We start from the raw sequence: 55421 nt of genomic DNA on the forward strand, positions 1-55421 counted from the left end.
CCCATCATCCAAGCTTCGCTAAGTGGCTTCGCCACTAAGCTTCGCTATCCTTCTCCCACAAGGGGAGAAGGAGTGATGGTTAAGCCTCCGCCTTCGCCGGCACGACGCCGCGGCGAATCTGGTCGAGTTCGATGCTCTCGAACAGCGCCTTGAAATTGCCTTCGCCGAAGCCGTCATTGCCCTTGCGCTGGATGATCTCGAAGAAGATCGGACCGACCATATTCTCGGTGAAGATCTGCAGCAGCAGACCGCCGCCGGTCTCCGGCGATCCGTCGATCAGGATGTGGCGCTTGCGCATCTCGGCGACGTCATGGCCATGGCCGGGCAGGCGCTTGTCGATCAGGTCGAAATAGGTGTCGGGCGCGGTCTGGAACCGGATGCCGTTGGCGCGCAGCTGGTCGATCGTCGAGAAGATGTCGTCGGTCGCCAGCGCCAGATGCTGGATGCCTTCGCCCTTATAATCCTTGATGAATTCCTCGATCTGCGAATGCTCGTCCTGGCTTTCGTTCAAGGGAATGCGGATCTTGTCGTCGGGCGCGGTCATCGCCTTGGAGAACAGGCCAGTCGACTGACCCTCGATGTCGAAATAGCGGATCTGGCGGAAGTTGAAGATCCGCTCGTAATAATTCGCCCAATAATCCATCCGCCCGCGGTTGAGATTGTGGGTCAGGTGATCGAGCGTGTGCAGCCCGACCGAATGATCGTCGACGCCTGCACCGGTCGGCACGAAATCGGTCTCGTAAATCTTCGACTTGGCATCGACGAGATAGAGGTTGGCGCCGCCGATGCCCTCAATCGCTGGGATGTCGAGTTCGCCCGGGCCGTGTTCGCCCTTCACTTCGGTCGCACCGCGTTCGAGCGCGAGGTCGCGCGCCTTTTCGCCGTCGGCGACGCGGAACGCCATCGCATTGGCGCTCGGGCCATGGGCGTTGCGGAAGCCAGCGACCTGGCCGGCATCGTCCATGTTGAGCAGGAAGTTGATGTCGCCCTGGGCATAGCGGCGCACATTCTTCGACTTGTGCGTGCCGACATGGGTGAAGCCCATTTTCTCGAACAGGTCGGCCATCTTTTCCGGGTCGGGCGAGGTGAATTCGACGAATTCGAACCCGTCCAGGCCCATCGGATTGTCGTGCGCGTCGGTCATTGGAACATGCTCCAGGGGGAAAAGTCGTTTCAGATGAAACTATATCGTGTTTCAGTGGTGGCGTCCACCGTCCCGAACGCATGTCACGCAACGCTTGTTTCGCGCGGACGAACACCGCAAAGTGACCGGAAATGGCCGATTTGAAGCTCGATCAGTTCCTTCCCTACCGGCTCTCGGTCGTGTCCAACCGCGTGTCGGCGGCGATCGCGACCGCCTATGACCGGCTGTTCGGGCTGCGCATCCCCGAATGGCGCCTGATCGCTGTTATTGCGGAAGGGCCGGGGATCACGCAGCAGGCGCTGGGTGTGGCGACGCGAATGGACAAGGTGACGGTGAGCCGGGCAGCGCAGGCTTTGGTCGAGCGCGGCCTCGTCGCGCGCGCGCCGAACGAAGGCGACCGGCGATCGCACTTGCTCGCGCTGACCGCCACCGGCCGGCTGCTCTACGAGCAGGTCGCGCCCAAGGCACTCGAGCTCGAGGCCAAGGTGCTCGAGCAGCTCGACGCCGGCGAACGTCTTGCCTTGTCGGCGATGCTCGATCGCATCGAAGCGGCGGCGAGCGAAGTCGCTCCCGAGGGCGTCGGGGCGGATTGAGCGTGAACCGATCGGGCTGTGGCGCGTTGGCAGGCGCGAAGGGGGCGAAGGACGATCCCCGAAAAGGGGCCGTTGTGTCGCGTCTTGTATCGCATTGTTGTCTGGCTATCGCGGCGTGCGCCGTTGTTCCCGGAGCGTTGGTCGCGCAACAGACCAACCCGCCGGCGCGCGCCGGCAGCAGCGCGCCGGCCGACCCTTCGAGCCAGGATCAGGCACGGCAATCGGGCGAGCCCAAGCCGGTGCCGACCCCGACCAGCGATCCGCTCGGCGACAAGCCGATCGTGCCCGACGACCAGTTCGACAAGTCGCTGCCGCCTTTGTCGAACGACATCAACGCGCCACTTGAGCCGATCCCGCAGGAAGCACCCTTCACCCCGCAGACCGCGGACAAGGCGCCGCCCAGCATCACGCCGCCAGCAACGCCCGCGCCCGACGTGCCGCCGGGAACGCTGCCGCCGGCACCCGAGCCCGCGCCCGAACTCGCCGCGCCGCTGCCGACGCTCGACAGCTACAATACGACGCCGGTGACCGAAGTCGCCGACGTGCCGGGCGGCAAGAGCGCGGAGATACGCTACGACACCGTCGTCAACGGTCTCGGCGATCTCGGCCTCGACAGTGACTTCAAGACCTTCTCGTCGTTGAAGAAGGGCGGCGGCAAGGCGGCCAATGCCGCGATGGTGGCGGCGCGCGGACGCGAGGACGAGGCATTGGCGGTGCGGCTGATGCATTCGCGCGGTTATTATGACGCGACCGCCTTGTCGTCGGTCGAGAGCATCCCCAACCAACCCGGCCGCGTCCGGGTGGTGATCAACGCGGTGCCGGGCAAGCAATATACCTTCGCATCGATCAACGTCGATTCGCAGCCGGTGGTGCCGGGCGACCTGATCACCAGAAACCTGCCGCTCAAGGTCGGCGAGCCGATCGATGCGGTCCGGGTGCAGGGCGCCGAGGCCAATGTCACGCTGGAGATGGGGCGTAACGGCTATCCGTTCGTGCATCTGGGCACGCGCGACATCCTGCTCGACGACACTGCCTTTACCGGGGATTATACCTTGCCGGTCGACACCGGCCCGCGCTCGAGCTTCGGCGATGTCAGCACGAGCGGGCGGCTTGCCTTTGGGCCCGATCACATCCGCCTCCTGCGCCGCTTCAAGCCGGGCCAGCTCTACGACACCGAAAAGGTCGACGATCTCAGGAAAGCGCTGGTCGCGACCGGGTTGTTCTCGACCGTGACGGTCGAGCCGGTCGATACCGGCAAGACCGCGGCCGATGGTACCCGGATCGTCGACCTGGCGGTGACCCAGCGGGTCGGGCGGACGCGGTCGATCGCGGCAACCGGCGGCTACAGCACCGGCGAGGGAATCAAGCTCGAAGGCACGTTCACCGCGCGCAATGCTTTCCCGCCCGAAGGCGCGTTCATCGTCGGCGCGGTCGCCGGCACGCAGGAACAGAGCGGCACGGTCACTTTCCGCCGCTCGAACTGGAATCAGCGCGATCGCACGCTGTCGTTCGGGCTCAGCGCGGGGCATAACAATTACGACGCCTTCGACGCCGCGACCCTGTCGCTGTTCGGCCGCGTCTCGTACGATTCGACGCCGATCTGGCAGAAGCGGATTACGTATGGCTATGGCTTCGAGCTGACCGGGACCAACGAAAGCGTCTATAATTTCAACGCCGGCAAGCGCGAACGGGGCACCTATTTCATCGCCGCGCTGCCGCTCAACATTCAGTGGGACACGTCGGACGATCTGCTCAATCCGACCAAGGGCTATCGCCTGAAACTGACACTCAGCCCGGAAACATCGGTGCGCGGGCCGATCCGTCCTTATGCCCGCACCCAGATCGACGCGAGTGTCTATTATCCCGTGACGAGCAACATCGTGATTGCGGGGCGCGGCCGAGTCGGATCGATCCTGGGCATCGCGCGCGATGACCTGGCGCCGTCGCGGCGTTATTATGGTGGCGGTGGCGGGTCGGTGCGCGGCTATGGCTATCAGCGGTTGGGGCCGTTCGATCCCAATGGCGATCCGGTCGGCGGGCGCAGCGTCAACGAATTCGCGCTGGAGGCCCGCTATCGGTTCGGCAATTACGGCATCGTGCCGTTCATCGATGCCGGCAATTCCTACGCCAGCTCGATGCCCAAATTCACCGACTGGAAATTCGGCGCGGGCATAGGCGGGCGGTTCTACACCAATTTCGGGCCGATCCGGGTCGACGTCGCGACCCCGCTCAACAAGCGCAAGGGTGACTCGCGGATCGCGCTCTACATCTCGATCGGTCAGGCCTTCTGATGGTCGACGAAACCACCCCAGTCGAGACTCCCGAGAGCGACATCATCGTGGTGAAGCGGCCGTGGTGGCTGCAACTCGCGCGCGGCATCGTCATCCTGTGCGTCGCGATCCTGGCGCTGTTGACGATGGTCTATTTCGGGCTCGACACCGCGCCCGGCCACCGCTTCATCGTCTCGCGGCTGGAAAGCTACAAGACCGAGACCGGGCTCAACATCAAGGTCGGACGGATCCGCGGCTCGATCTACGGCAAGATGGAATTGCTCGACCTCAGGGTCAGCGATCCCCAGGGCATTTTCCTGACCGCGCCGACGGCGACGATCGACTGGAATCCGTTCCAGTTCCTGTGGAACCATATCGACGTCAATTCGATGGCCGCGCCGACCGTGGTGATGCACCGGTCGCCGTCGTTGCTGCCCAGCGCGCCCAACACGCCGATCCTCCCCGATATCGATATCGATATCGGCAGCCTGAAGGTCGACCGGCTGCTGCTCAAGGCGCCGGTGACTGGACAGCAGCACATCATCCGGCTCGACGGCGTCGCGCATATCGCCGATCGCCGTGCGCAATTGATCGCCAATGCCGATGCGGTGCGCGGGGCGGGGATTGCCGGTGGCGATCGATTGCGGCTGGTGCTCGACGCCCAGCCCGACGCGAACAAGCTGGGCATCCGGGTCAGGTTCGACGCGCCAGCCGATGGCGTCGCCGCCAGCATGACCGGCGTCAAGGCGCCGATGGCGATCCGCATCGGCGGTGCCGGCGACTGGAAATCGTGGAAAGGCAAGGGCGTCGCCGCACTGAATGGCCAGTCGCTCGCCGATCTCGATCTCGGCGCGCAGAACGGCACCTTCTTGATCAAGGGTGTGACCCATCCCGGCCTGTACCTCAAAGGTCCGGTCGAGCGGCTGACCGCGCCGGGGTTGAACGTCGACATCGTCTCGACCCTGGAGAAGCGCAAGGCGACGACGCGGATGACGCTCAAGTCGGACGCGCTGGCAGTGGCCGCGAGCGGACTGCTCGACCTTGGCGAGAACAAGTTCGGCAATTTCGTGATCGACGCGCGGTTGCTCACACCCGGTGCGATGCTGCCCAATCTGTCCGGGCGCGACGTGATGACGCATTGGACGCTCGACGGGCCGTTCGCGACTCCGACCATCGGCTACAATCTCAGCGCCGCGTCGATCGCGTTCGGCGGTACCGGACTTGAAGGGCTGACCGCCTCGGGCAAGGCGACGGTCGATGCCAAGCATGTCCTGATCCCGGTCAATGCGCGCGCCCGCCGCGTCACCGGAATGAATGCGGCAGCCGGCATGCTGCTGACTAATGTCACCGCGGTCGGCGATTTCGCTTATTCGAACGGTAAGCTTCTGTCCGACAATCTGAAGCTCAAATCCGACAAGATCGACGCCACCGCGATCGTCGTCGCCGATCTGCCGAGCGGCCATTATACCGGCGCGCTGAAGGGGCGGGTCAACAACTACACGATCGACGGGATCGGCATCGTCGACCTGACCACCGACGCCAAATTGGTATCGATGCCCAAGGGCGGATTCGGGATCAAAGGGCGGATCGCGGCGAGGACGCGGCGCATCTTCAATTCGGGCGCGGAAAGCTTCCTCGGCGGCCAGGCGATCGTCACCAGCGATATCGGCTATGGCACCGACGGGGTCTTCACTTTCTCCAACGTCAAGCTCGCCGCGCCGCGGCTCAGCATCTATCGCGGCTCGGGCAGCTATCGGCCCAATGGTCAGATCACCTTTGTCGGCGACGCGCATTCGAAGGATTACGGCCCGATCAACGCGCGGGTGGCCGGGACGGCTGCTGCGCCGGTGATCGTCATCCATGCACCGCGCCCGGGTGTCGGCGTCGGCCTCGCCGGGCTCGAAGCGACGATCCGCGGCAAGGGGGACGGCTATGCCATCGTCGCCAAGGGGACGACCAATTACGGGCCGTTCGCCGCCAACGTGCTGGTGCGCAGCGGCAAGACGCTGGCGATCCAGGTCAATCAGGGCAGTACCTTCGCGGGCATGAACCTGACCGGTGCGCTGCAACAGACCGCGGCGGGGCCATTCGCGGGCAAGCTGCAATTCGCCGGATCGGGGATCAACGGCACCGCCACGCTCGGCGCGGAGGGCAAGGTGCAGCGCGCCGACATCGCCGCGCGCGCCTATAACGCCACGATCCCCGGCAATCTGGATTTCACCATCGGCCGCGCGATCGTCAACGCCAGCGTGGTGCTCTACCCGAACGCGCCGCGGGTCCTGGCCGATATCCAGGTCGGCAACATGCGCTATGGCGCGACGGTGTTCCAGGCGGCACGCGCCAAGATCGATTATTCGAACGGCAGCGGTACCGCCCAGGCAGTGCTGGCGGGGTCGTCGGGCGTGCCGTTCAGCATGGGCATCAATGCCCGGCTCCAGCCCAAATTGTGGCTGGTGGCGGTATCGGGCAAGGCCAACGGCATCGGCTTCCGCACCCCGCGCGCGGCGCAGATCGAGCCGCTGAACGGCGAATACCGGCTGCTCCCGAGCCAGGTCGATTTCGACAAGGGCAGCGCCCGGATCGCCGGCTCCTATGGCAAAGGGCTGTCGATGCAGGCGCGGCTCGACAAGCTCGATCTGTCGGTGGCCAATGCACTGTTCCCCAATCTCGGCATCGACGGCAGCGCCACGGGCAGCGTCGACTATGTCCAGCCGGCGGGCGCGAACGTGCCCAATATCGATACGCGTCTGACGATCACGAACTTCACGCGATCGAGCGCGGTGATCGTGTCCGAGCCGGTCGATATCCAGGTGGTCGGCCGGCTGACCGAGGCGGGCGGAGATATGCGCGCGCTGGTCAAGCGCGGCGTGACGACGGTCGGCCGCTTGCAGGCGCGGCTGGCGCCATTGGGCGGCGGTGCGAGCTGGATGGACCGGCTCTATGCCGCGCCGCTGTCGGGCGGGATCCGCTATAACGGGCCGTCCGGCGTGCTGTTCTCGCTCTCTGGCCTGTCGGGCCAGCAGGTCGCTGGCGGGGTGGTCGTCGCGGCGGATTTCTCCGGTCGGCTGGGCACGCCGCAGCTCAACGGCATCGTGCGCGGCGACAATCTGACCTATATCAACTCGAATTACGGCACCAAGCTGACGCAGATGAAGCTTGCGGGTCGCTTCACCAACGACCGGTTCGACATTAGCCAGCTCAACGCGAAAGCGGGCGACGGCACGGTCGAGGCGAGCGGCTGGGTCGGCCTGTCGGCCGACCAGAATTTCCCGATGAGTCTGACGGCGAAACTCAACAAGGCCACGCTGGCGAGCGGGGATTCGCTGGGAGCAACCGCCACCGGCACGCTGACCGTGACCAACGGCAAGGACGGCGGACTGGTCAAGGGCGACCTGACTATTCCCAACGCCCGCTATCAGGTGGTCTATCAGGGACAGGCCGAAGTCGAGGAACTCAAGGGCATCCGCCGCAAGAGCGACCCGCCGCGCCCGCACATCGCGCCCAAGCCGCCGAGCAATTTCGCGCTCGATATCCGCATCCGCGCCAACGACCAGGTCTTCGTCGAGGGCATGGGCCTCGAATCCGAATGGAGTCTGGCGATGCGTGTGTCCGGCACCGCGACGACGCCGAAGGTCAATGGCAGCGCGACGATCGTGCGCGGTACCTATAATTTCGCCGGCAAGCGGTTCGACATCAATCGCGGTAATGTCCGCTTCAGCGGCGGCGTGCTGTCCGATCCGACGCTCGACATCTCCGCCTCGACCACGACCAACGGCATCAACGCGATCATCAACATCACCGGCACTGGCCAGCGTCCGCAAGTGGCCTTCACCTCGTCGCCCGCCTTGCCGCAGGACGAAGTGCTGAGCCGCCTGCTATTCGGATCGAGCCCACAGAATCTGTCGGCGATCGAGGCGCTGCAGCTTGCCGCCGCGCTCAATTCGCTGCGTGGCGGGGGCGGGGGGCTCAATCCGCTCGGCAAGCTGCGTGGGGCGGCTGGCATCGACCGCCTGCGGATTCTGGGCGCGGACCAGGCCAGCGGCCGCGGCACCGCACTCGCGGCGGGCAAGTACATCACCGACAATATCTATGTGGAGATCATCACCGACGCGAAGGGCTTCACCGCGACCCAGCTGGAGATCGCGCTGACCAAGAGCCTCAGCATCCTGTCGCAGACGGGGTCGTTCAGCGGGACTGGCGCGAGCGTCAAATATCAGAAGGATTTCTGACGATTTCCCCAATCGCGAACGTCATGCCGGGCTTGTCCCGGCATCCACCGCGCAACAACACCCCATCTCGGTTTTGGAGAAGTGGACCCCGGCACAAGGCCGGGGTGACGACGGACTGAGGTGCGTCGGCCGCTTCTAACTGACACCCATGTAAACAGCCTCTTTGCAACCCGCGCGGAATCGAATATCCGGTATGGCGGAGAGGTGAGACATATGGAGCATTTCGACGTCCTCGTCGTCGGGGCGGGCATTTCGGGCGTGGGTGCGGGTTATTATCTGCAATCGCAGAGCCCGGACCGCAGCTATGCGATCCTGGAGGGGCGGCCGCAGATGGGCGGGACCTGGGACCTGTTTCGCTATCCGGGCATCCGATCGGACTCGGACATGTACACGCTGGGCTATTCGTTCAAACCGTGGACCGACGCCAAGGCGATCGCCGACGGACCCGCGATCCTGAAATACCTCAAGGAAACGGCGACCCAATACGGCATCGACAAGCACATCCGCTACAATCACCACGTCAAGAAGGCGTCCTGGTCGACCGAGGACGCGCGCTGGACGGTCGAAGCCGAAACCGCCGACGGACCGATCACGCTGACCTGCAATTTCCTCTTCATGTGCTCGGGTTATTACAATTACGCCAAGGGTCATTCGCCCGATTTCGCCGGCGTCGAGGATTTCAAGGGACGCGTCGTCCATCCGCAATTCTGGCCACAGGATCTCGATTATTCGGGCAAGAACGTGGTGGTGATCGGCTCGGGCGCGACCGCGGTGACGCTCGTTCCGGCCATGGCCGATCAGACCGAAAGCATCACCATGCTGCAGCGGTCGCCGACCTATATCGTCGCGCGGCCGGCCGAGGATAAGCTGGCCAATTGGCTGCGCACCAAGCTGCCCGGCAAATTGGCCTATGGGCTGGTGCGCTGGCGCAACGTGCTGTTCGGTCTGTTCTTCTTCAATCAGGCGCGGAAATATCCGGCCAAGGCGAAGGAGCGGATCATCGACATGGTCCGCGCTGAATTGCCCGACCACGATATCGAGACGCATTTCACCCCGCGCTATAATCCGTGGGATCAGCGCCTCTGCCTGGTACCCGACGGCGACCTGTTCCGCGCGATCCGCGAGGGCAAGGCCGATGTCGTGACCGATACGATCGAGCGGTTCGTGCCGGAAGGAATCCTGCTCCAATCGGGCAAGGCGCTGCCCGCCGACATTGTCGTCACCGCGACTGGGCTGGAACTGCAATTGCTGAGCGACGTCCAATTCTCCGTCGACGGCGAGGCCAAGGATCTGTCGCGGACGATCAATTACAAAGGCATGATGTATTCGGGCATCCCGAACGTGGCGTCCTCATTCGGCTATACCAATGCGTCCTGGACGCTGAAGGCCGACCTGACCTGTGCCTATGTCTGCCGCTTGCTCAACACGATGCGGAAGCGCGGGCTGCGCCAGGCGACGCCGCAGCCTTCAGCGCCGGTGGGGGAAGAGCCGTTCCTCGATTTCACCTCGGGCTATGTCCAGCGCTCGATCGACAAATTCCCGCGCCAGGGCGACCGCAAGCCGTGGCGGGTCCACCAGAATTACGTCCGCGATTTGATGGCGCTGAAGTTCGGGTCGGTCGACGACGAGATGAACTTCTCCAACCCGGTGCCGAAGCCGGCGAAGAAGGCGGCTTAGGAAATAACCGTTGGAGGTAACCGTCGGAGCTAGTCGTCACCCCAGCGAAAGCTGGGGTCTCAAGCGGCATCGCGATACTGCTGGAGACCCCAGCTTTCGCTGGGGTGACGGATTATTTTCGCTGGGGTGACGATCTGGCTCTCGCTGGGATGACGGTCAGGCTTGTCGGAGCAGTGTCACCCGCGCCTTGCCGTAGGTCTTGTCGGCGTCGACCTCGAACCCCGCCAACTCGACCTTTTCGTTCTTCGCCGTTTCGATGCTGATCCAGGTCGCCGGGCCGACCCAGCCGAGCCGCGCCAATTTGTCGAGCGCCACTATGCCGGCCCCAGTGCCGTAAGGCGGATCCATCAGGATCAGGTCGAGCGGCGCACGCGCTGGCCCGAGCGCCATGACCGATTGCGCGCGGACATCGGCCTTGGCACCGAGCTTGGCGATATTGGTGCGCAGCGCGTCGAGCGCAGGCTTGTCCTGCTCGACGAACAGGCACGAGGCGGCACCGCGCGACAAAGCTTCGAGCCCCAACGCGCCCGAACCGGCGAACAGATCGGCGACGGCGAGGTCCTCGAAACTGCCGAGCCGGCTGGTGAGCATCGAGAACAAGGCTTCGCGCGTGCGGTCCGCGGTCGGGCGAGTCGCGTCACCCTTGGGTGCGACGAGCGGGCGGCCGCGCCACTGACCGGCAATGATCCGCATCTAGCGCGGCTTTCGCGGCGGCCGCGGTCCGCCGCGGGGGGCGGAAGGGCCACGCGAGCCCGATGGGCCGGAGGGACGCGACGGCGCCGAAGGGCGCGCGGGGCCACGCGAGGAAGTCGCACCAGCAGGGCGAGCCGGACGCACTGGCCGTTCGGCCGTGTCACGATCGCTGCGGTCGTTGCGAAAATTGCGCGAGCGATCGCTTCGCGCACCGGTCGAGCGGGTCGCCAGCGTTCCGTCGGCGCGCTGGCGCGGGCCCGCTTTGGCTTTGGGCGGGCGTTTGCCCGTCGCTGGCCGCGGCACGTCGTCGGGCGAGGAAGTGCGCGTGCTGCGGCCCCTGAACGGAGCCCGATCGGCCGCGTCGCGCGCGTGCTCCGAACGATGCGGGGCGTCTTGCTGCGGTCGCTGGTGCGTCGCCGAAGATGCCGGGCGCGCGGCGCGAGGCGCTGCCGTCTGCCAGCGTCGCTGCTCAGGCTCGTTGCGGGCGCGGGAATTGCCCGCTGGTTTCGGCCGAGCGGGGTGTGATGCAGCTGAAGGCGAAGGGCTCGAAAGTTCGCTGACCTGTTTGCGCGCCGGTTGCGGCAAATCGAGTCGGGTCGGATCCTTGCGGAACGAATCGATATCGTGCGCGCGGACTTCGCCGATCGCCCCCATCGGTAAGTCGCCGAGCACGAAGGGGCCGTAGCGCGTGCGGATCAACCGGCTAACTTCCAGGCCGAGATATTCGAGCACGCGCCGCACCTCGCGGTTCTTGCCCTCGGTCAGCTTGAGTTCGATCCAGAAGTTGGCGCCCGTGCGCCGCTCCATATTGGCGTCGATCGATCCGTAGCGGACGCCCTCTATCTCGACGCCGTGGATCAGGTCCTCGAGTTGTGACTGGGCGACGGTGCCATAGGCCCGCGCGCGATAGACGCGCTCGACCCCGGTCGCGGGTAGCTCGAGCTGGCGCTTGAGCCCGCCATCGGTGGTCAGCAGCAACAGCCCCTCGGTCGCGAGGTCGAGCCGGCCGACCGGGACCAGCCGCGGCAGTGCTTTGGGCAAGCGATCGTAGATCGTCGGGCGGCCTGCCGGATCGCGTTCGGTGACCAGCAGGCCCTTGGGCTTGTGATAGAGGAACAGCCGCGCGGCTTCCGCCTCACGCACCGGATTGCCGTCGACAGTGACGCCGGCGAGCGAGCTCAGCAACGTCGCGGGCGTTTCGACGACGACGCCGTCGATCGCGATGCGGCCTTCGGCGATCATGCGTTCGACTTCGCGCCGCGAGGCGATTCCGGCACGCGCCAACATTTTTGCGATCCGCTGATCGTCGGGAGTCTTGGAGGGAGGCATGGTCGCGCCAATATACCGAATGGCTGGGGAGCGGGGGAAAATTTACACCCTACCCGTTGCCGGGCGTTAAGCCACGCACACGTAACGACGCGCTGACGAAACGATCTGCGCGCGACTGGGTTGAACGATCATGATGTTCGGACACGGAAAAAGAGTCATTACGCGCCTCCTCGTCTGCGAGGACGAGCCGTTGATCGCATTCGAGAACGAGCATGCGCTGATCGAGCATGGATTCGAGGTCGTCGCCACGGTTGACCGCATCGCCGACGCGATCGCGGTGCTGGCGTCCGGTGTCGATGTCCATCTCGTCCTTGTCGATATCACCCTGGCCGATGGCAGCGGGATCGAGGTTGCGCGGGCGGCACATGCCCGCGGCGTCGCGGTGGTCTTCGTCACCGGCGAATGCCCCGAAGGGGGTCGCGCCTTTGCCCGCGGCTGCCTCGCCAAACCCTATCGCCAGGCCGACCTGATCGCAGCGATCGCAGCGATCGACGGGCAGATCCAGGGGCGCCCGCGCCCACGCCGCCTGCCGCGCGGCTTCTCGCTGTTCGATCAGGAAGCCGCGGCGTAGCGATAAAGCCGCGAAGACAGGGGAGGGTACGATGGGCGGACTGATGCGGACGCTGGCCGGAATTGCTTTCCTGGCGGTCGCCACCGCCTCTCCCGCGAGTTCGCGTCCCGTAACCGACAGCAATATCGCCAGCGGCAATTATGGGGGAGACATGCTGATCGCCGTCGACCCGGCATCACATATCGTCCGCGGCTATTATCAATCGTCGACCGGCAATGGGCGATTCAACTGCATCTTCTATTTTTCCGGCAAGGTGAACGGCGCGATCCGCAGTTACTTTCCGGAGACTCCCGAAGAGGTGGTCATGGGAACGCTGTCCCGGGAAAGTGACGGGAGCCTCAGCGTCCGGCTGGCGACGGAGCATGGCGGCTGCTGGAACGTGCAGCATTTCGCCGACAAGGATCAGCCGGCGGAATTCACCCTCCAGACGGCCTATCCCTGGGTGGCGGTGGCCGTGATCAAGAGCGCCCGCGCCCATTTGTACGATAGCCCGATCAGCAAGGGGCCGCGCAAAGCCTATGTAGTGAAGGGCGATGGCGTCGGCATCCGCGCCCAGCGGCCGGGTTGGCTCCAGGTCGATTTCCTGGGTGGCGGCAAGCCGGTGAGCGGCTGGATCCGGAGTTCTGACGTCTATCCGATGTCCTGAGCCTTGCGGCGCGCGTGCCGCTAAGGCTATTCGGCCGGCATGACCGAACCGCTCAGCACTGCCGCTCCCTCGACCTACCGCATCCACGGCGCCACCGGCGAGTGGGAAGTGATCATCGGACTCGAGGTCCACGCGCAGGTCACCTCGCAGGCCAAATTATTCTCCGGCGCGGCGACCGAATTCGGCGCCGAGCCCAATACGCAAGTGTCGCTGGTCGACGCGGCGATGCCGGGCATGCTGCCCGTGCCCAATCGCGAATGCATCCGCCAGGCGGTGCGCACCGGCATGGCGATCGATGCCAAGATCAACAAATGGTCGCGGTTCGACCGCAAGAATTATTTCTACGCCGATCTGCCGCAGGGCTATCAGATCAGCCAGCTCTACCATCCGCTAGTTGGTGAGGGCGCGGTCGAGATCGAGCTGGAAGGCGAGGCCGAGGCGACCAAAAAGATCGGCGTCGAGCGTATCCATGTCGAGCAGGATGCCGGCAAGCTGATGCACGACCAGCATCCGACGCGGTCGTATGTCGACCTCAACCGCTCGGGCGTCGCGCTGATGGAGATCGTCAGCAAGCCCGACATGCGCTCGCCGGCCGAAGCCGGGTCCTATCTGACCAAGCTGCGCTCCATCCTGCGCTATGTCGGATCGTGCGACGGCAATATGGATCAGGGCTCGATGCGCGCCGACGTCAACGTCTCGGTGCGCAAACCGGGTGACGAATTCGGCACGCGCACCGAGACCAAGAACGTCAACTCGATCCGCTTCGTGATGCAGGCGATCGAGCATGAGGCGTCGCGTCAGGTCGATGTGCTCGAATCGGGCGGCAAGATCGTCCAGGAAACGCGGCTGTTCAATCCCGACACCGGCACGACGCGGTCGATGCGGTCGAAGGAAGACGCGCACGATTACCGTTATTTCCCCGATCCCGATCTGCTGCCGCTCGAGTTGGACGACGCGTTCCTCGAAGCGTGCCGCGCGAGCCTGCCCGAGCTGCCCGGCGCCAAGCGCGCGCGGTACGAGGGGCAGGGGATCACGCCCTATCAGGCCAACGTGCTGACCGCCGAGGTCGAGATCGCGCGCTGGTTCGACACCTTGCTCGACCAGGGCGCCAAGCCCGTCGCGGCGGCAAACTGGGTGTCGTCCGAACTGTTCGGCGCGCTCAATCGGCTGGGCAAGGACATCACCGAATCGCCGGTCTCGCCCGGCCAAGCGGCCGAACTGCTCGCGCTGATCGGCGACGGCACGCTGTCGGGCACGCTCGCCAAGCAGGTGTTCGAAGTGATGATCGAGACCGGCGACGCGCCGGGCAAGATCGTCGAGGAACGCGGGCTCAAACAGACCAGCGACACCGGCGCGATCGAGGCGGTGATCGCCGACGTGTTGGCGAAGAATCCGAACCAGCTCGAGCAGTATCGCGGCGGCAAGGAGGCCCTGTTCGGCTTCTTCGTCGGCCAGACGATGAAGGCGATGGGGGGCAAGGCCAATCCGGGCGTGGTCAACGAGTTGCTGAAGAAGGCGCTTTCCTGAGCGACTAGATCACGGTCCGTCCCGCGTCGCCTGCCTATAGGATGCGGTCGCGCATCATCGCTGAGTACCCGCCTGAACGGTTGCCCGGTCGGTTGCGGCGCCATAGGATGGGTTTGGTTGTGGGGGTATTATGCGGTTTGCTGGTTCACTGGCGATCATCATGGCGACGGTCATCTCATCGCCTGTAATCGCGCAGGGCAAGATCGATCCCGCCACAATTGCTGTGCCTGATGTCAGCTTGCCCAAAGATAGAGCAGCGGCCGATGACCTCATCGCCAATGGGTGGAAATATCACTTTTTCCATAAGGATAGGGTCTCGTTCGAAACAGCGCGTGCCGACGTAGCTTTTTGTCATGGATACCTGCCGAAGGTACAGTTGTTGGCGTTGCCGGGCTATTCGTCCTTTCAGGGCGTCGCCAGGAAAACCAAGTCTTCGGGAAACCAGTCATTTGGGCTGGTCGGCGCCGCAATTGCTGACGTGATCGGCGGCGCGATCAACGATATGTTAGACCGCCGCGATCGCGTGTCGCGGATGCGCAGGTGCATGGAAACGCGCGGCTATACCCGCTATCCGATGGCCAAGAAGCTGTGGGAAAGCTTCGACGGACGTGATCCGACGCGCGACGTGGCGATCCTGGCCAAGCTCGCTTCCGGCCCCAGACCCGACCTGCCGGTGCCGGCGAAATGATGTTGCGACACTTCTTGTGGTTGGTCGTCGTGCTGTTGTCCGTAGCCGCGCCAGCGGTCGCGGGTGATCGGGTGCGTATTTTCGTCACCTTGCCAGCCGGGCAGCCGATCACGATCAGACCTGATCGCGCCTATATCCTCTTCCGCACGCGCCGCGGCGCGGGCGAGCCATCGGCGCGACCAGTGCTGATGCGTGTGGTGCCGGCCGGGACGACCGAACAATCGCGCGCACCGAACGTACAGAATGTCGACGGAAAGCCGAGCGCGACGGGCGAGGGGGGAGACTTCTACCTCGTCGAGGTGCCGCCGGGTGACTACGTGCTCTACGGGATCACCAACAACAACTACATGACGGTCTGCAATTGCCTTGGAACGGTCGGTTTCTCCGCGCCCGCCGGCCGTATTGTCGATGTCGGCACATATCTGGCCGATCAGGCGAGCGGTAAGTCCAAGGTGCCCGAACTTGCCGCTGAGTCCGGGTTCGGTGCCAGCATCTACGGCAGCAATCTGTTTCTCGTCGCGACGTTGGTACCGGTGCGACCGGATTCGCCGATTATGCCTGGCGTAGATCCGACGGGCATCGTCACAGCCGATTTTCGCGTGATCGGTACATATCCCAACAATGGATCGTTCTATATCAATCGGCTCGCACCGATTCCGGGAGTGCTGGCTTATGGCCCGGACGGTCAGGTGATTGACGTGAAGCGAGGGGTGGAGGTGCCGGCATTCGAATAGGCACAGAGCTCGGAGAATTTGGTTATGATCTTGCGGCGATCGTTGTTTTTCGGCCTTGTCGCGCTGGTGACGTTTCCGGCGCTTGGGCAGACCTCGCCCCAGCCTGATCCTGGCTCGGGGCCAGTGCCCGCCATGGCGCCGCTGCCACGGGTCAGAATCGATACCACCGCCGGCAGCTTCACGGTCGAGGTCGAGACGGCGAAAGCGCCCGTCACCGCCGCCAATTTCCTCCGCTATGTCGACCAGAAGAAGCTCGACGGCATCACTTTCTATCGCACCTGCAAGGTGGCCGATAAATTCGGCTTCGTGCAGTTCGGGACCAATGGCGATCCCAAGCGGACGCTACCGCCGATCAAGCACGAGCCGACCACGATCACCGGGCTGAAACATCTCAACGGCACGCTCTCGACCGCGCGGCTGGCGCCGGGATCGGCGCGCGGCGACTTCACGGTCAGCGTCGGCGACCAGCCCTCGTTCGATGCCGATCCGACCAAGCCCGACGACGCTACCAAGACCAACCTCGGCTATGCCGCGTTCGGCCGCGTGGTCGACGGCATGGACGTGGTGCTCAAGATTTTCGACGCGCCGATCGATCCTAATGCGACGGTGCGCGGGTCGTTCAAGGGAGAGGTTCCGGCGGCACCCGTACGCGTGCTGAGTGCCCGCAGGCTGCCCAAGGGCTGACCGGCTACACCGGGTTCCGACACTACTTGTCCGGCCTTTACCGCCGGTTATGGTGCGCCTTGGGGGACGCGGCGATTCGCCGCATCCAAAATGGGGGATCGCATGAAAATGCATGATTTGGCCGCCGTCGCGGTCATGGTCGCGCTGCCATTCGGCAGTGCGCCGGCCGCTGCGCAGGAAAAAGCCGTTTATCTGGTCGATAGCGCGTCGCCATTCGGCGCCTCGACGGTCACCAATGCCGAGGCGCAATCGGTAACGATGCCGAAGCTCGATTATACGTCGGACGGTACAGAGGTCGCGGATTTCGACAAATATTACGCCTTTCATCGTGCCGATACGGATTTCGCCACGGCCTATGGCGACATCGCCGAATGCGACAATTATGCACGCGGCCTGCAGAGCGGGGTCGGCGATATACAGGTACCCTATCCCTATACCGGGACGATGGCCGGCGCGCTCGGCGGTGCGATCGGCAGCGCGGTGGCGACGGCGATCTTCGGCTCGGCCGAAAAGCGCCGACTGCGTCGGATCAACATGCGCACGTGCATGAACTTCAAGGGCTATGACCGCTACGGTTTGCCCAGGGCGCTGTGGGACGATTTCAATTTCGAGGAAGGTCTGTCGGGCGTCAACGAGGAGAAGCGCCAGCATTACCTCAAGCAACAGGCACTGGTCGCTTCGTCGGGCAAGCTGCAGGGGAAGGTTCTGGGGCTATGAAGACATTGTTGCCTAGCGCCCTGATCGCGCTCTCGCTCGCCGTTCCCGCGGCGGCAAAGGACAAGGCGCCGGTCTTCGTCGAAACCGCCGCGGTCAAGGACAAGCCTAGCGTCGCGCTCAATTCGACCAAGGCTTATGTCATGCTGCGGGCGGACATGGCGGTCCCGCTCTATCTGATGAAAGTACCTACTGCCGACGACCAGGCGACCTATGACAAGTTCCGCGCCGACACGTTGGCCAAGGCACACGGCAAATACGTCAAGAAACAGGCGGAATATGATGCGGCGGTGAAGGATAAAGCCAGTGCGCCCAAGGGCACGGTGCTGCCGCCATTGCCCGACAAGCCGATCGAGCCCACCGAGGCGAACTTCCAGTTCACGCCGTTCCCGTTGCTGGCCGGCGTCTCGATCGGGCCGATCAATCGTTTCGCCAAGGCCGATGGCGGCCTGTCGACCTATCTTCAGGAACTGACGCCCGGCGAATATCGCATTTACGGACCGCTCGCCACGGTACCCAATGGCGGCGCGACGGGCAGTTGTTTCTGCATGGGTAGCGTCGCCTTCACGGCGAAGGCGGGCGAGATCGTCGATCTCGGCGTGATCGCGGCCAAGGCCAACCTGTCGGTAAAGCGTCCCGAAGGCGATTCGTCGGCGCCCGTGATATTGGACGGGCCGTTTCTGGTGCCGGCCGGCACCAGCGTCGCAATCGATCCGCGACTGAGCGGTGCCCATGTGGTGCCGGCGCGGTTCCGGCCAGTCGGCAAGCTGCCCAATTATTTCGGGCTGCCGATCAATCGGATGCCGGCGATTCCGGGCGTGATGCGCTATGACCGCGATCGCATCGTCGATCTGACCGCGGCGAACTGACCGGCGGCGAAGGCGGCGACTCGCTACTGCGCGTCGTCGTCCTGGTTCTTGGTCTCTCCGCCGGTCCCGGCATTGCCGGAGAACAGGCCGGGCGCGGTCAGGGTCTCGGGCTCCGGGCCGCCTTCGCCGCGTTCGACCGCGTCCTTGCGCGCCTCGACTTCCTGTTGGAGGTCGCTGCGCGTGTCACCCTTGCGGATATCGCGTTCGCGTTCGCCGGCGGCCTGCGTATTTTGATCAGTCATCGGGATCATCCTTGCGGGTTGGCGGGGCCGGTGGGCTGTTCGCCTGGTGAGGGCACGTCGATGTCAGGCATCGGCGGCGAGATTTCGGGCGGGGCGGGCGTCGGTTGCGCCGGCTGGCTCGGCTCGGGGGGCATTTCGGGTGGGGGCGTTTCGGGCGATGGATTGGTGGCCATGGTGGAATTCCTTTCACACCTTTAACGCCTTTGTGATGCCGTCAGTTGCCAAGCGGGTTGCTCCCGGTGCCGCAGTTGCTATAGACGCCGCCGACCGGCGGTCCTCTGGCGGGCGTGGCGGAACTGGTAGACGCGCTGGATTTAGGTTCCAGTATCGCAAGATGTGGGGGTTCGAGTCCCTTCGCCCGCACCAGTCCCCGCGCCTTTGGGGCGGGGTGGCCACCAAATGATTTTCCGGAAAGATGAAGGCCTGAAATGCAGACTGTCGAGACGTTGAACGAAGGGCTCAAGCGCGCCTACACGCTGACGATCACCGCCAAGGAGATCGACGCCAAGGTCGACGCCGAGGTGAAGCGCGTGGCCCCGCAGGTCCGCATGCCCGGCTTCCGGCCCGGCAAGGTACCCGCCAATCTGGTCCGCAAGATGCACGGCGAGGCGCTGACCCAGGACGCGCTCAACGCAGCGATCCAGGAAGGCATCCAGACCCTGATCGGCAAGGAAAAACTGCGTCCGGCGATGCAGCCCTCGGTCAAGCTCGAGAACGACTATGAGAAGGGCAAGGATGCCGAGCTCAAGGTCGAACTCGAAATCCTGCCCGACGTGCCCACGCCCGCGATCGACGCGATCAAGCTCGATCGCCTGACCGTCCCGGCCGGCGAGGAAGAGATTCAGGCGCAGCTCGAGAAGTTCGCTGCGCAGCAGAAGAATTGGGACGACACCAAGGACAGCTACAAGGCCAAGCAGGGCGACCTCGTCACGCTCGATTTCGTCGGCAAGGACAAGAATGGCGTCGCGTTCGAAGGCGGCACCGGCACCGACATGGCGGTCGAGATCGGCTCCGGCCGGCTGATCCCCGGGTTCGAGGACCAGGTCGTCGGCGTCAAGGCGGGCGACGAGAAGACCATCAAGGTCACGTTCCCCGACGATTATCCCGCCGAGGAGCTGAAGGGCCAGCCGGCGACGTTCGACCTGACCGTCAAGTCGGTGAAGACCGCGGGCGAGACCAAGATCGACGACAGCCTGGCCAAGTCGCTCGGCCTCAACGATCTCGAGCAGCTCAAGGGCCTGCTCAAGGGCCAGATCGAGCAGGAGCTCAACGGCCTGACCCGCACCCACATGAAGCGCAAGCTGCTCGACCAGCTCGCTGCGGGCCATGATTTCCCGGTGCCGCCGTCGATGGTCGCCGCCGAGTTCGACCAGATCTGGGAGCAGCTCAAGCACGAAGCGACGCACGAGCCCGATCCCGAGGCGGCGCTGGCCGAGATGGAAGCCGAGCGGGAGGATTACCAGGCGATCGCCGAACGCCGCGTGCGCCTCGGCCTGCTGCTGTCGGAAATCGGCCAGGCCAACGGCATCGAGGTCACCAACCAGGAAATGAGCCGGCTGATCAGCCAGGCGGCGATGCAATATTCGCCGCAGGACCAGCAGCGCTTCGTCGAATATATCCGCAACGAGCCGATGGCCGCCGCCCAGCTGCGCGCTCCGCTCTATGAGGACAAGGTCGTCGACTTCCTGTTCTCGACCGCGGACGTCACCGACCGCGAAGTGACTCGCGCCCAGCTCGAGGAAGCGATCGAGTCGGAAGACGGTTTCGCGACCGGCACGCATCATCACGACCACGACAATCACAAGCCCAAAGCGAAGAAGGCCGCGGCCAAGAAGGCTCCCGCCGCCAAGGCGGATAAGGCCGACAAGGCTGATGCCGCCAAGGCCGAGGAGCCGGTGAAGAAGGCGGCGACCAAGAAGGCGCCGTCCAAGACCGATGAAAAGGTCGAGGCGCCCGCCGACGAGCTGAAGGCCGAGGAACCGGTCAAGAAGGCCGCGACCAAGAAGGCTCCGGCCGCCAAGGCGGAACCCGCCGAGGCAGCGCCCGCCAAGAAGCCGGCCGCGAAGAAGGCCCCGGCAAAGAAGTGACCCCATCTCCCTCTCCCCGGACGGGGAGAGGGTTGCGCAGACTTGGGCCGGCGCTAGCCGGCCCTTAGTCGGAGCTGGGAGAGGGGTGAGCGCTCGCTTCCGCGAGCGCGCTGCGCAAAGCGCCGCTCGACCCCTCTCCCAACCTCCGCTAGGCAGCAAGCTGCCAAGCTGCGGTATCCCTCTCCCCTGTCCAGGGGCGAGGGAGCTTACGGGACCAGGGTTAGATGACAGAACCACGTATCGCAGTCCTGCTGCCCTGCTATAATGAGGACGCGGCGATCGCCCAGACGGTCGCGGGGTTCCGCGCCGCGCTGCCAACCGCGACGATCTACGTTTACGACAACAATTCCAAGGATCGCACGATCGAGGTCGCACGCGCGGCCGGGGCGATCGTGCGATCCGAGCGCATGCAGGGCAAGGGCAATGTCGTCCGCCGCATGTTCGCCGATGTCGATGCCGACATCTATGTGATGGCCGATGGCGATGCGACCTATGATGCGGAGGCGGCACCACAGCTCGTCCGCCGGCTGATCGACGAGCAACTCGACATGGTGGTCGGCAGCCGCCTGACTCAGCACGACGCCGCCTATCGCCGCGGCCACGTCATGGGCAACAAGCTGCTGACCGGCATGCTGGCCAAATTGTTCGGTCGGAGTTTCACCGATATTCTATCGGGTTACCGCGTATTCTCGCGACGGTTCGTGAAGAGCTTTCCGGTCCTGTCGGGCGGGTTCGAGATCGAGACCGAGATCAGCGTCCACGCGCTCGAACTGCGCATGCCGGTCGGCGAGATCGAGACGCGCTATTTCGCGCGGCCCGAGGGATCGGCGTCGAAATTGTCGACCTATTCGGACGGTTTCCGCATCCTCAACACGATCGTGACTTTGTACCGGATCGAGCGGCCGTTGCTGTTCTTCGGCGCGATCGGCGGGCTGCTCGCGCTGTTGGCGCTGGCGCTCGGCATCCCGCTGGGGATTACTTATTACCACACGCACCTCGTGCCGCGTCTGCCGACGGCGATCATGGCGACGGGGCTGATCATCCTCGCGGCTTTGTGCTTCTTCGCGGGCCTGATCCTCGATACCGTCGTGCGTGGACGGCGCGAAGTGCGGCGGCTCGCTTATCTGGGCCATCCTGCTCCGGGAGGCTGAGGTAGCGATCGTCGGAGGGCCATCGTCGTCGGAGTTTAGTTTGACCGACTATAATGAGAAAACGAAACCCGATTTCTTCATAGACGGCATGCTGTCTGGAACAGGATTACGGGACGCGACACGCGGCGGTTATGTCGAGCCGACCGCCGCGGGAATGTCCGCGTCGTTGGCGAGCGAAATAACGCTATGGCAGCAGCGATATGAGAATGCCCATTTTGATGGCTTCCCTGCCGAACTCGTAACAGTGTTGGACAATCAAGGGATCGCTTTAGCAGCCAGAGCTGCAGGCGAACTGCCCGATAAGAGCATCGGCTACTTCTCGAACGGGTTGATGAAGCGGTTGGTGTGATAATCGATCGAGTGGGTAGGGCGATCGCTAATCGTCCTCAGAAATCGCTGATCCCGAACCGCGCGACTCCCTGGTTATGCCCCGGCGGATCAAGCACGCTGATGTCGAGATCGAGCGGCTGACCGATCCAGTGGGCGAGCGTGGTATGGTCGGCGACATCGTCGTCGGTCAGCGGATGCACCAGGGCGCGTAGGCCGGTTGTTTCTATCGCGCGAGCAACCAGCGCACCGGCAACGGCAGAGAAATGGATCTCGAACTGCGCGATCGGATGGGGGCCGACCGGGCCGTCGGTCATTCGTCCGATGAAGAGGATCGGCGCGACGTCGTCGACCATCATGTCGGCGAAGGTCGCACGCAGCGCTTCGGCGGCAGCGCGTTCGGAAGCATCGTAATAGATGTGCGCATGCCAGGGCGCATTGTCGTTCATCGCACGATCCCCAGCCGGATCAGACTTTCGCCCGACGCGACGATCGCCTCTTCGTTGGACCGGAATTGCCAGCCCAGCAGCTCGCGGGTTTTGGCGTTGCTCGCGGCGGAGCGGATGCCGACACGGGGTGCCGCCTCGCGCGCCAAGGGATTGAACAAGGCCATCACCCGGATCAGCCAGTCGGGCATCTGGCGCAGTTTCGCCTTCGCCGCTTTTTCGCCCATTCCCTGCTGCAGGATCACCGACATGTCGTAGATCGATACCGGATCGCCGGCGACCGCGAGGAAGCGCTCGCCTTTCGCTTCCGGCGCGGTCATCGCCTTGATCTGCATCCCCGCGACGTCGCGCACGTCGACCACGCCGAAATAGAGCCGCGGCGCACCGGGCAGGCCGCCTTCGAGCATGCGCTTGATGATCTCGATCGAGGTCGACAGGTCCTCGTTGAGCACCGGCCCGAAAATGCCGACCGGGTTGACCACGGCGAGTTCGAGGCCGTTGCCTTCGCGCTCGACGAAGTCCCAGGCGGCGCGCTCGGCCAGCGTCTTGGATTTCATATAGGGCTGGACCGCCGGGCCATCGACGTTTGTCCAGTCTGCTTCGGTGTAAGCGGCGGCCTGGTCGCCATGACCATAACCGATCGCCGCGAAGGACGAAGTCAGGACGACGCGCTTGATGCCGGCGTCGCGCGCAGCCCTCAGGACCCTGAGCGTACCGTCGACCGCAGGGCGGATCAGGTCATTCTCGTCCCTGGGCTGGGCGAGCGGGAAGGGGGAGGCGACGTGCTGGACATAGTCGCATCCCGCGACGGCCTCGGCCCAGCCGGCATCCTGGTTGAGATCGGCGGCGACGAAGGTCAGGCGGTCGAGAGTCTTCGCCCCGGCCCGGGCGAGCGTATCGCGCACCGCCTGTTCCTTGGTCAGCGATCGCACCGTCGTGCGCACATCGTGCCCCGCCTCGAGCAATTGCAGGATGACGTGCCCGCCGACAAAGCCCGACCCGCCCGTGACCAGAATGGTGCTCATCTCAGGGCCTCCCTCTTATAGGAGAGACGTGGGCCCGCAGCGACGGCGATGCAAGACGCGGAAAATCGCACCCCGCCGCTGTTCACCATCGCGCCCCCTTGCGCCCCGCCGGGCGAGCGCCGATGTAGGGCGCAAGCAAGGCATAAGGACCCGAGAGACTTCGCATGCACAATCCCTTCGAAACCGGCCAATTCGCTCCTCCCGGCTTCCGCGTCGACCCCGTGACCGGCGGCCTCGTGCCGATCGTGATCGAACAGTCGAACCGCGGCGAGCGCAGCTTCGACATCTATTCGCGGCTGTTGCGTGAGCGGATCATCTTCCTGGTCGGCCCGGTCGAGGACCATATGGCCTCGCTGATCACCGCGCAGTTGCTGTTCCTCGAATCGGAGAATCCGAAGAAGGACATCTACATGTACATCAACTCGCCGGGCGGCGTCGTCACGGCGGGCATGGCGATCCACGACACGATGCAATATATTCGTCCGCGCGTCGGCACGGTGTGCATCGGCCAGGCGGCGTCGATGGGCAGTTTCCTGCTCGCGGCGGGCGAGCCCGGCATGCGGGTCGCGCTGACCAACGCCCGGATCATGATCCACCAGCCGTCGGGCGGCGCCCAGGGCATGGCATCGGACATCGAGATCCAGGCCAAGGAAATCCTGCGCATCCGCGAGCGGATGAACGGTCTCTATTCCAAATATACCGGCCAGCCGCTCGACGTGATCGAGCGGTCGATGGACCGCGACAAGTTCCTGGAAGCAGATGAGGCCAAGGAATTCGGCCTGGTCGACGAAGTGTTCGACAAGCGTCCGGCGCCGGCCGACGACCAGGCGCAGGCGGCTTGAGGTTGCGGCAGGGGCTGGGGAATGTTCATTCCGTTGCCCCTGCTGATTCTGGCGGGACTGGTCTTTCTGGTCCTGGCGGTCATGGCGATGCGGCCGCGCGGTCGCTCGGACGATTTGATGGCGGCGCCACGACCGCGCGTGCAGCGGGTGGCGGTTCCGGCCAGGCAAAAGCTGGAATTATCGAGCGAAACTCGCGTGGAGGTCGAACGATTGCTGGCCAATGGTCAGGTGATCAACGCGATCAAATTGGTCCGCGAAGCGACGGGATCGGGACTGAAAGAGGCCAAGGACGCGGTCGACGAAATGCGGCGACCCGTCCTGCCGTCGCGGTAACGCGGTTAAGGCGACGTGATTTTTATTGTGGGTTTACGGTGGTGCGCTAACATATGCGCCCGAAAACGGTACGCGCCCGTATCCGCGCGTGACGAGGTGATTGAATGCCAAAGTTAGATGGCGGCGATTCGAAGAGCACACTTTATTGCTCGTTCTGCGGGAAATCGCAGCACGAAGTGAGGAAGCTCATCGCCGGCCCGACCGTGTTTATCTGCGACGAGTGCGTGGAGCTGTGCAACGACATCATCCGTGAGGAAACGAAGTCGGCATTGGTCTCCAAGAAGGACGGTGGCGTCCCCACGCCGCAGGAAATCTGCGACGTGTTGGATGACTATGTGATCGGCCAGAAACAGGCCAAGCGCGTGCTCTCGGTCGCGGTGCACAACCATTACAAGCGGCTCAACCACGGTGCCAAGGGCGCCGATGTCGAGCTCGCCAAGTCGAACATCCTGCTGGTCGGCCCGACCGGGTGCGGCAAGACGTTGCTCGCGCAGACCTTGGCACGAATCCTCGACGTGCCGTTCACGATGGCCGATGCGACGACGCTGACCGAAGCCGGCTATGTCGGTGAGGATGTCGAGAACATCATCCTCAAGCTGCTCCAGGCCTCCGACTATAATGTCGAGCGGGCGCAGCGCGGCATCGTCTATATCGACGAGATCGACAAGATCAGCCGCAAGGCCGAGAATCCGTCGATCACGCGCGACGTGTCGGGCGAAGGCGTGCAGCAGGCATTGCTCAAGCTGATGGAAGGGACGACCGCGAGCGTTCCGCCGCAGGGCGGCCGCAAGCACCCGCAGCAGGAATTCCTGCAGGTCGACACGACCAACATCCTGTTCATCTGCGGCGGCGCCTTCTCGGGCCTGGAAAAGATCATCGGCGATCGCCTGCAGGGCAAGTCGATCGGGTTCGGCGCGCATGTCGCGGCACCCGACGAGCGTCGCACGGGCGAAGTGCTGAAGTCGGTCGAGCCCGAGGATCTGTTGAAGTTCGGCCTGATCCCCGAATTCGTCGGCCGCTTGCCGGTGATCGCGACGCTGGAGGATCTCGACGAGCCGGCGCTGGTCAAGATCCTGTCCGAGCCCAAGAACGCGCTGGTCAAGCAGTATCAGAAGCTGTTCGAAATGGAGGACGTGAAGCTGGGCTTCACCGACGATGCGCTATCGACGGTCGCGCGCAAGGCGATCGACCGCAAGACCGGCGCGCGCGGACTGCGCTCGATCCTGGAAGGCATCCTGCTCGACACGATGTTCGACCTGCCCGGCATGGACGGCGTCGACGAAGTGATGATCGACAAGGACGTGGTCGAGGGCCGTAAGGATCCGATCCGCGTCTATGCCAAGAAGGAAAAGGAAAAGGCCGGCGACGCCGCCTGATCCGACCGTGCGGTCCAGAGCCTGTGCTCCTGCGAAAGCAGGAGCCCAGGGCTATTTGCCGTTCCGCTCTTGGCTCTAGGCCCCTGCTTGCGCAGGAGCACAAGCTCATTGGGGGAGGGGGGCGATGCTCGACCTGAGACCGAATTGCGAATGCTGCGACCGAGATCTGCCGGCCGACAGCCCCGACGCCCGCATCTGCACGTTCGAATGCACCTTCTGCGCGGAGTGCGCCGAGGGCGTGCTCGGCGGCGTCTGTCCCAATTGTGGCGGTAATTTCGTGCCGCGGCCGATCCGTCCGGCGGCGATGCTCGAACGCTATCCGGCATCGACCAAGCGGGTGCTCAAGGCCGAAGGTTGCAAAGCGGCATGATTCGCGTGGCGACCAGGGCGGATCGCGACGCCGTCGCCTTGACGCTCGCGCGCGCTTTCGCCGACGATCCGGCGACGTCGTACATTTTTCCCGACCGCGCCGAGCGAGTGAAGCGCCTGCCGCGCATGTTCCGGCTGATCTTCGACGAGGATGCCGGCGGCATGCCGCTGGTGACCGGGAGCGGTGAAGCGGCGACCTTGTGGCGGCGGCCAGGGCAGGCCGAGATCGGCAAGCTCGAGATGCTCAAGCAATTGTTCCCGTTGATCGGCGCCTTCGGGTCCTCGCTGGTGCGAGCGATGCGCGTGGGCGACGCGATCGACGCGCATCATCCATCGGGGACCTATTGGTATCTGCACATCGCCGGCGTCGATCCCGCGTATCAGGGCAAGGGGCTGGGCTCGGCGTCGATTCGCCAGGGGCTCGCCAAGGCGCGCGAGGACGGCATGCCAGCGTTCCTCGAAACCGCGACGCCGCGCAATGTCAGTCTCTATCAGTCGCTCGGGTTCGAGGTGATCGACGAATGGCACGTGCCCAAGGGCGGGCCGAAATTCTGGTCGATGTTGAATCCGAGGCCGTAAGGCTGATCGGCGTTCCAAACCTTCTCCCCTTGTGGGAGAAGGATACGGAGACTTGCGAGCTCGCTCGCTAGTCGCAGTTGGATGAGGGGAAGCGAAGCGCAGCTTCGCGCGGTCGCGAGAGCGACCGCTTACCCCTCACCCAGCTTCGACTAGGGCCACGCAAGGGCGCGACCCAAGTCTGCGCAACCAGTTTGGGGTAAACAATACCCCGTATTGTTTAGGCCCTGCCGGGGGCAGGGCCGACCCCAAACTCCCACAAGGGGAGAGGGGAAGTCTGCCTAGAAAACCCCCGGCACGAACCTTTTCACCCGCGCCGCATAGTCATCATACGCCGCCCCAAACTGCGTCCTCAGCAGCCGTTCCTCATGCGCGACGCGCATCCAGGTCCCGAGCGCGTAGAGCGGCACGCCGACGATCAAATTGCGCGTGTGGCCGAACGCGATCGCCATCGCGATCATGAACCCGAACAACGCGACATAGATCGGGTTGCGCACGACCGCGAACGGGCCGCTCTGGACGAGCGTGTGGTCGGTCAGCGTGCGGGCAACCAATGCCCAGTTCTTGCCCATCGCGCGCGAGGAGGCATGGAACAACCATACGGCGCCCAACATCAGCGCAAGGACCACGAGCGCCTCGATGATAGCTTTCACCGACAGCGGATCGAGTTCGACGCGGACGGGGCCAAAGCCCGACACGCCGATGCCGATTCCCTGGACGACGATCCAGAGCCAGGTGATCGAGGCGCGTTGCGACAAGGGCGTGGTGCCGACCTTTGTCGCCCGATGCCGCGCCGCCATCAGCGCGATGAAGAACGCAAGGAAACCGAGCATGATCGCGGCAAGCCCGGGCAGGGCGACCGCATCGTTTGGGAAAGCGTGCGGCATCGGGCTTATCATGCTCCAACCGTATTATTAGGGCAATACACTTACTGCTTCAGCTTGAGCCCTGCGCGATAATCCTCAACCGCGCGCGATCGTTTCAGCACGCGGGCATAGGGGTCGACCACGACATGCGCGCCGGCGGGTACGTCGATCGTCGCGGTGCCGTCGAGCATGTCGACCTTCATCAACCTGTCGTCGACCAGCACCTCGATCGGCATCGGGAAGGGGAGGTTGTCGGGAGTCAGCCAGAACAGGTTGAGCTTGTCGCCGCTGCGCGCTTCGACCAGCTCGGGCAGATCGGCTTTGCGCAGATAGATGTCGAAGAACCAGTCTAGGTCCTTGCCGGTAACCTTCCTGACATTGTCCTCATACTCGCGGGTCGAGCTGAAGCGCGGAATGAAATTGCCTGGTTTGGGATCGGGGCGGCCATAGACTTCGAGCCGCGTCACGTCCCAGAATTGCTTGTCGCCGATCAGCCAGCGCAAAGTGTGGAGCATCCACGCGCCCTTGTAATAGATGTCGCCGCCCGGACCGCCCTTGGTCGGCTCGTACACCTCTTCCTCGGTGATCCAGCGGCCGCGCGTGATCGGTACGGCGTTGACGATCTTGTTGCGCTGTTCGTCCAGCATCGTCGCGTAGCGGGCATAGCCTTCGCGCCACAGGCCATAGGCCGGCTGCATATACTCGCCATAGCCTTCGTGGATCCAGTAATCGTCCCAATTGGCGGCGGTCACCTGGTTGCCGAACCATTCGTGGCTGAATTCGTGCTGGAACAGCCAATCGAAGCCCTCGGGCGCCTTTTTATAGGCGTTGCCGTACGCGTTGATCGTCTGGTGCTCCATGCCGAGATGCGGCGTCTCGACCACGCCGAGCTTCTCGTCGCCGAACGGGTAGGGGCCGACATTGCTTTCGAAGAAATCGAGCGTTGGCGCGAATTCGGCGAACAGCTTCTTCGCCTGCTCTTCCTCGCCCGGCAAATACCAGTAGAACATCGGAATCGTGTTGCCAAAGCGGCTCTTATAGTCGGCAGAGATCACTTCGTAAGGCGCGACATTGAGCGCGATCGCATAGGTGTTGGGATGCTTGATCTCCCAGTTCCACGTCTCGCGTCCGTCGGCCCCGGTGTCGACGCCCTTGAACACGCCGTTCGACGGCGCCTTCAGCCCCTTGGGAATTGTGATGTGAAGCGCGACCTTGGCCGGTTCGCCTTCCGGAAAGTCGAAGCACGGCCACAATATGTCGCAACCATAGCCTTCGCTCGTCGTGGCGAACCACAGCCGCCCGTCCTTGGTCTTCGACCAGACCACGCCATCGTCCCACGGCGCGTTGACCGCGACGTGCGGGACGCCGCCGTACACGATCGTCGCGGTGACGCGCTCACCCGCCGCATAGGTTCGCGGGAGCTTGATCGTCAGCCGCCCATCGGGATTGGACCAGGCGCTCGCCGGCAGTTTCTGCCCGTCGATCGCGATCGCGCTCGGTCCGAGATTCTTGTCGAGATCGATCACCAGCTTGTCGGCCGGCGCCTTGGGGGTGAAACTCTCCACCGCCACGGCCTTGAGCTGTTCGGTGTCCGGCAGCACCTCGAACGACAGATCGGCGGTATCAAATCGCAGCTTGGCCTGGTCGGGATCGACCGGCCCGCCCGACCGTTGGGTTTGGGCTGTCAGCGGCGGCTCGCCCTTCTTGGGCAGGCTCGCGGCGCCGGCCGCGGCGGCGGTGATCAGGCTTATCCCCACCAATCCGGGGACGAACAGGCGTGGGAGATTGATGGAATGCTCACGCTTCCCATATAGAAAGACAAAAGCGCCCTGGTTGGGCGCCTCCGGAGTATCCATGACCGTCCAATCCTTCCCCGTATTGCCGCTGCGCGACATAGTGGTGTTTCCCCACATGATCGTGCCGCTGTTCGTCGGCCGCGACAAGTCGGTAGCCGCGCTGGAAAGCGCGATGGCCGCCGACAAGGAGATTTTCCTGGTCGCGCAGCTCGACCCCGCGCAGGACGATCCGCAGCGCGACGACCTGTACGACATGGGCGTCGTTGCGACGATCCTGCAGCTGCTGAAGCTTCCCGACGGCACCGTCCGCGTGCTGGTCGAGGGCAAGGCGCGCGCCACGCTGACGGCATTGTCGGGCGGCGGCGACCACCTCACCGCCGAGATCGCGCGGGTCGAGGAAGAGGCCGTGAAGGGCGTCGAGATCCAGGCGCTGATGCGCTCGGTGGTCGATCAGTTCGAATCCTATTCCAAGCTCAACCGCAAGCTGCCGGCGGAAACCGCGGTGCAGCTGAGCGAGATCGAGGAGCCGTCGCGGCTGGCCGATTCGATCGCCGGCAATATCGCGATCAAGGTCGCCGAAAAGCAGGCATTGCTGGTCGAGCTCGACCAGTCGAAGCGGCTCGAGATGGTCTATGCCTTCATGGAAGGCGAACTCGGCGTCCTGCAGGTCGAGAAGAAGATCAAGTCGCGGGTCAAGCGCCAGATGGAGAAGACCCAGCGCGAATATTATCTCAACGAGCAGTTGAAGGCGATCCAGCGCGAGCTGGGCAATGAGGCTGACGAAGGCGATGGCGACGAGATCGCCGAGCTGACCCAGAAGATCGCCACGCTCAAGCTGAGCAAGGAAGCGCGCACCAAGGCGACCGCCGAGCTCAAGAAGTTGAAGACGATGGCGCCGATGTCGGCCGAGGCCACGGTCGTGCGCAATTATCTCGACGTGCTGCTGGGTCTGCCCTGGGGCAAGAAGTCCAAGCTCAAGAAGGATATCGCCGCGGCGCAGGCGGTGCTCGACGAGGACCATTACGCGCTCGAGAAGGTCAAGGACCGGATCATCGAATATCTCGCGGTCCAGGCGCGCACCAACAAGCTCAAGGGCCCGATTCTGTGCCTGGTCGGCCCTCCCGGTGTCGGCAAGACCAGCCTGGGCAAGTCGATCGCCAAGGCGACTGGGCGCGAGTTCATCCGCCAGTCGCTGGGTGGCGTGCGCGACGAGGCCGAGATTCGCGGCCACAGGCGGACCTATATCGGCTCGCTGCCGGGCAAGATCGTGTCGAACCTGAAAAAGGCCGGCGCGTCGAACCCGCTGTTCCTGCTCGATGAGATCGACAAGCTCGGCCAGGATTTCCGTGGCGATCCCGCCTCGGCCCTGCTCGAGGTGCTCGACCCTGAACAGAACAGCAAGTTCAACGACCATTATCTCGAGATCGACATCGACCTGTCGGACGTGATGTTCGTCACCACCGCGAACACGCTCAACCTGCCGCAGCCGTTGCTCGATCGCATGGAGATCATCCGGCTCGAAGGCTATACCGAGGACGAGAAGGTCGAGATCGCCGAGCGCCACCTGATCGCCAAGCAGGTCGAGGCGCATGGGCTCAAGGAAGGCGAATTCACGCTGACCCATGAAGGCCTGCGCGCGCTGATCCAGCGCTACACGCGGGAAGCGGGCGTTCGCACGCTCGAGCGCGAGATCGCCAAGCTCGCCAGGAAGGCCTTGCGCCAGATCCTCGAAGGCAAGGTCGAGAGCGTGACGATCACGCCGGAGAACCTCCACGAGTTCGCGGGCGTGCTGAAGTATCGCCATGGCCTTTCGGAGACCGAAAACCAGATCGGTGCGGTCACCGGACTAGCCTGGACCGAGGTCGGCGGCGAATTGCTGACGATCGAGAGCGTCACCGTGCAGGGCAAGGGCATGGTCAAGACGACCGGTACGCTGGGCGACGTCATGAAGGAAAGCGTCCAGGCGGCAATGAGCTTCGTCCAGGCGCGGGCGCCGTCTTACGGCATCAAGCCCAGCCTGTTCGCGCGCAAGGATATCCACATCCATCTGCCCGAAGGAGCCGTGCCCAAGGACGGTCCGTCGGCCGGCATTGGCCTGGTCACCTCGATCGTCTCGACGATGACCGGCGTGCCGGTGCGGCGGGAGATCGCGATGACCGGCGAGGTCACGTTGCGCGGCCGCGTGCTGCCGATCGGCGGCTTGAAGGAAAAGCTGCTGGCGGCGTTGCGCGGCGGCATCGAGACGGTGTTGATTCCCAAGGACAATGAGAAGGACCTCGTCGAGATTCCGGCGAATATCCGCAAGGGACTCAAGATCATCCCGGTCGAGCATGTCGACGAAGTGCTGCGGCTCGCATTGACCCAGCCGCTCGAAGCAATCGACTGGACCGAGGCCGACGAACTGGCGGCGCAGCCGCCGGCGAACATCGCCCAGGCAGGGGAGCTACCGCATTAATCGTTTGCAGCTCCGCTGAGACGGTGCCGCGTCCGTTTCAGCTCTGCTGAAACCAAGTGACGCGTGCTGAAACGGGACGCGACGAAACGATCCGCCGCAAATTCGATCGTTACGGTCGAGGTTGCGGCGGATTTGTTTTGACTCGTTCGCCCGGAGCAGCGTTACTGCGCGCCCGGCCTGGGGCCGCGAGTCTTATTCCAGTAGCAAACGTGTAACGCACTCTAAACGGGGGTTTCGAGGACGATGAACAAGCAGGAGCTGATCAGCGCCGTTGCCGACACGGCAGGCCTCAGCAAAGGCGATGCCAGCAAGGCCGTGGAGGCCGTGTTCGACGTGATCGGCGGCGCGCTCAAGAAGGGCGACGAGGTTCGCCTGGTCGGTTTCGGCACTTTCTCGGTTTCGAAGCGCAAGGCATCGACCGGCCGCAATCCGCGTACCGGCGAGCCGATGACGATCAAGGCATCGACCCAGCCCAAGTTCAAGGCCGGCAAGGGCCTGAAGGATTCGGTCAACTGATCCCGGCCGGTCCTTTCGGGGGCTGGACAAGATCGAACGGATCGTCTTAAGGCGATGACAACGGGGCGGCGCTAAACGTCGCCCCCTTCCTTTTGCGATGCCGGGATCGGCTCGCGATCGGGCGCGTAGCTCAGCGGTAGAGCACACCCTTCACACGGGTGGGGTCACAGGTTCAATCCCTGTCGCGCCCACCATGTTTTCAGACACTTAGCTGGAAACGTGGCGTGGCCCATGAAAAACGCATGAAGAACGAGGGCGCGATCGCCTCGCACTCCAAGCGAAACAAAAGTCGCGTTCCGCTATAAATTTGATCTTCTCTCGCCGCCGCTTCGAAAGCCGGGGTTTGGCCGACATCCGACCATTGGCTTCCGATGCGCCGTAACCGATAGCTGCCCTGCGTTCATGCCGATGGCTCAGGAAGCGTTGTGATCGTCGCACTGGTTCGAAAATCGCGGGCAGGTGCGAATACACCAACCTAACGCTGCGTTGAAATTCTGAGATGCATGCCGGGTAGAGCTGACATTGCACCCTTCGTTTCGTTGATGGATCAGATCCTGCGGCAGCTAGCCGCCACGAGTTCGCTGAAAGACACGAAGCCAACCTTATCAGGCAGCGTCGATCTGACGTACCTGTAGTCTGCCGGAACGCTAGTTCTTTCCCATCGTTGCGGCGCATTTTCGATGCCCTAATGCATTTCGAAAAGGCATGTTAACCATTCTAAATGGTTCATTACTGAGATAATTCACTATTGCAGTGGGCTAACTGCGGGTCAATAACCCAGCGCGATTTACTCGTAGTCCACGAGCGTTGTCGAACTCATTTCGGAGACGCTCGTGGCATTTACGAGTGAACATTTCGGTGACCAACTTGTCGCTAGCGTCAACCGATCGTTCCGCGACCTTCCGGAACTGCTCGAGGGATTGACCCGCGCGCTTGTCATCCAGGCGCGACTGGTGTCGCTCGAACTCGAGCTCGATGGCATGTGGGTTTTGCGCCAGCAGCGGGGACGGCAAGGATTGGCATCGCGCTGGCAAGCCGCCGCGCGCGACAGTCATGCACGCGCGGCCGGACAAGATCGGGCGGGGGCGCCTTTCCTTCCGTTCGCGATCACCTTTGCCGGCCGGTCAATCGGCACACTCCGGACGCAGTTTGAGGATCCGCGCGACCTGGATGGTCCGCTGCCCGTTCTTCTGGCTCAATTCGCCCAGCAATGCGGCAGGCTCGCCAAACGGTATCAGCTCGAACATTGGTCGCGCGAGCGCTGGGGCCAGCCGCTGCGGCTTGTCGGGCTGAGCCGTGCCTTGCGCGACCTGGATCGCTTCATCGAGATCGCCGCATCGAGTCCCTTGCCGGTAACGTTGCGCGGCGAATTCGGTACGGAAAAATTCCAGCTGGCGACGGCGATCCATTGTTGTGGCCCCCGCGCGGACGGGGCGTTCGTGCAGGTCGATTGCGCTCGTCCCGACGGGCTGCCGCCCGAGTGGCTGGCGGCGGCGGACGGCGGCACGCTGTTTCTTGCCAATGTCGACGAACTTGCCGCGCCGCTGCAGGACGCGCTGCTGCTGAGTTTCCCTTCGCGCATCGCGCAACGGCCGACGGCGACGCCGCTTTCCAGCGTTCGGATCATCGCCTCGACGACTGCCGACCTGCGCGACGAGGTTGCGGCAGGGCGCTTTTCCCGCACCTTGGCGACCGAGTTGGATTTTCTCATCGCGACGATTCCCCCGATCCGCGATCGCTCCGAGGATATCGATGCCCTCGTTTGTGACGCTATCGCGCGGCTCGGCTATCAGGTCGATATCAAGCGCACCGACGTGTTTATCGACACCTGTCGCGCTTATGGCTGGCCGGAAAACCTGTCGGAAGTCGAGCGCGTGGTCGCGCGTGTCGCGACGATGACCGGCGCGACGCCGATCCGTGACGTCGATATTCGGCTTTACGCGCCGCACATAGCCTTGCCCGATATTGCGGCGCCGGCCCTGCGCTCGATCGCCCAGACAGAGGCGGACGTGTCGTCTCTCGACCATTGGGCCCGCCGGGCGGTTAGCCCGGAGGAGGGCGACTCGTATGACGTCCATGTCGCCTTGCGGCGGGCGCTCGCGCATCTCGGCCGCTGCTATGACCAACCGGTGGTGCTGACCGAACTGGCGACACTGGCGGGCGTCAGTCCGTCGCATCTGAGTGCTCTGTTCCGGAGCGTTGTCGGCGCACCGTTTAAATCGCTGCTCCGCCACATCCGTATTCTGAAGGCGCGCGAACAGCTGGCGGCGGACCCGGCCGCCAGCGTCACCGACGTCGCCTTTCAAGTCGGATTCGCCGATCTGAGCTATTTCGAGCGCAGCTTTCGCCGCATCGTCGGACAGAGCCCGCGCGAGTTCCGCCGCGCCGCGCACCGAGTCGCGCCGCTGGCTACCTTGTCATCGTTTTTGTCCGAGTCGGCGAGCGATCCAGCCGAGTGATCGAAAACGTTGGCCGAGTCGGCGCAATCGCTGACCGACGACAGCGTCTCAAGCCGGGTCGCGCTTCGCCGGCTACGTATTCCGCCGCACATATTCTCGGGTCCGTCCAAGTAATCGGCGTGCGATCGGAACACCATCGTGTCGTCCGATCGATCGACCAACCGATCGCCGCGGCCCCATTGCAGAAAGAGGTTCCGATGGCTTTCCCAACTCATGTGAACGACCAGATCACCGATTCGATCACCCAGGCGAACACCAAGGTTCTTGGCGACGCCCCGGCGATCGCGATGGGCAATCTGTATCAGGCGACGGCTCAGGCGCTGGCGAATGCCGCGCACAATGCGACCAATGCGCAGCAGCAGAGCTACGTCACAGCGCAGGCGGCGACGACCATGGGCGTTGCGACGCTCTATTCACTCGACACCGCATCGACCGGCGTCGCCACCGAAGACATCTTCCGTTCGGCCGCCAACAGCCCGCGTCCCGGCAGCCTCGTCTGAGGCATGTGACCGCGCCGAGGCCGGTTAATTTCACGACGCCCGGCTTCGCCGCTCGTCACTATTCTTGGGGAGTAAGACATGGCATTTCCAACCTTCGTCAACGACCAGATCACCGATTCCGTCACCCAGGCCAACGTAAAGGTGCTGGGCGATGCGCCGGCGATCGCGATGGGCAATCTATACCAAGCGACGGCTCAGGCACTCGCCAATGCCGCGCACAATGCGACCAATGCCGCACAGCAGAGCTTCGTCACCGGCCAGGCCGCGACGACGATGGGCGTCGCGACCTTGTACGCCCTCGATACCGCGTCGACCGGCGTCGCGACCGAGGACATCCTGAAATCGGGCAGCCTGGTGTGATGTTGGGCGGCGACGTGTCGTTCAGTCGAAGGCAGAGGTAGAAGATGGCGTATCCGACAGCCGTGAACAACCAGATCACGGATTCCGTCACGCAGGCCAATGTCGAAACGCTGGGGTCCGCTCCGGCGGTTGCGATGGGCAACCTCTATCAGGCGACGGCGCAGGCGCTGGCCAACGCCGCTCATAATGCCACGCTCGCACAACAGCAGATGAACATGGCGGCGCAGGCCGCGACCACGGCAGGCGTCGCCATGCTGTACGCGATCCAGACCGGCGGCGCCGGACCGAAGACTTGAGCTGAGTTGCCGGCAGCAGTGCTCGGCATGATCGATCAACCGGCGGCACCACACGTCCGCCATCACCGAAAAGGACTTCCCAATGGCCTTTCCCAGCCACGTGAACAGCGCGATCACCGATTCGATCACCCAGGCGAACACGCTGCTGATCGGCGATTCGCCGTCGATGGCGACGGGCAATCTGTTCGTCGCGACCAGCCAGGCGTTGTCGAATGCCGCGCACAATGCGTCCAACCAGCAACAACAGAGCTTCGTCACCTCGCAGGCGTCGACCACCCAGGGGCTGCAGACGCTCTATTCGGTCGACATCGGCTCGACAGGGACCGCGACCACGGGAATTTTCCGCCGCGGCCTGCTCTGAACACGATCGACTGATCCCCGGGCGCGGCGCCGATGGCCATGCTTAACGGCCTCGTACCCGGGACGGTGTTGACGATCGGCGAAGCCCCGTCCGCCGCGATGGCCATGACGTACATCGCGATGGCCAATAGCATCGGCGTGGCGATGGGGAATGCGGTGACCGCGCAGCAGCGCGGGCAACTGATCGGCGAGGCCGCGACCGTCAAGGTCGTGGCGGTCATTTTCGAACTAGGGGCGACATAAGATGCCTGAGTATTTGGTGAACGATCAGATCGTCGAGTCCGTCGCGGACGTCGTCACACTGAACAGCGGTCATGCCCCGGCCCAGTCGGCGGCGATGCTCGATGTCGTGATGGCCGAGACGATGGGCATGTCGATGTACAACGCCATCAGCCGACAGCAATCGTCGAGCATGGTCGGGTCGGCCGCGGTCACCTCGGCATGCGCCAAGATGCTGCAGACGCCTTTCCCGATCCTGCCGCCGCTGGTGCCGTATGTGGTTCCCCCATCGGGTCTGCAGCCATTGCCGGTACCCCCGGGCGGGCTGACCGATGCCGAGGCGATCGCGGTCGCGGGCGTCGATGCCGGCGCGGCGATCGATGTGCTCGCGGCCGAGGCCCAGAGCTCCGACGTCAACTCCGCCACGGCCGTGCTGAAGTCACTGGCGAAGCAAATCAACGCCGCTCTCGCCGCGCTGAACCCGCCCGCGCCGGCCCCATCTCCCGCACCGTCACCGACAGCCGCGCAGGCCAAGCGCAGCCGCCCCGCCAAGACACCCGCGCCCGTGCGGACACGCGCGCGCGCCGCCAAATAGACAATAGCAGGAAGACATCATGGCTCAGGTCAATCCGCTCATCGTCGACATCCTCCAGCAGACGCAGACCGCCACGCTTACCCAGGGCGTGGTACTGACCAGCGGCGCGGGCAAGGCGTATCAGTCGGTCGCACAATCGACCGCGCTCGCCGTGCAGGACGCGGCCGATGCGTTGCGCAACGTGTCGACGATGGCGACCACCGCGGCGGGCGTCGCGCTCGCGCAGATCCTCGCGACAGGCAATGTCGAGCAATACAAGCCGACCCTCGACAGCGCGCAGTCGATCATGACGAACGCGATCGCGGACTTCAGCGCGATCGGCGCCGCCGCGGGGGAAATCCTGAAGACCTTCCCCGCCGGCCAGCACATCTGAAAGCGGTGATGCCATGACCGTCAAGATCGCCAACAAACCACTCAACGGCGCCTTCGGTCTGTCCGAGACCGGCCGTCGTGTGCTGGGGCTGATCGACGGCGGCCTGCAATGGCTCGATTATGCGATCGGCACGCCCGATGCGCATTATCATTTCCGCGACGAGAGCGCGCTGGTCGCCGCGGTGCAGCCCGGCCTCCACGCGACGCGCTACATTCTGATCGATGCGATCGGGCTGATGGTCGCGCCGGTCAAGCTGATGACGATGAACCCGGCCGAGCTGCAATTGCTCGCCCGCGCCGCGATCGGCGAGGTCAAGCCGGCCAATCCCGACCTGGTCAAGATGCTCGCGCGGCACAGCCTGGCCACGCAGAGCGACTTGGCGGCGGTCGCGACCCTGCTCGACAATCTCGAGGTCGCGCCGGCACCGATGTTCCAGGCGATGGACCTGGACGACACTCTTGCACTGCTCGGTCTCGCCCGCAGCCCGTACATCACCGACCCGGGGACGCCCGATCTGCGCCTCGAAGCCGCCAGCTTCGCGGTGTCGCAAGCCTATTCGCCGCCCGAATTCGTCGATTATTTCCGCACTTTCATCGATCATATCGCCGTCGTCGGGGAACCCGGCGATACCCCGGCGGACCGCCGCGAGCGCGCGCTGCGGGCGGTCTACTCGATCGCGCCGCTGATGTTTCAGGCGCTCGATTGCCCCGAGGTTGCCGGACTCGTGTCGCCGCTCGAGGTCGAAGGGGCGATCATCGACTGGCTGATGAACGGCCGCCAGCTCGGCTTCCTGCGCGTGTCGCAGGGCGTGCAGCAGATCGTGGCCAATACCGGCTTCGCGAACGAGGAAGGCCTCGCCGCGCAATTGATCGTGCGCGATTATCTCGACCGCGCCCAGCAGCTGGTGCGGCTGCAGGGGATCGGGCGCGGCGCAATGGGCCAGGACGGCGCGACCTGTCTGTTCCCGATCGTCGCTCCGACCCAGGAAGCCGTCATCCGGCTCGGCCCGACCGGCGTGATCACGCTCGCCCAGTTCGCCTGGCAACGCCCCTTGCGCGTGCAGGACACCGAGGGGCGCCCGGCCAGTCCTTCCCGGCCGGCCAAGCCAGCCTCGCCGGCAACGCCAAGGCCGGCATCGCGCGTCGCGTCGCGCACGGTGACGCGGCCCAAGGTCATCCGCCGGCGCAAAGGGAGCGTCAAGAAATGAGCGACAAGAAGCGCTGGCAAAAGGATATGCCGGACGATCCCGATCGGGACGGGCCGGTAACCGACCGCGCGCAGGCGCTAGCGATCGCGATGACCCAGGTCCACGCCGCGATGCGGCATGCCGACGGCGCGATGCGGCAGGCCGATGCGGCATTGGCCGGGGCCGACATGCGCGCCGCCGCGACGGCGATGCGCGAGACCGAACGGCTCGAACGCAAGTCCGTCGAACAGGCCCAGATCGAGGTCGAGCGCGCGATGGCGCGCGCCGGGCGCGCGGAGAATCGCGCCAGCGAAGCGGAGCGGGAGGCGGAATGACGTCCCGGCAGGCTCCGCGAATCGAATGAAGGAGTAGCGGCATGGCCTTTCCACCTGCCGGCGATGCCGCGCTCCAGGCGCTCGCGCACGTCGCCACCATGGCCACCGCGCAGTCGCAGGTGCCGATCGTCCTGGTCCCGCAGCATGATGCGGCGTTCGGCTGGGAAGCGGGTGCGATCCATCCGATGCAGGCGCTCGAGACGCAATATCAGTCGATCGTCCGCGACGCCGAGCGGCTCGGTAACGATCCCATCGAGAAACGCGCCTTCGAATCCGCCGCGCTCGCCGGTTTCTATTTCTTCCAGGCCGGTTCGCCCCGTTTGCTCGGCGTTGAGCGCGACCGGCCGTATCGCGGCCAGCGCTTTCCGCTGCCGAGCGACGCCCTGCGCCATGCCCGGGCCGAACTGAACGCGGCGAAGGACATGTACAATGCCGGGATTCCGGCGCCGTTGCTCGCGACCCGCGTCGCCGATGCCCGCGCGGCTGCGTGGCGGGTTTGCGAACTGTTCCTGCCGCCGGCCAATCCGGAACAGGTCAATGCCCCGTCGATCAACCAGGCATCGGCGCTGATCCAGGCTGCCGGCACCGCGCCTGCGGTGCTGACCAATATCGGCAACGCGCTGACCCTGCTCGAACGTGCCGTGGCGGGCGATGCCAGCGTGCAGATGTTCTACGTGATCGAGCCCTTCTATCTGTCGCGGTTGCTCGTCGCCTATCGCGTTCGCTCCAACACACCGGTGACCGAGGATGAAGTCGTCCTGGCGAGCAGCGCGCTGACCGGCATCCTCAATGCCCAGGCCTGGCTCTCCGCATGGCTCGAGCGCGCGATGATCGATCTCGAATTCGCCATCAGCGAGGTCGACCCCAACCAGCATACGCGCTTCTTCCTCAAGGGCGGCCGCGCGCTCGCCTATTTGTTCGGCCAGCCGCAGAATGCGCGCAACGATTGGGACACGCAGATCCTGATCGACCCCAATCTGGCGCCCGGCGATTGGTACGCCCTCTGCCGTGACGTCTCGAACCAGGTGCTGCTGACCCTGGTGCGGATGAAGGACGAATTCTATTCGATCCTGTCGGCCAACGCCGCCGCGCTCCAGGCGCTGCCGGTGCCGCCGCCCGCGCCGCCCGATCCGTTCGCCGACGACGCGCCCGACCCCCCGTGGGACAATGTCGACGAGGCGCCCGACGTGCCGCCGAGCTACGAGAATGCGTTCACCCGTGCATGCAAGGCCGAGCTGATCGATATCGGCATACCGCGCCGCGACACGATCGAGCTGCGCGAGCAATGGGCGCAGCTGCACAACAATATCATCCGTCCGACGCTCGGCATGCCGATCCCCGGTTATGCTTATTATGTCGACGAATATGTCACGATGATCCGCGAATTCTTCGCCGGGGAATCGCGCGCGCCAAGCAAGGCGCGCAAGCGGATCGAACGCCTGGCCGAGCTGCTCGATCGCGATGAGGCCGCCGTGGTCATTGTCCATGCGATGCAATCGATCCCGCTCACCATCTGGAACGTGGTGGCGCCGGTGCTGACCGCGTTCGTGGCGCAGCAATTGCCGCCGGCACAGGAGGCGTTGCGCTATGCCTTGATCGTGCTGCTCGACGAATTCGCGATCGCCTATGAGATGCGCAGCGACCCCGGCCTCGCGCAGGAATTCGCGGCCTTCTTCGCCGAGTGGATGCCAAACGAAGAAGTGCTGGCCGACTATACGCCCAATTTCCGCTTCACCCTGCCGGTCAATGCCGCGCCGATGGCCGACGCGATCGGGTTCGGTCAGTGGATGTCGGATCGGCTGCAGGCCAATTTCGCCGGTCGGGCGGCATTGATCGCGGCGCATCGCGACGCGGTCGAGGCGCTGATCCGCACGGTCTACGACGACTCGGTGTTCAACCAGCAAAGCGAATATGACGTGCAGCTCGCAATTGGCGGCAGCCTGGGGGCGAGGCTTCACGCCGAATATCAGAACGCCGTCAATGCCCAGCTTGAGCAAGTGGCGACGGTATCGATCGGGCTCTATTTCGAGGGCGCACACATCAACGCAGCGACCGCGGTCGAACTGGTTGCGCCACTGGTACGCAATTATATCGCCGCGCAGCCGGCGCCGTTATTCTACCTCGACGAAACCGTGCCGGGGACTCTCAGGATCTTCTGGGCCGATCCGCAGACGATCGAACCATTCGGCCCCTATCATCCACTGGCGATCGAGATCGTTGCCAAGCGCGTGCGCGAGCGGCCGTTGCTGAGCTTCATCTGGGGCCTGCCAGTGCTCGGCCTACGGGACCTGATCGTCGAGTATCAGAGCCGCGCGGCGCATATCGTCGAATATGCCCGGCGCAGAGAGCTTCGGCATACCGCCGCAGCGCTGACCGAGATGCTGATGACCGCGCGCGCCTAGCGCACGAGCTTGCGGGGCCGTTTTCGGTGTCGCCAATCAAATGTCGGCGACCGGATCGACGGCGATGCCGGCGGCCTTCCGTTCCGAGTAACGATCGACCAATTGCACCGCGTGCGGACGCAGTAGAATGGTGAAGCGGACCAGTTCCTCCATCACGTCGACGATGCGATCGTAATAACTGGACGGTCTCATCCGGCCGGCCTCGTCGAACTCCTTATACGCCATCGCGACCGAGGATTGGTTGGGGATGGTGTACATCCGCATCCATCGCCCCAATAGCCGCATCGTGTTGACCGCGTTGAACGATTGCGATCCGCCGGACACCTGCATCACCGCGAGGGTACGCCCCTGGGTAGGGCGCATGCCCTTCGACTCGAGCGGCAGATGATCGATCTGCGCTTTCATCAGGCCAGTGATCTGGCCGTGGCGTTCGGGGCTGCACCAGACATGGCCTTCCGACCATATCGACAAGTCGCGGAGCTCGTTGACCGCGGGATGATCGTCGCCGGGTATCTGATCGGGCAGGGGGAGATCGGAAGGGTCGAAAATCCGGATTTCCGCGCCGAAAAACTGGAGAAGCCGCGCCGCCTCTTCCACCGCGAGGCGCGAAAATGAGCGTTCTCGCAGCGAGCCATAGAGCAAGAGAATACGCGGTGGCGGCTGATCGTCGCCAAGCCCGAGCCCAGGTCGTGGCATCGCGAAGGTCGGATCGAGCGCGGGGAGGTGATGGGGATCGGGCAGACTGCGGACGTGGCTCATTTGAGCTCCTTGACGAGAGAGGCCGCGCTGGGAGGGCCAGACGCAAGAAGTCTTGGTGTCCTTGAGCAAGGCGCGAAAACGTGACGCCGTTCACGAAGTCTCGTGCGACGGCCCCGCGAAGAGCGCGCTGCCCACGAAGAGGGCCGCGATCGCGCCGGCCAGTTGCGCTGCGATGAACCCCGGAACATAGGCCGGGGCAATTCCGGCGAAACTGTCGCTCAGCGACCGGGCGACGGTGATCGCCGGATTGGCGAAGCTGGTCGAGGAAGTGAACCAGTAAGCAGCGCTAATATAAAGCGCCACGCTTGTGGAAACGGCAGTCGGCCGCATCCGCACGGTCCCCAGGATCGTCAGGATGAGCCCGAACGTGGCGATTGCTTCGCCCGTCAGTTGGCCCGGTCCGGCACGGGCCTTCGTCGACAGTTCGAGGATGGGCAGGTCGAACATCAGGTGCGCGACCCACACACCCAGGATACCGCCGCCAAGCTGAGCCGCGACAAAGGCCATTGCCACACGGCTACTGATCTCGCCGCGCAATCGGATGACCAAGGTTACGGCCGGATTGAAGTGCGCTCCCGAGACCGGCCCGAGCATTGTGATGAGCACGAAGAGGATGGCGCCGGTCGCGATCGTGTTGCCGAGCAGCGCGATCGCGACGTTCCCGCCCGCGAGCCGTTCGCCCATGATGCCGGAGCCGATGACTGTCGCGAACAGAAGAAAGCTGCCGAGTGCTTCGGCGAGAATAGCCCGCCGCGTCACGACGAGTGAATGCGGTGGCCGGCGGCGTTGACGACCAGTTCGCCGTCTTCCTTGGCGAAGGGGCCGCGCTGCGGTGCCGGCAGGATGTCGAGAACGACCTCGGAAGGACGGCACAGGCGCACGCCAAGCGGCGACACCACGAGCGGGCGGTTGATCAGGATCGGATGGTCCATCATCGCGTCGATCAAGGCGTCGTCCGACAGGCTCTCGTCGCCAAGACCGAGTTCGGCATAAGGTGTGCCCTTCTCGCGCAACACTTGGCGAGGCGTCAGTCCGGCGCGCTCGATCAGTTGCGACAGCAGCGCGCGCGAGGGGGGCGTCTTGAGATATTCGATGACGTGCGGCTCGATGCCGGCGTTGCGGATCATCGCCAGCGTGTTGCGCGACGTGCCGCAGTCGGGATTGTGGTAGATGATGATGTCGGTCACGATCTCACCTCGCAAAATGTCGATAGGTTCAGTGCTTATGTCGTGCCCGCGGTGCCGCAGCGGCCGCGCAGGAGCGTGTCGGCGAGCGACGCGCAGATTTCCGGCGATCCGCCGCAGCAATCTTCCATCAGATATTCCAGCAGCGCCGTCATGGCCTCGTATCGCGCCGAATAGATGACCGACCGTCCGTCGCGGACGCTGTCGATCAGGCCGGCATGGCTGAGGATGGTCAGATTGGCTGAAAGAGTGTTGGGCGGCACGTCCAGCCGGCGGGCGATCTCACCGGCTGGAATGCCCTCATGTCCCGCCTGCACCAGCATACGGAACACGGACAAACGGCCCTGATGCGCGAGGGCGGAGAGGGCCATCACGGCGGTCGTCATTTCCATATTTCCGCGATATAGGAAATAACGCGAAATAGGAAGGCAGAATGTGCCGGTCGGGTGAAAAGCACAAAAAAGGCGGCCTCCTTCCGGAAGCCGCCTTTCCCCTTTTATCCTGACCTTGCGATCAGAACTTCGCGCTGAGCTCGAAGCCCCAGGTGCGCGGCGCGTTAAGATTGCCGTAGTCCCCAAGGATGCCGCCATAGTTGGTCGAAACCAGCGTGGTCCCGTTATAGTTGAGGACCGGCGTCGAGTTCGCTGCCGAGCGGCGATAGACATAGGTGTGGTCGAGCAGGTTGCGCGCCCACACGGACAGCGTGACCTTGTTGCTCGCGTTGATCGCGATGTCGGTCAGCGCCAGTCGGCCGTTGACGACGAAGCTCGGATCGGTCTTGGTCGGCTCGAGCTGGAAGCTGTACTGGCTGCTCGCATAATTGGCGTCGAGATGGAGGCTGATCGCCGTGTCGCCCTTGCCGATCGGTACCGAATAATCGATCGAGCCCGACGCCGCGTTCTTCGGCGTGTAGACGATGTAGAGCTGCTGCGGCAGACCGCCGGTGATCGAGTTCACCGCGCTCGGCGCCTTCCAATAGGTATAGGCATAGGAGGCGGCGAGGGTCAGCCCGGCGACCGGCCGTACCGTCAGATCTGCTTCGATGCCGCGGATCTTGCTCGTACCCGCATTCTGGGTCTGCTCGATATGCGAGCCGTTGGTCGGGCTGCTGCCGTTGGTATCGAACAGATCGAAGTCGAACTGCGTATTTTTGCGGTCCATGATGTAGCCGGCCAGGTTCAAGCGAACCCGGTGGTCGAGGAACTCCATCTTCGCACCGACTTCATACGACTTGACCGATTCCGGGCCGAAGGCGTTGAAACTCTGCGACCGATCGTTGGCGCCGCCGGCGCGGAAGCCGGTCGAATATTTGGCGTAGAGATGAACGTCCTTGGTCGCATCGAACGCCAGGTTGAACATCGGATCGAAGCGGCTGATGTCGTTCGAGAAGGTGAACGCCTGGGGCGCATTGTTGACCACGTACAAGCGGCCACGGCGCTTGTCCTTGGTCCAGCGGCCACCAGCGGTAAAGTGCAGGAAGTCAGCGCCTTGCGGCGTGTAGGTCAGATTGCCGAACACCGAATAATTGTGATCATAGGCTTCGCTGGCACGCGTGATGAACTGGCAGCTGTTGGCGAACTGCGGCACGGTGGCGGCAAGCGTATTGTTGCACGACGCGGCATAGGGCTGATAACCCGAATTGGCCCCCGTCACCGTTCCGGTGACGATCGGACTGCGGATCGTATAGGCTGTGCCGTCGGCGTTCCACTGATTGGTCAGCGGGGTAGCCGCATATTCGGTCGCGTGTTCGGTGAAATAATAGGCGCCGACGACATAATCGAAGCCGTTGGAGCTGCCGACCGCCTGGAATTCCTGGCTGAACTGGTGCTGCTGCAGGAACGACAGGCTGTAGCGGCTGAACGTCCCGGTCGTGTTGAGCGCCGTGGGATTGGCCGTGTTCAAGACGAACGGCGAGAAGGAGCTGCGCTCCGGGCCGCCCGAATTGTCCCACTGATCGGTCTTCACACCGCGCCAGGCGGTGATCGAGCGCAATTCCAGCCACGGCGCGACGTTATACTTCAGGTTCGCCGAAACGCCGTGAGTGATGTCGACGCTCGGCTGCTGCGGCACGCCGACATCGGCAACGGTCTGGCGCTCCGGATGCACGCCGACGAGCGGCGCCTTGGGGGCGATACAGGCGGGCTTCCCCGCCGCGGCCTGGGCTGCGGTGATGGTGCCGCCGCAAGCGATCGGCGCGGCCGCGCCCGTGCCCGGAATGAAAAGTGACGTTCCGAGCACACCGGTCTGCGGATTGGTATAAGTGCCGACGGTGTAGTGGTTCGGGTTGTAGTTCAGCAGCTGGCTGAAGTTCGGCGTGTTCTCGTCCTTGGCGTAATCGTACGCGATGTCGGCAGTGAAACCCTCGAACGGGGTCCAGCGTGCTGCGGCGCGGCCGCCCTTGCGATCGTAATAGTTCCAGCCGGTGGAGCCGGCGAGCGGATCCTTCACGGTCGGATCCTGATGCTGGTAGACGCCATCGAGCTTGATCGCGATATTGTAGAAGGCCGGCAGGTCGAGATGGATTTCGCCGGTGCGGCTGCCATAATTGCCCACGCCGCCTTCGATGCGGCCGCCAAGCTCACCGGTCGGCGCCTTGGTCACCAGCGACAGCGCGCCGCCCTCGGTATTGCGGCCGAACAGCGTACCCTGCGGGCCCTTGAGCACTTCGATCCGCTCGATGTCGAACAGAGCGGCGTTGAGGCCCTGCGTCTTTCCGAGCGCGACGCCGTCGATATAGACGCTGACGCCACCGTCACGCGCAGTCTGGTTCTGGTCGTAGGGGACGATGCCGCGGATGCCGATGGTCAGCGCCGACTGGCGCGCCTCGAACGTGGCGACGCGCAGCGACGGCACCGAGCCGTCGGCCAGGTTGAACAGGCTGAGGACGTGGCGTTCGGTCAGCGCCTGGCTGTCGAGCACGCTGATCGAGATCGGCGTCTTCTGGAGGTTGGTCGTGCGCTTCGTCGCGGTGACGACGATGTCGGCCAGGCCGTCGTTGTTGGCGGTCTGGTCGGAAGGCGCTGCGGCTGCGTCCTGCGGCGCGGCGGCGGGAGTCGCCGCCGGCGTCTTCGGGTCTTCGGCGGCAAAAGCCGGCGTAGCGGTAACCGCGATCAGCGCGCTGGCCAGCAGCGTGCTCCGCAAGGTCGAGATCCCCATTTAAATAGCTCCACTGGGTAAGGCGGCGGCTGGTTGCCGTCCGTCCGTTCACGACGATCGTTCAGCGAGTCGGTGATTCCCGCCCGCCACATCGTCGCGTTGGCCCCTATGGGTGGATTGCGTCGGCGCAGTTGCACTTGCGTGACTCAGCCATGGCTGTTTGATGAAAGTCTTGTGACGGTCCCAGAGTGGAGCACGTGATTGGGAGCACGCAAGCTGCTCTAATTATCTTTGGCCGCGTCGTTTTTCGGGGAAAATCCGGCGCCCGCTTTCCGCGCGATGCTCGACAATGTCACGATGCCCAGCCCCAGGGGCGTTCGCGGAACCACTTGGTAATGACGTACTTGGTGCCCGCGCGGACCTTCATGCCCTGATGGATGGTGCTCGGATTGGGGCTGCCGTCAGGGCGCAGATTATTCCAGCAGAGCAATTTGCCGGTCTCGGGCTGGACGATCTTGTCGATGGTCTTGAACCGCGTCGCGCCGCCGGCATCGGGTTCGTTCAGATAGATCATCGCGGTCCAGGTGCGGTTGCCGGCGACCGAGGTGAAGGTGTGGAAATCGACACCGGCTGGCTCGAAATAATCGGTGTGCGCCTTGAACTCCTGGCCCACCGCGTAACGCTGACCCTGGATCGGTTCGCCATGCGCGGGGTCGAGGCCGATGAAATCGATAATCAGCCGTTCGAGCTCGGCGACGATCGGAATAGCCGCGTCTAGATCGCAGGTTTCGCTCGTCCGAAAAGCGGAGTCGCCATTATAATCGGAAACCGTCGAAGGTCGCCGCTGCGTATCGATCAACGCGATCAGCGCCTGGCACAGATCGGGCGTGACGAAGCCGCGCCGCTGGAACAGGGTGAGCTTGGGGCTGGGGGTGCGCTGCACGCCCGGCTGGGCCATGATATGGGCGATGACGGGCTCGGACGGGTGACCGGAACCGAGATTGACCGGAGAAGAAACATCGGCGGACGACATGATGCCGAGCCTAACCAAATCATCCGGCGTCGTCAGCCTTGACCTGCACCGGTCGGTGCCGCTAGGGGCGCGCGTTCTACGGCGATCGTAGTTCAATTGGTTAGAGCGTCGGCTTGTGATGCCGGATGTTGCGGGTTCAAGTCCCGTCGGTCGCCCCATTATTCCAGCCATTTCGCGCCCACGGCGCATTCGGGCTGGCCATCGCCGCTCTAGAAGAATATTACGCGGCCTCGTAATTTTCTTTGCCACGCCGGAGCCAGCATGACTTCCGTTTGGGACCTTCCCGATTTCGACGACCATGAGGGCGTCCACCTGTTTCGCGACCCTGCAGCGGGGCTGACCGCGATCATCGCGGTGCATTCGACCCATCTCGGCCCGGCGGCGGGCGGGGTGCGCTTCTGGCATTATGCCGATGCCAATCGCGCGATCACCGACTCGCTCAGGCTGTCGCGCGGGATGAGCTATAAGAATGCCATGGCGGGCCTGCCGCTGGGTGGCGGCAAAGGCGTCGTCCTGGCATCGACGCCGGGCGAGGCGATCAGCCCAGCCCAGCTCGAGGCATTCGGCGCCGCGGTCGAGTCGCTCGGCGGCCGCTATGTGACGGCCGAGGATGTCGGCATGTCCGAAGCGAGCATGAAAATCATCGCGACGCGCACCAAGCACGTGTCGGGCCTGCCGGTCGCGGCGGGTGGCGCCGGCGGCGATCCGGGTCCGTTCACCGCGAGCGGCGTCTATCAAGGTGTCCGGGCAGCGGCGAAGCGTGGGCTGGGCGTCGACTCGATTGCCGGCGTGCATGTCGCGATCCAGGGCGTCGGCAGTGTCGGCGGCGGACTGGCGCGGTTGCTGGCGGCGGACGGCGCGAAACTGACTCTGGCGGACGTCAATGGCGACAAGGCGAAGGCATTGGCCGCCGAGCTTGGCGCCGCGACGGTGCCGACCGAAGAGATATTGGCGCTGGAGGCGGATATCGTCAGCCCCAATGCGCTGGGCGCGATCCTGACCGCCGAGACGATCGCCGCGCTCAACACCAAGGTGATCGCGGGCGGCGCCAACAACCAGCTCGCGACGCGCGAGGACGGCTCGCGGCTCCACGCGCGCGGCGTGCTCTATGCGCCCGATTACGTGATCAATGCCGGCGGCATCATCAATGTCGGCCTCGAATATCTCGGCCAGGGCGACCGCGCCGAGGTCGAGGCGCGCATCGCGCGGATCCCCGAGCGCCTGATCGAAGTGTGGGACGAAAGCGACCGCACCGGCCAGCCGGCCTCGGACGTGGCCGATACGATCGCACGGCGGCTGATCGGGCGGGGCTGAGGTCGATCTGCTCCCGCCAAAGCGGGAGCCCGGGCGGCGAAGTATCCGACGCTACGGCGCGTGCTTTCACAGCCCTGACGCAGCCAGTGCTAATATTGGTTTTCGGCTACCTTGTTGGTGGCGAGATCGAGCACCTTGCCGCGGTCATAGCCGAGCACGCCGGGTATCGGAGCCAGTCGGTTCACGCTGAACGAGAAGCCCGCTACGAACTTGCCCGTGGCGCGATAGTCGACCGGGGCGACCGGCTTGCCCGCCAACTGGGCGGGCGGTGCGGTGGACGGCGTCGCCGGGCGGATAGCCACAGCCCAGGTGACAACATGGCCAATCATACTGGGACCAAACCCGGTTTCGTCGGCAAGCTGGGGAATGTCCGATTTCTCGGATGCCGACGCGATCAGGATAGTGCCGAGGTCGGCAATCCTGCCCGGCTGCGCCGAAAACGAAACGCTGCCCAGACATAGGCAGGTGTGGAAGACATCACCGAAACCGACGCCGTAAACGACGTAATTCCCTGGCCGGACTTCGACCAGCAGGGTGCGGCCGTCGCCGGTCTTTTCCAGCGCGCGACCCATCTTCACCGTTTGGACGTTGCGAATCTTATCGTAGACGAAGTTGAAATCGTCGACAGAAGGTGCTGGCGGGATGGTCTTGTCGAAGGTCGCGCCAGCCTTGGCGGCGGCATCCCTGGCCGCGATCAGGTCGTTTCGTTTCTTAACGAGGTTGGGCTCCGCTTTCGCGAAAGCAGCCCTTTTCGCGGCATCGAATTCCTTCATTTCCGCGTCGGTGGGGATGCGCAGAAAGACCGGCGCCACTCCCACCGAATTTGTGCGGAACAGAATATAGGCTCGATCAGCGCGCAGCTCGAGCGGTTTACCCGCGGTGACCTCGACCATCTCGTCGCCCGACTGCGCATGAGCGACCGGCACGAAGTATAGCAGTGTCAGCATCAGGCCCAGGAACATTCGGATCATTTCACCGGTACCTTTCCACCGAAGCTGGGGCTGGACGCGATCTTGGCCTGGATGGCGATCGACTGTTCCGTCGGACGCTTGGTTACGGTCTCCCAGACTTCTTCCGCGACGCCGTATCGAGTGTAACCGCGCGGCTCCATACAGCGGCGCATCTTCGCCTGCAGATCGCGACGCGCCATCGTACCTTCTACCATCGCGCCGAGCAGGTCGCCGACCAGGCCGTACGGATTGGGAATATAATCGACCTTGCGGCCCGGCTTGTCGTTCCACGGTACGAAACGGTTCAGCTTGACCGACGCCCAGCTATTGGGCTGGAGGAAACGATAACAGTCGGTCAGGTCGTCATAGGCCTCGGCGTAACTGACGCCGTTCTTCTGAAAGAAAAAATATTTCCAGCCGTTTGCGACGACCTCTGGATCGCTCGACCGGGACAGGTCGGGTACGACGACGGTCTGCGGGTCGGGCGGAGAAGCCACGTTCTGCGCGAAGCAGATCGACGGCCAGGCGAGCGCCAATGCCGCGGCTTGGACCAATGGATTGCGCATGAAATCTTCCCCTCTCGCGATGCTTAGGGGGTCGTGCGCGCAGCGTCGAGAGGGAGAAAACCGGTCTGCGCCATTGCGGGCGAACCCGTAGTGACGTCCCGCGATTCTTGCCCTATTCGAGCGCCATCGTGGCCAGCCTTCATGCCCTTGCGAATCCCGCGCGTTTCCTGCGTCTGGCGCGTCCGCTGACGCCGGCCTTCTTGCTGTCGGGCGTGCTGCTGACCGTGTTCGGCTGCTGGGCCGGGCTGACCCAGACGCCGGCCGATTATCTGCAGGGCGACAGCGTACGGATCCTCTATATCCACGTGCCGACCGCGTGGCTCGGCATGGGCGGGTGGAGCGGGATCGCGATCGCCAGCCTGTCCTATCTCGTCTGGCGGCATCCGCTGGCGCGCATCGCCGCGCGCGCGATCGCCTTGCCGGGCGCGGTGTTCGCGTTCCTGTGCCTCGCCACCGGATCGATCTGGGGGCGGCCGACCTGGGGCACCTGGTGGGAATGGGACGGGCGGCTGACCAGCATGTTGCTGCTGTTCTTCGTTTATCTCGCCTATATGGCGCTGGCGCGTGCCGATGCCGATCGCGGCGGCGACGGGCGGCTGCCGGCAATCTATGGCATCGCCGGCACCGTGCTGTTGCCGATCATCCGCTATTCGGTGGTGTGGTGGAATACGCTGCATCAGGGCGAAAGCATCGGACTGACCAGCTCGACGATCGACTCTTCGATGTTGTGGCCGCTCTGGTTCACGCTGTCGGGCTTCACTTTCCTGTTCGCGGGCATCGTGCTGATGCGGATGCGCGCGATGCTGGCGCGCGAGCGGCGCGAGGCGCGGATGCGGAGGATGGCGGCATGAACCAATGGCTGTTCGTCGCCGCGGCCTATGGCGTCACGCTCGGCGCGACGATCGCGCTGATCGGGTGGAGCTATGTCGCGATGCGCGCCGCGGAGCGCGAGCGCACGTGAAGCCAAAACATCAACGATTGTGGCTCGCGGGGCTGGCGGTCCTCGCGATCGCGGGGGCAAGCGGGCTCGCTTTGTCGGGGCTGAAGGACCAGGCGTCGTTCTTCTACGCGCCGTCCGACGTCAAGAAACAGGGGCTGCCGCTGGGCAAGGCAGTGCGGCTCGGCGGTCTGGTCGAGGCCGGGTCGATCAAGCGCGCCGCCGACGGCGTGACGCTCGATTTCGTGGTGACTGATGGCGCCGCCACTACGCCGGTGAGCTTCAAGGGCATCGCGCCCGATCTGTTCCGCGAGAAATCGGGCGTGGTCGCCGAGGGGCAATTCCAGCCCGACGGCAGCTTCGTCGCGACCAACTTGCTCGCCAAACATGACGAGAAATATCAGCCGCCCGAAATGGCCGGCAAGCTGCACGAGACGAGGTCGCTCAAGCAATGATCGCCGAGGGGGGACTGGCCGCGTTGTGGCTCGCCGCCGTCATGGCGGTGTTGCAGCTCGTGCTGGCGTCGAGCGCCGTGCTCGGCGGCCGCGCGGAAATGGCGCGCGCCGTACGCCCGGTGGCGATCGCGCAAGGACTGCTGACCGGGCTCGCGATGTTGTGCCTGATCCTGGTGTTCGTCCAGTCCGACATGTCGGTGCTGCTGGTCGCCGAGAACAGCCATTCGCTCAAGCCGATGATCTACAAGATCGCCGGCGCCTGGGGGAATCACGAAGGATCGATGCTGCTCTGGGTGACGATCCTCGGGCTGGCCGGTGGGGCGGTGGCGATCTTCGAACGGCGGCTCGATCAACGGACGCTCAACGCGACGATCGGCGCGCAGGCACTGATCGCGATGGGGTTCTACGCCTTCCTGCTGTTCGCCTCCAACCCGTTCGCGCGGCTGTTTCCGTCGCCGCCCGACGGCAACGGCCTCAACCCGTTGCTCCAGGATCCCGGCTTGGCGTTCCATCCGCCGACCTTGTACGTCGGCTATGTCGGCATCTCGGTCGCCTTTTCGTTCGCGGTCGGTGCGCTGGTCACGCGCGATGTCGGGCCGGCCTTTGCCCGCGCGATGCGTCCCTGGGTGCTCGGCGCCTGGATCTTCCTGACGATCGGCATCACCGCCGGAAGCTATTGGGCCTATTACGAGCTCGGCTGGGGCGGCTGGTGGTTCTGGGATCCGGTCGAGAATGCCAGCCTGATGCCGTGGCTGGCGGCAACTGCCTTGCTCCATTCGGTGTCGGTGCTGGCGACGCGCGACGGCTTGCGCGCCTGGACGATCATGTTGGCGGTGGTCGCCTTTTCGATGAGCATGATCGGGACGTTCCTGGTCCGCTCGGGCATTCTGACCAGTGTCCATGCCTTTGCCGTCGACCCGAAGCGCGGCGCGTTCCTGCTGGCGTTGCTGGCGATCTATATCGGCGGTGCGCTGGTGCTGTTCGCCGCGCGGATCGGCACTGTCCGGCAGGGTAACACCTTCGCGCTGGTCAGCCGCGAGGGCGCGCTGGTGGTCAACAACCTGCTCCTGTCGGTGATCCTGGGGATCGTGCTGATCGGCACGCTCTATCCGCTCGCCGCGGCGGGCTGGGGCGTGCAATTGTCGGTCGGTAAGCCGTTTTTCGACAAAACCGCGGGGCCGGTGGCGCTGGCGCTAGCCATGTTCATCGCGATCGGGCCGCTGTTGCGCTGGCGGCGCGACGAGCCGCAGGCACTGCTCAAACGGATGACCTGGCCTGTCGCGGCATCATGCGCGGCGCTGATCGTGCTGGTACCGTTCGCCTGGGGTGCGGGACTCCTGCCGCTGGCGGCGCTGGTGCTGGCCGCAGGGCTCGCGGTAGCGAGCGTCGCGCCGTTATGGGGGCGGAATTTGCGCCGTACCCCGCTCTTCACCTGGGGCATGGTGGTCGCGCATCTGGGCGTCGCGGTGAGCCTGGCCGGAATGGCGAGCGATAGCGCCTTCACCAAGGAGACCCTGGCGGTGTTGCGCCAGGGCGAGACGCGGTCGGTCGGGCCGTATCTGGTGACGATGACCGGTATCCGTCCGGTGGTCGGACCGAATTGGTCGGCGATCGCCGCCGATCTCAGCATTCGCCGCGGCGAGGGCGCACCGTTCATGCTGTCGCCGGAGTCGCGCTTCTTTGCCAGCCCGCCGACATCGACCAGCGAAAGCGCGATCGCGACGCGGCTTGATGGCCAGCTCTACACCGTGCTCGGTCAGCCCGACGGTAAAGGCGGATGGCAGGTCCGCTTGTGGTGGAAGCCGTTCGTGACCCTGATCTGGCTGGGTGGGGCCCTGATCGGCCTGGGCGGCGTCTTGTCGTTCTTCGGTCGGATCCGGCGCCGCAAGCGCGCAGTTTACGAAGACTATGAGGAGGAGGTGGCGTGAGGCGCGTGCTGCTCTGGCTGCCGCTCGTGCTGTTCGCGGCGTTGTTCGGGCTGGTCGCGCTCGGCCTGTTCAAGCCGGCGGACCGTACCGTTCGCTCGGCGATGGTCGACAAGCCGCTGCCCGATTTCGCGCTGCCCGCAATGCTACCGGCCAAGCCGGGGGTCGCGCGCACCAGCTTCGGCGGCGGCAAGCCGCGCCTGATCAACGTCTTCGCCAGCTGGTGCGTGCCGTGCATCGCCGAGGCACCGGAACTGATGAAGCTGAAAGCGGCCGGTGTGGCGATCGACGGTGTGGCGATCAACGACACACCCGAGGCGGTGCAGAAATTTCTCGATCGCAACGGCGATCCCTATCAGCGGATCGGCAACGACAAGACCGGCCAGGTCCAGATCGCCCTGGGATCGTCGGGCGTGCCGGAGACCTTCCTGATCGACGGGCGCGGCCGGATCGTGCGGCAATATGTCAGCAATTTGCAGCCGGATCAGGTCGACGACATCCTCAAGACATGGCGGGGGATGCGATGAGTCTCTCCAACCGTCATGCCGGCCTTGTGCCGGCATCCACCGCGCCGCTATTCCAACGGCGGGAGGCCGAGGCCGACCGCGAGATCTTCCCATCTGGGATTGTCGCGCTCGATAAGGTTCTTCTTGAAGTCGCGCGGCCATTTCTTGATCCGCTTCTCGGCGGCGATCACGACCTCCATCGTGTCGGCCGTGTCGAACCAGACGAGGCGTTTGACACCGTACCGCTTGGTGAAACCCTCGAAGATCCCGTCGCGATGCTGCATGACCCTGCCGATAAGGTTCGACGTCACGCCAATATACAGCGTGCCGTTGAAACCGCTGGCCATGATGTAAACGCAGGGATCGCGCTCTCGCATGGCTGTGAATCTGCGGCACGGTGGATGCCGGGACAAGCCCGGCATGACGATGGAGGAGAGCGATCCGACAATCGCAACCGTCATGCCGGGCTCGTCCCGGCATCCACCAGTCGGCGGGCGAGTTGGGTGGAGTCGAATGGCTCGCGCTTGCGGCCCGGTGGACCCCGGCACAAGGCCGGGGTGACGGTTGTCCTTTGGGGACTTCTCTTGGGAGCAGCGGCGGCCATCTCCTTCGCCACGCCCGCGCTTGCCCAGCAAGCCCCGCTCGCCGACACCCAGCTCAACGATCCCGCGCAGGAGGCGCAGGCCAAGGCGCTGATGGGGACGATCCGCTGCGTCGAGTGCCAGGGCCAGTCGATCGCCGACAGCAATGCCGACATCGCCGCCAATATGCGCTCGCTGATCCGGCAGCGGATCAAAAGCGGCGAGAGCCCGGAGCAAGTACGGACCTGGCTGATC

General features: G+C 64.3%; 57 protein-coding genes and 3 tRNA genes (1 of these 60 running past the window's edge). 42 read left to right on the forward strand and 18 right to left on the reverse strand.

The features are described from left to right. Positions 1-79 precede the first annotated feature (79 nt). Positions 80-1144: a 4-hydroxyphenylpyruvate dioxygenase gene (gene hppD / locus AC1DRD_RS05385; protein ID WP_478031610.1), complete on the reverse strand. Its 1065-nt coding sequence runs from the start codon at positions 1142-1144 to the stop codon at positions 80-82. Between the two features lie 131 nt (positions 1145-1275). Between hppD and AC1DRD_RS05390 the strand changes: the two genes are divergently transcribed. The 4 genes from AC1DRD_RS05390 (at position 1276) to AC1DRD_RS05405 (ending at position 9913) form a co-directional block, all read left to right on the forward strand. Further along, the gene (locus AC1DRD_RS05390) at positions 1276-1737 is read left to right on the forward strand and encodes a MarR family winged helix-turn-helix transcriptional regulator (RefSeq protein WP_478040616.1); all 462 of its coding nucleotides are present in this window, start codon (positions 1276-1278) and stop codon (positions 1735-1737) included. A gap of 74 nt (positions 1738-1811) precedes the next feature. Continuing rightward, positions 1812-4028 carry an autotransporter assembly complex protein TamA gene (locus AC1DRD_RS05395; RefSeq protein WP_478040617.1) on the forward strand — a complete coding sequence of 739 codons (2217 nt, stop codon included), beginning with the start codon at positions 1812-1814 and terminating at the stop codon, positions 4026-4028. Next, positions 4028-8236 carry a translocation/assembly module TamB domain-containing protein gene (locus AC1DRD_RS05400; protein WP_478040618.1) on the forward strand — a complete coding sequence of 1403 codons (4209 nt, stop codon included), beginning with the start codon at positions 4028-4030 and terminating at the stop codon, positions 8234-8236. The genes AC1DRD_RS05395 and AC1DRD_RS05400 overlap by 1 nt, the downstream gene beginning before the upstream one ends. Positions 8237-8449: 213 nt before the next feature. Then, positions 8450-9913, forward strand: coding sequence for a flavin-containing monooxygenase (locus AC1DRD_RS05405; protein ID WP_478040619.1), 1464 nt, complete (start codon positions 8450-8452; stop codon positions 9911-9913). Between the two features lie 156 nt (positions 9914-10069). Here AC1DRD_RS05405 and rsmD read toward each other — a convergent pair whose 3' ends face one another. Together rsmD and AC1DRD_RS05415 are read right to left on the reverse strand one after the other, a co-directional pair. Next, positions 10070-10606 carry a 16S rRNA (guanine(966)-N(2))-methyltransferase RsmD gene (gene rsmD, locus AC1DRD_RS05410; RefSeq protein WP_478040620.1) on the reverse strand — a complete coding sequence of 179 codons (537 nt, stop codon included), beginning with the start codon at positions 10604-10606 and terminating at the stop codon, positions 10070-10072. Then, positions 10607-11893, reverse strand: coding sequence for a pseudouridine synthase (locus AC1DRD_RS05415; protein ID WP_478040621.1), 1287 nt, complete (start codon positions 11891-11893; stop codon positions 10607-10609). 175 nt (positions 11894-12068) lie between these two features. Here AC1DRD_RS05415 and AC1DRD_RS05420 point away from each other — a divergent pair, with 175 nt between their 5' ends. From AC1DRD_RS05420 to AC1DRD_RS05455, 8 genes are all read left to right on the forward strand, one after another. After that, positions 12069-12506: a response regulator gene (locus AC1DRD_RS05420; RefSeq protein WP_478031825.1), complete on the forward strand. Its 438-nt coding sequence runs from the start codon at positions 12069-12071 to the stop codon at positions 12504-12506. Between the two features lie 31 nt (positions 12507-12537). After that, a complete protein-coding gene (locus tag AC1DRD_RS05425) occupies positions 12538-13152 on the forward strand; it encodes a hypothetical protein (RefSeq protein ID WP_478040622.1) in 615 nt (204 codons plus the stop codon). 39 nt (positions 13153-13191) lie between these two features. Next, positions 13192-14679: an Asp-tRNA(Asn)/Glu-tRNA(Gln) amidotransferase subunit GatB gene (gene gatB / locus AC1DRD_RS05430; protein ID WP_478040623.1), complete on the forward strand. Its 1488-nt coding sequence runs from the start codon at positions 13192-13194 to the stop codon at positions 14677-14679. 160 nt (positions 14680-14839) lie between these two features. Beyond that, complete coding sequence (locus AC1DRD_RS05435; RefSeq protein WP_478040624.1) at positions 14840-15367, forward strand: hypothetical protein; 528 nt, start codon at positions 14840-14842, stop codon at positions 15365-15367. A 14-nt stretch (positions 15368-15381) separates the two neighbouring features. Then, positions 15382-16101 (forward strand): hypothetical protein, encoded by a 720-nt coding sequence (locus AC1DRD_RS05440; protein WP_478040625.1) that lies wholly within the window; start codon positions 15382-15384, stop codon positions 16099-16101. 24 nt (positions 16102-16125) lie between these two features. Next, positions 16126-16785 carry a peptidylprolyl isomerase gene (locus tag AC1DRD_RS05445; RefSeq protein ID WP_478040626.1) on the forward strand — a complete coding sequence of 220 codons (660 nt, stop codon included), beginning with the start codon at positions 16126-16128 and terminating at the stop codon, positions 16783-16785. A gap of 102 nt (positions 16786-16887) precedes the next feature. Continuing rightward, the gene (locus AC1DRD_RS05450; protein WP_478031625.1) at positions 16888-17502 is read left to right on the forward strand and encodes a hypothetical protein; all 615 of its coding nucleotides are present in this window, start codon (positions 16888-16890) and stop codon (positions 17500-17502) included. 8 nt (positions 17503-17510) lie between these two features. After that, the gene (locus AC1DRD_RS05455; protein WP_478040627.1) at positions 17511-18368 is read left to right on the forward strand and encodes a hypothetical protein; all 858 of its coding nucleotides are present in this window, start codon (positions 17511-17513) and stop codon (positions 18366-18368) included. A gap of 23 nt (positions 18369-18391) precedes the next feature. Here the strand turns inward: AC1DRD_RS05455 and AC1DRD_RS05460 are convergent, their stop codons facing one another. After that, positions 18392-18610, reverse strand: coding sequence for a hypothetical protein (locus AC1DRD_RS05460; RefSeq protein ID WP_478031629.1), 219 nt, complete (start codon positions 18608-18610; stop codon positions 18392-18394). Between the two features lie 5 nt (positions 18611-18615). Further along, entirely contained in the window at positions 18616-18783 is a 168-nt protein-coding gene (locus AC1DRD_RS05465) for a hypothetical protein (RefSeq protein WP_478031630.1), read from the reverse strand. A gap of 108 nt (positions 18784-18891) precedes the next feature. On the opposite strand from AC1DRD_RS05465, the gene AC1DRD_RS05470 reads away from it, so the two are divergent. From AC1DRD_RS05470 to AC1DRD_RS05485, 4 genes are all read left to right on the forward strand, one after another. Beyond that, positions 18892-18976, forward strand: a tRNA-Leu gene (locus AC1DRD_RS05470). A gap of 62 nt (positions 18977-19038) precedes the next feature. Continuing rightward, entirely contained in the window at positions 19039-20697 is a 1659-nt protein-coding gene (gene tig / locus AC1DRD_RS05475) for a trigger factor (protein WP_478031631.1), read from the forward strand. A gap of 224 nt (positions 20698-20921) precedes the next feature. Further along, positions 20922-21848 (forward strand): glycosyltransferase family 2 protein, encoded by a 927-nt coding sequence (locus AC1DRD_RS05480; protein WP_478040628.1) that lies wholly within the window; start codon positions 20922-20924, stop codon positions 21846-21848. 40 nt (positions 21849-21888) lie between these two features. Further along, complete coding sequence (locus AC1DRD_RS05485) at positions 21889-22197, forward strand: hypothetical protein (protein WP_478040629.1); 309 nt, start codon at positions 21889-21891, stop codon at positions 22195-22197. A gap of 37 nt (positions 22198-22234) precedes the next feature. Here the strand turns inward: AC1DRD_RS05485 and AC1DRD_RS05490 are convergent, their stop codons facing one another. Continuing rightward, the gene (locus tag AC1DRD_RS05490) at positions 22235-22624 is read right to left on the reverse strand and encodes a DOPA 4,5-dioxygenase family protein (protein WP_478031637.1); all 390 of its coding nucleotides are present in this window, start codon (positions 22622-22624) and stop codon (positions 22235-22237) included. Then, a complete protein-coding gene (locus AC1DRD_RS05495; protein WP_478040630.1) occupies positions 22621-23646 on the reverse strand; it encodes an SDR family oxidoreductase in 1026 nt (341 codons plus the stop codon). The genes AC1DRD_RS05490 and AC1DRD_RS05495 overlap by 4 nt, the downstream gene beginning before the upstream one ends. Positions 23647-23810: 164 nt before the next feature. On the opposite strand from AC1DRD_RS05495, the gene clpP reads away from it, so the two are divergent. The 5 genes from clpP (at position 23811) to AC1DRD_RS05520 (ending at position 27145) form a co-directional block, all read left to right on the forward strand. Continuing rightward, a complete protein-coding gene (gene clpP / locus AC1DRD_RS05500) occupies positions 23811-24488 on the forward strand; it encodes an ATP-dependent Clp endopeptidase proteolytic subunit ClpP (RefSeq protein WP_478031640.1) in 678 nt (225 codons plus the stop codon). Between the two features lie 21 nt (positions 24489-24509). Next, positions 24510-24821 (forward strand): ribosomal protein L7/L12, encoded by a 312-nt coding sequence (locus AC1DRD_RS05505; protein ID WP_478031642.1) that lies wholly within the window; start codon positions 24510-24512, stop codon positions 24819-24821. Between the two features lie 104 nt (positions 24822-24925). Beyond that, positions 24926-26197: an ATP-dependent Clp protease ATP-binding subunit ClpX gene (gene clpX / locus AC1DRD_RS05510; protein WP_478031644.1), complete on the forward strand. Its 1272-nt coding sequence runs from the start codon at positions 24926-24928 to the stop codon at positions 26195-26197. 124 nt (positions 26198-26321) lie between these two features. After that, complete coding sequence (locus AC1DRD_RS05515) at positions 26322-26567, forward strand: DUF1272 domain-containing protein (RefSeq protein ID WP_478031646.1); 246 nt, start codon at positions 26322-26324, stop codon at positions 26565-26567. Beyond that, positions 26564-27145: a GNAT family N-acetyltransferase gene (locus tag AC1DRD_RS05520; RefSeq protein ID WP_478031648.1), complete on the forward strand. Its 582-nt coding sequence runs from the start codon at positions 26564-26566 to the stop codon at positions 27143-27145. The genes AC1DRD_RS05515 and AC1DRD_RS05520 overlap by 4 nt, the downstream gene beginning before the upstream one ends. A gap of 278 nt (positions 27146-27423) precedes the next feature. Here the strand turns inward: AC1DRD_RS05520 and AC1DRD_RS05525 are convergent, their stop codons facing one another. Together AC1DRD_RS05525 and AC1DRD_RS05530 are read right to left on the reverse strand one after the other, a co-directional pair. Next, positions 27424-28029, reverse strand: a complete 606-nt coding sequence (locus AC1DRD_RS05525; RefSeq protein ID WP_478031650.1) for a methyltransferase family protein — start codon at positions 28027-28029, stop codon at positions 27424-27426. Positions 28030-28070: 41 nt separating this feature from the next. Further along, a complete protein-coding gene (locus tag AC1DRD_RS05530) occupies positions 28071-29864 on the reverse strand; it encodes a M1 family metallopeptidase (RefSeq protein ID WP_478040631.1) in 1794 nt (597 codons plus the stop codon). On the opposite strand from AC1DRD_RS05530, the gene lon reads away from it, so the two are divergent. The 14 genes from lon to AC1DRD_RS05600 all read left to right on the forward strand — a co-directional run bounded on the left by lon (position 29863) and on the right by AC1DRD_RS05600 (position 41860). Beyond that, on the forward strand, positions 29863-32259 hold the full coding sequence (gene lon / locus AC1DRD_RS05535) for an endopeptidase La (protein ID WP_478040632.1): 2397 nt from the start codon (positions 29863-29865) through the stop codon (positions 32257-32259). The genes AC1DRD_RS05530 and lon overlap by 2 nt on opposite strands. Positions 32260-32502: 243 nt before the next feature. After that, positions 32503-32775, forward strand: a complete 273-nt coding sequence (locus AC1DRD_RS05540; protein ID WP_066585106.1) for an HU family DNA-binding protein — start codon at positions 32503-32505, stop codon at positions 32773-32775. 119 nt (positions 32776-32894) lie between these two features. Then, positions 32895-32969, forward strand: a tRNA-Val gene (locus AC1DRD_RS05545). Positions 32970-33608: 639 nt separating this feature from the next. After that, complete coding sequence (locus AC1DRD_RS05550; RefSeq protein ID WP_478040633.1) at positions 33609-35234, forward strand: helix-turn-helix domain-containing protein; 1626 nt, start codon at positions 33609-33611, stop codon at positions 35232-35234. A gap of 197 nt (positions 35235-35431) precedes the next feature. Then, positions 35432-35734 carry a RebB family R body protein gene (locus AC1DRD_RS05555; RefSeq protein WP_478031656.1) on the forward strand — a complete coding sequence of 101 codons (303 nt, stop codon included), beginning with the start codon at positions 35432-35434 and terminating at the stop codon, positions 35732-35734. Positions 35735-35812: 78 nt separating this feature from the next. After that, positions 35813-36094 carry a RebB family R body protein gene (locus tag AC1DRD_RS05560; RefSeq protein WP_478031658.1) on the forward strand — a complete coding sequence of 94 codons (282 nt, stop codon included), beginning with the start codon at positions 35813-35815 and terminating at the stop codon, positions 36092-36094. 44 nt (positions 36095-36138) lie between these two features. Then, positions 36139-36390: a RebB family R body protein gene (locus AC1DRD_RS05565; protein ID WP_478031660.1), complete on the forward strand. Its 252-nt coding sequence runs from the start codon at positions 36139-36141 to the stop codon at positions 36388-36390. 82 nt (positions 36391-36472) lie between these two features. Next, complete coding sequence (locus tag AC1DRD_RS05570; protein WP_478031661.1) at positions 36473-36751, forward strand: RebB family R body protein; 279 nt, start codon at positions 36473-36475, stop codon at positions 36749-36751. A 32-nt stretch (positions 36752-36783) separates the two neighbouring features. Next, positions 36784-36993 (forward strand): RebB family R body protein, encoded by a 210-nt coding sequence (locus AC1DRD_RS05575; protein WP_478031662.1) that lies wholly within the window; start codon positions 36784-36786, stop codon positions 36991-36993. Position 36994: 1 nt separating this feature from the next. Beyond that, complete coding sequence (locus tag AC1DRD_RS05580; RefSeq protein WP_478040634.1) at positions 36995-37564, forward strand: RebB family R body protein; 570 nt, start codon at positions 36995-36997, stop codon at positions 37562-37564. Positions 37565-37583: 19 nt separating this feature from the next. Beyond that, positions 37584-37937 (forward strand): hypothetical protein, encoded by a 354-nt coding sequence (locus tag AC1DRD_RS05585; protein ID WP_478031665.1) that lies wholly within the window; start codon positions 37584-37586, stop codon positions 37935-37937. A 13-nt stretch (positions 37938-37950) separates the two neighbouring features. Further along, positions 37951-39144, forward strand: coding sequence for a hypothetical protein (locus AC1DRD_RS05590; protein WP_478040635.1), 1194 nt, complete (start codon positions 37951-37953; stop codon positions 39142-39144). Then, positions 39141-39458, forward strand: coding sequence for a hypothetical protein (locus AC1DRD_RS05595; RefSeq protein ID WP_478040636.1), 318 nt, complete (start codon positions 39141-39143; stop codon positions 39456-39458). Before AC1DRD_RS05590 ends, AC1DRD_RS05595 begins: the two co-directional genes overlap by 4 nt. Positions 39459-39499: 41 nt before the next feature. Beyond that, the gene (locus tag AC1DRD_RS05600) at positions 39500-41860 is read left to right on the forward strand and encodes a hypothetical protein (RefSeq protein WP_478040637.1); all 2361 of its coding nucleotides are present in this window, start codon (positions 39500-39502) and stop codon (positions 41858-41860) included. 36 nt (positions 41861-41896) lie between these two features. On the opposite strand, the gene arsH is transcribed toward AC1DRD_RS05600, so the two are convergent. The 6 genes from arsH to AC1DRD_RS05630 form a co-directional block, all read right to left on the reverse strand. Next, entirely contained in the window at positions 41897-42619 is a 723-nt protein-coding gene (gene arsH / locus AC1DRD_RS05605; protein ID WP_478040638.1) for an arsenical resistance protein ArsH, read from the reverse strand. A gap of 90 nt (positions 42620-42709) precedes the next feature. Then, the gene (locus tag AC1DRD_RS05610) at positions 42710-43378 is read right to left on the reverse strand and encodes an aquaporin (RefSeq protein WP_478040639.1); all 669 of its coding nucleotides are present in this window, start codon (positions 43376-43378) and stop codon (positions 42710-42712) included. Then, the gene (gene arsC, locus AC1DRD_RS05615) at positions 43375-43806 is read right to left on the reverse strand and encodes an arsenate reductase (glutaredoxin) (RefSeq protein ID WP_478031671.1); all 432 of its coding nucleotides are present in this window, start codon (positions 43804-43806) and stop codon (positions 43375-43377) included. Before arsC ends, AC1DRD_RS05610 begins: the two co-directional genes overlap by 4 nt. A 35-nt stretch (positions 43807-43841) precedes the next feature. Further along, positions 43842-44189: an ArsR/SmtB family transcription factor gene (locus AC1DRD_RS05620; RefSeq protein ID WP_478040640.1), complete on the reverse strand. Its 348-nt coding sequence runs from the start codon at positions 44187-44189 to the stop codon at positions 43842-43844. A gap of 127 nt (positions 44190-44316) precedes the next feature. After that, positions 44317-46959, reverse strand: coding sequence for a TonB-dependent receptor (locus AC1DRD_RS05625; protein ID WP_478040641.1), 2643 nt, complete (start codon positions 46957-46959; stop codon positions 44317-44319). A 292-nt stretch (positions 46960-47251) separates the two neighbouring features. After that, the gene (locus AC1DRD_RS05630; RefSeq protein ID WP_478040642.1) at positions 47252-47932 is read right to left on the reverse strand and encodes a prolyl hydroxylase family protein; all 681 of its coding nucleotides are present in this window, start codon (positions 47930-47932) and stop codon (positions 47252-47254) included. An 81-nt stretch (positions 47933-48013) separates the two neighbouring features. Here AC1DRD_RS05630 and AC1DRD_RS05635 point away from each other — a divergent pair. Continuing rightward, positions 48014-48090 (forward strand) — tRNA-His (locus AC1DRD_RS05635). Between the two features lie 103 nt (positions 48091-48193). Then, positions 48194-49246 carry a Leu/Phe/Val dehydrogenase gene (locus AC1DRD_RS05640; protein WP_478040643.1) on the forward strand — a complete coding sequence of 351 codons (1053 nt, stop codon included), beginning with the start codon at positions 48194-48196 and terminating at the stop codon, positions 49244-49246. An 89-nt stretch (positions 49247-49335) separates the two neighbouring features. On the opposite strand, the gene AC1DRD_RS05645 is transcribed toward AC1DRD_RS05640, so the two are convergent. Further along, positions 49336-50208: a hypothetical protein gene (locus tag AC1DRD_RS05645; RefSeq protein ID WP_478040644.1), complete on the reverse strand. Its 873-nt coding sequence runs from the start codon at positions 50206-50208 to the stop codon at positions 49336-49338. A gap of 5 nt (positions 50209-50213) precedes the next feature. After that, the gene (locus tag AC1DRD_RS05650) at positions 50214-50762 is read right to left on the reverse strand and encodes a hypothetical protein (RefSeq protein WP_478040645.1); all 549 of its coding nucleotides are present in this window, start codon (positions 50760-50762) and stop codon (positions 50214-50216) included. A 128-nt stretch (positions 50763-50890) separates the two neighbouring features. Between AC1DRD_RS05650 and ccmC the strand changes: the two genes are divergently transcribed. From ccmC to AC1DRD_RS05670, 4 genes are all read left to right on the forward strand, one after another. After that, complete coding sequence (ccmC, locus tag AC1DRD_RS05655; protein WP_478031677.1) at positions 50891-51613, forward strand: heme ABC transporter permease CcmC; 723 nt, start codon at positions 50891-50893, stop codon at positions 51611-51613. A gap of 106 nt (positions 51614-51719) precedes the next feature. Beyond that, the gene (gene ccmE, locus AC1DRD_RS05660; RefSeq protein ID WP_478040646.1) at positions 51720-52154 is read left to right on the forward strand and encodes a cytochrome c maturation protein CcmE; all 435 of its coding nucleotides are present in this window, start codon (positions 51720-51722) and stop codon (positions 52152-52154) included. After that, positions 52151-54082: a heme lyase CcmF/NrfE family subunit gene (locus tag AC1DRD_RS05665; protein WP_478040647.1), complete on the forward strand. Its 1932-nt coding sequence runs from the start codon at positions 52151-52153 to the stop codon at positions 54080-54082. Before ccmE ends, AC1DRD_RS05665 begins: the two co-directional genes overlap by 4 nt. Further along, a complete protein-coding gene (locus AC1DRD_RS05670; protein WP_478040648.1) occupies positions 54079-54606 on the forward strand; it encodes a redoxin family protein in 528 nt (175 codons plus the stop codon). The genes AC1DRD_RS05665 and AC1DRD_RS05670 overlap by 4 nt, the downstream gene beginning before the upstream one ends. Positions 54607-54653: 47 nt before the next feature. On the opposite strand, the gene AC1DRD_RS05675 is transcribed toward AC1DRD_RS05670, so the two are convergent. Continuing rightward, positions 54654-54962, reverse strand: coding sequence for a GIY-YIG nuclease family protein (locus tag AC1DRD_RS05675; protein WP_478041199.1), 309 nt, complete (start codon positions 54960-54962; stop codon positions 54654-54656). 207 nt (positions 54963-55169) lie between these two features. Here AC1DRD_RS05675 and AC1DRD_RS05680 point away from each other — a divergent pair, with 207 nt between their 5' ends. Then, positions 55170-55421, forward strand: the 5' portion of a protein-coding gene (locus AC1DRD_RS05680; RefSeq protein WP_478040649.1) for a cytochrome c-type biogenesis protein. Its footprint extends 132 nt past the window's final position; 252 of the gene's 384 nt are visible here — the first part of the coding sequence; it begins with the start codon at positions 55170-55172; its stop codon lies off the right edge, out of view.

The sequence above is a fragment of the Sphingomonas sp. P4_G2 genome (genome assembly GCF_056401155.1).

Excerpts from the sequence above, each read along its gene's own strand:
- AC1DRD_RS05480 (WP_478040628.1), top strand. The coding sequence starts at position 20,922 with ATGACAGAACCACGTATCGCAGTCCTGCTGCCCTGCTATAATGAGGAC.
- AC1DRD_RS05390 (WP_478040616.1), top strand. The coding sequence starts at position 1,276 with ATGGCCGATTTGAAGCTCGATCAGTTCCTTCCCTACCGGCTCTCGGTC.
- AC1DRD_RS05490 (WP_478031637.1), bottom strand. The coding sequence starts at position 22,624 with ATGAACGACAATGCGCCCTGGCATGCGCACATCTATTACGATGCTTCC.
- AC1DRD_RS05585 (WP_478031665.1), top strand. The coding sequence starts at position 37,584 with ATGGCTCAGGTCAATCCGCTCATCGTCGACATCCTCCAGCAGACGCAG.
- AC1DRD_RS05445 (WP_478040626.1), top strand. The coding sequence starts at position 16,126 with ATGATCTTGCGGCGATCGTTGTTTTTCGGCCTTGTCGCGCTGGTGACG.
- AC1DRD_RS05580 (WP_478040634.1), top strand. The coding sequence starts at position 36,995 with ATGCCTGAGTATTTGGTGAACGATCAGATCGTCGAGTCCGTCGCGGAC.
- AC1DRD_RS05640 (WP_478040643.1), top strand. The coding sequence starts at position 48,194 with ATGACTTCCGTTTGGGACCTTCCCGATTTCGACGACCATGAGGGCGTC.
- gatB (WP_478040623.1), top strand. The coding sequence starts at position 13,192 with ATGACCGAACCGCTCAGCACTGCCGCTCCCTCGACCTACCGCATCCAC.
- AC1DRD_RS05620 (WP_478040640.1), bottom strand. The coding sequence starts at position 44,189 with ATGACGACCGCCGTGATGGCCCTCTCCGCCCTCGCGCATCAGGGCCGT.
- clpX (WP_478031644.1), top strand. The coding sequence starts at position 24,926 with ATGCCAAAGTTAGATGGCGGCGATTCGAAGAGCACACTTTATTGCTCG.
- AC1DRD_RS05600 (WP_478040637.1), top strand. The coding sequence starts at position 39,500 with ATGGCCTTTCCACCTGCCGGCGATGCCGCGCTCCAGGCGCTCGCGCAC.
- AC1DRD_RS05460 (WP_478031629.1), bottom strand. The coding sequence starts at position 18,610 with ATGACTGATCAAAATACGCAGGCCGCCGGCGAACGCGAACGCGATATC.
- AC1DRD_RS05560 (WP_478031658.1), top strand. The coding sequence starts at position 35,813 with ATGGCATTTCCAACCTTCGTCAACGACCAGATCACCGATTCCGTCACC.
- AC1DRD_RS05540 (WP_066585106.1), top strand. The coding sequence starts at position 32,503 with ATGAACAAGCAGGAGCTGATCAGCGCCGTTGCCGACACGGCAGGCCTC.
- AC1DRD_RS05515 (WP_478031646.1), top strand. The coding sequence starts at position 26,322 with ATGCTCGACCTGAGACCGAATTGCGAATGCTGCGACCGAGATCTGCCG.
- lon (WP_478040632.1), top strand. The coding sequence starts at position 29,863 with ATGACCGTCCAATCCTTCCCCGTATTGCCGCTGCGCGACATAGTGGTG.
- AC1DRD_RS05630 (WP_478040642.1), bottom strand. The coding sequence starts at position 47,932 with ATGTCGTCCGCCGATGTTTCTTCTCCGGTCAATCTCGGTTCCGGTCAC.
- AC1DRD_RS05645 (WP_478040644.1), bottom strand. The coding sequence starts at position 50,208 with ATGTTCCTGGGCCTGATGCTGACACTGCTATACTTCGTGCCGGTCGCT.
- AC1DRD_RS05405 (WP_478040619.1), top strand. The coding sequence starts at position 8,450 with ATGGAGCATTTCGACGTCCTCGTCGTCGGGGCGGGCATTTCGGGCGTG.
- AC1DRD_RS05590 (WP_478040635.1), top strand. The coding sequence starts at position 37,951 with ATGACCGTCAAGATCGCCAACAAACCACTCAACGGCGCCTTCGGTCTG.
- AC1DRD_RS05400 (WP_478040618.1), top strand. The coding sequence starts at position 4,028 with ATGGTCGACGAAACCACCCCAGTCGAGACTCCCGAGAGCGACATCATC.
- AC1DRD_RS05425 (WP_478040622.1), top strand. The coding sequence starts at position 12,538 with ATGGGCGGACTGATGCGGACGCTGGCCGGAATTGCTTTCCTGGCGGTC.
- AC1DRD_RS05595 (WP_478040636.1), top strand. The coding sequence starts at position 39,141 with ATGAGCGACAAGAAGCGCTGGCAAAAGGATATGCCGGACGATCCCGAT.
- AC1DRD_RS05505 (WP_478031642.1), top strand. The coding sequence starts at position 24,510 with ATGTTCATTCCGTTGCCCCTGCTGATTCTGGCGGGACTGGTCTTTCTG.
- AC1DRD_RS05575 (WP_478031662.1), top strand. The coding sequence starts at position 36,784 with ATGGCCATGCTTAACGGCCTCGTACCCGGGACGGTGTTGACGATCGGC.
- AC1DRD_RS05555 (WP_478031656.1), top strand. The coding sequence starts at position 35,432 with ATGGCTTTCCCAACTCATGTGAACGACCAGATCACCGATTCGATCACC.
- tig (WP_478031631.1), top strand. The coding sequence starts at position 19,039 with ATGCAGACTGTCGAGACGTTGAACGAAGGGCTCAAGCGCGCCTACACG.
- arsH (WP_478040638.1), bottom strand. The coding sequence starts at position 42,619 with ATGAGCCACGTCCGCAGTCTGCCCGATCCCCATCACCTCCCCGCGCTC.
- AC1DRD_RS05665 (WP_478040647.1), top strand. The coding sequence starts at position 52,151 with ATGATCGCCGAGGGGGGACTGGCCGCGTTGTGGCTCGCCGCCGTCATG.
- AC1DRD_RS05495 (WP_478040630.1), bottom strand. The coding sequence starts at position 23,646 with ATGAGCACCATTCTGGTCACGGGCGGGTCGGGCTTTGTCGGCGGGCAC.
- AC1DRD_RS05415 (WP_478040621.1), bottom strand. The coding sequence starts at position 11,893 with ATGTTGGCGCGTGCCGGAATCGCCTCGCGGCGCGAAGTCGAACGCATG.
- AC1DRD_RS05625 (WP_478040641.1), bottom strand. The coding sequence starts at position 46,959 with ATGGGGATCTCGACCTTGCGGAGCACGCTGCTGGCCAGCGCGCTGATC.
- AC1DRD_RS05435 (WP_478040624.1), top strand. The coding sequence starts at position 14,840 with ATGGCGACGGTCATCTCATCGCCTGTAATCGCGCAGGGCAAGATCGAT.
- AC1DRD_RS05525 (WP_478031650.1), bottom strand. The coding sequence starts at position 28,029 with ATGCCGCACGCTTTCCCAAACGATGCGGTCGCCCTGCCCGGGCTTGCC.
- AC1DRD_RS05530 (WP_478040631.1), bottom strand. The coding sequence starts at position 29,864 with ATGGATACTCCGGAGGCGCCCAACCAGGGCGCTTTTGTCTTTCTATAT.
- rsmD (WP_478040620.1), bottom strand. The coding sequence starts at position 10,606 with ATGCGGATCATTGCCGGTCAGTGGCGCGGCCGCCCGCTCGTCGCACCC.
- hppD (WP_478031610.1), bottom strand. The coding sequence starts at position 1,144 with ATGACCGACGCGCACGACAATCCGATGGGCCTGGACGGGTTCGAATTC.
- AC1DRD_RS05650 (WP_478040645.1), bottom strand. The coding sequence starts at position 50,762 with ATGCGCAATCCATTGGTCCAAGCCGCGGCATTGGCGCTCGCCTGGCCG.
- AC1DRD_RS05520 (WP_478031648.1), top strand. The coding sequence starts at position 26,564 with ATGATTCGCGTGGCGACCAGGGCGGATCGCGACGCCGTCGCCTTGACG.
- clpP (WP_478031640.1), top strand. The coding sequence starts at position 23,811 with ATGCACAATCCCTTCGAAACCGGCCAATTCGCTCCTCCCGGCTTCCGC.
- AC1DRD_RS05570 (WP_478031661.1), top strand. The coding sequence starts at position 36,473 with ATGGCCTTTCCCAGCCACGTGAACAGCGCGATCACCGATTCGATCACC.
- AC1DRD_RS05675 (WP_478041199.1), bottom strand. The coding sequence starts at position 54,962 with ATGCGAGAGCGCGATCCCTGCGTTTACATCATGGCCAGCGGTTTCAAC.
- AC1DRD_RS05450 (WP_478031625.1), top strand. The coding sequence starts at position 16,888 with ATGAAAATGCATGATTTGGCCGCCGTCGCGGTCATGGTCGCGCTGCCA.
- AC1DRD_RS05465 (WP_478031630.1), bottom strand. The coding sequence starts at position 18,783 with ATGGCCACCAATCCATCGCCCGAAACGCCCCCACCCGAAATGCCCCCC.
- AC1DRD_RS05420 (WP_478031825.1), top strand. The coding sequence starts at position 12,069 with ATGTTCGGACACGGAAAAAGAGTCATTACGCGCCTCCTCGTCTGCGAG.
- AC1DRD_RS05565 (WP_478031660.1), top strand. The coding sequence starts at position 36,139 with ATGGCGTATCCGACAGCCGTGAACAACCAGATCACGGATTCCGTCACG.